Here is a 57,671-nt window from a genome sequence, read left to right on the forward strand (position 1 = left end):
TCCTTGCCCTTGAGCTCGATGGAGGCGCGGCCCGCCATGTCGGAGACGAGCATCCGCATGGTGTTGCCGACCAGTTCGGGGTCGATGTGCTGGTACAGGTCCGGGTCGACCTTGATGGCCGAGGCGTGCAGGCCGGCCTTGTGGGCGAAGGCCGAGACACCGACGTACGGCTGGTGTGTGGACGGGGTGAGGTTCACGACCTCGGCGATCGCGTGCGAGATGCGGGTCATCTCGGACAGCGCGCCGTCGGGGAGGACCTTCTTGCCGTACTTCAGCTCCAGGGCCGCGACGACCGGGAAGAGGTTGGAGTTGCCGACGCGCTCGCCGTAGCCGTTCGCCGTGCACTGGACGTGGGTCGCGCCCGCGTCGACCGCGGCGAGGGTGTTGGCGACGGCGCAGCCCGTGTCGTCCTGGGCGTGGATGCCCAGGCGCGCCCCGGTGTCGGCGAGGACGGTGGCGACGACGGCCTGGACCTGCGCGGGCAGCATGCCGCCGTTGGTGTCGCACAGGACGACGACGTCGGCGCCGGCCTCCGCGGCGGCCCGGACGACGGCTTTCGCGTACTGCGGGTTCGCCCGGTAGCCGTCGAAGAAGTGCTCGCAGTCGACGAAGACGCGGCGGCCCTCGGAACGGAGGTGGGCGACGGTGTCGCGGACCATCTCCAGGTTCTCTTCGAGGGTGGTGCGCAGCGCCAGTTCGACATGCCGGTCGTGGGACTTGGCGACGAGCGTGACGACGGGCGCGCCGGACTCGACGAGCGCCTTGACCTGCGGGTCCTCGCTGGCTTTGCCGCCCGCCCGGCGCGTGGCCCCGAAGGCGACGAGCTGGGCGTGCTTGAAGTGGATCTCCTGCTGGGCACGGGCGAAGAACTCGGTGTCGCGCGGGTTCGCACCCGGCCACCCGCCCTCGATGAAGCCCACGCCGAAGTCGTCCAGGTGCCGTGCGATGGCCAGCTTGTCCGCGACGGTGAGGTTGATGCCCTCACGCTGCGCGCCGTCGCGCAGGGTGGTGTCGAAGACGTGGAACGAATCGTCGAACTCGCTGGTTTCGGTCATGGTGTCAAGGCTCCTGAGGATCAGATCTCGGTCGGTACCGGAATGACCGGCTCCGCCGTCCCCACATGGTCCCTCGCGCTCTCGCCTCCGGCTGAGGGTGGGCCAGAAAAGCGAAAAACCCCTCGCGGGTGCGAGAGGTCTGCGCGCGGGTCGAGACGACGGTGTCCACCCGTACCTGGTCGTACGTGGTGGTCACTGCGGACCGGCGCGCCTGCTGCCAATAATCGTGGCGAACGAGAGCACGGAAGCAGTCTGGCACAGACCCCCTCCGTGCTCACCGTCCGTCTCAGGATGCGAGCACTCGGTTGATCACCGCTGGATCATCGGTGGTTCACCGCAGGTGGCGGACGAACACGTCGGTGCCGTCGTTCGTGTCGCCGGCCTGGATCAGCGACGGGTCCGCGGACCGGAACGCGATGCGGCGGGCGCCGTCGGCGATCCGGCCCGGCAGGACGTCGGCGGTGGCCGTGCCGCCGGTGGTGTCGGGCGTGACCAGGACGGTGGTGCCCTTCTTCAGGTCCCGCAGATAGATGGGCCACTCCTTGCCGTACTGCGCGCCCGCCTCCGTCACCTCCGACATGAAGGTGACGTACCGCCCGTCGGGGCTCACCGCGGGGTTACGGGTGGAGGCCTCGCCGGGGCCGCCCTGGGTGCCGTGGAGACGCCGGTTGGTGCCGGTGGCGAGGTCGTGCACGAACACGTTCCAGGCCCCGTCGGTGTCGTCCGGCACCAGGTGCGTGTCCCGGGACTCGAAGACGACCGTGCGGCCGTCGCCGCTGATGGACGGGCGCAGCGACTCCTTCTCGGTGGCCGAGCCGTCGTGGGAGCGGTCGGCCTGGACGCGCTCGCCGGTGCGGCGGTCGTACACCCAGACGTCCCCCCAGTCGTCGCCGCGCGGGCCGTTGGCGTAGTTGTACTGGTAGACGACGCGGCGGCCGTCGTCGCCGACCGTCGGCTCGAAGGCGTTGCGCGGCTCCCAGGTGGGCCGAGGGCGGCTGATCCGCTCGGTGGTGCCTGCGGTCCTGTCGCTCAGGAAGACGACGGAGCCCTCGCCGGTCCCGTACAGCGTGTAGACGGCGTACCGGCCGTTCGGGCTGACGGAGACCGCGCCGGGCGGGCCGCTGAAGCCCTCGGGGATCTCGATGCCGAACGTCTCCTGCCGGCCCGTGCCCAGGTCGAGGAGCGACACGTCGCCGGACGCGGCGTACACGAGGCGGCCGTCGTCGAGGGCCGCCACCACGTCGCCGAAGCCCGCGAAACGGGTCGTGTCGGCGCGCAGGTCGCGCAGGTACATGCCCCCGTGCGGGGCGTTCGGGTCCAGGTCCTCGGCGTCCGAGGAGAAGGCGGCATAACGGCCGTTGCGGCTGATGACGACGTCGTCCGAGGCCCCGTTGCCCGCTCTCCCGCCGGGTGTGACGCTGACCGGCTCGGTGTGCGGAGCGGCGTGCGGTGCGGCGTGCGGAGCTCCGGGCGCGGCGTTCGCCGCGGTGCCCGTCAGAGCCGTCGTGGTCAGCGCGGCGGTGACGAGAGCTGTGGCGAGTGCGGTGCGCGTGCTGGCGTACACAAGCTTTCCCCCTGTGGTGATGCGGTCGGTCCGTGCGATGCAAACGCACCACCGGGCAGGGGTCAATCCGTCATATCGCGTACAACCCGGACGTGCGTTCAAGCGTCCGGGGGCGCCTTCGTGGGCGTCGGGGGGCGCAGTGTCTCGTCCAGGAACTCGCCGACGTGGCCGAGTACTTGCCCCCGGTCCGTGCCCCGCAGGCCGATCGCCACATGGATGGAGAAGCCGTCGAGCAGGGCGCGCAGACGGGTGGCGAAGCGGTCGGGGTCGACCGGCCGGAACTCTCCGCGCGAGACGCCCCCCGCGAGCAGCGCCACCAGGTCGCGGTGCCAGGCGCCCTCGATCGCGGCCTGGCGGTCGCGGGCGTCGTCGTCGGCGTTCTGCGAGCGGTTCCAGACCTCGAGCCAGAGGGTCCAGTGCGGATCGCGGTGGCCCTCGGGCACGTACAGGTCGACGTACGCGTCGAGGCGTTCGCGGGCCGGGGCCGCCCGGGTGAGCAGCCGGCCCCGTTCGGTGCCGAGCAGGCCCTCGCTCCATTCGAGGGCGCGCAGCAGCAACTCGTCCTTGGAGCGGAAGTAGTAGAGGAGATGGCCGCTGCTCATCCCGACCTCGCCGCCGAGCGCCGCCATGGTGAGCTTCTCCAGACCGCGCTCGGCGATCATGCCCATGGCCGCGGCGAGGACGTCCTCGCGGGGCGGCGCGGTGTTGCGCCGGCGGGTGGTCACGGGGCGGCCTCCACGCGGACGGCGTCCGGGACGAGCCGTGTCTCGTACCCACTGCCGCAGTCGCTCGCGAGGATGGCCACCTCGGCGCCGCAGGAGCAGACGCGGTTGACGCCGTTGTGGGGCGTCGCACCGCAACAGCCGCCCCAGCGGGCCGTGTCGGGGTGGAACGCCGGCTCCACGACGTCGAGCGGATGCAGGACGTACATGCCGCGCGGCCCGGCGGCCACCAGCGAGCCCTGCTCGTCGGACATCCACATCCCGCCGGGCACGATGCCGTCGTACGCGTCCTCCTCGCCCCCGTACGGTTCGAAGGGCGCTCCGAACGGCTGCGGATCGACCACGTACGTGCCGCGGGGGACGGTCGCCGGGCCGTGCCTGCGGCCTTCCGTGTCGGGCAGGCCGTCCCAGCCCGGGTACTCGGGCGGCTCGTCGAGCTGCCGGACGGGCTCGGTCAGCCGGCGTCCGCAGACGGCACAGGACAGTATGTTCACCGGTACGTTCTACCTGATCCCGGTCGTTCCGCTCGATCCGGTCGCCGCGCCCGCGTCCCGCATCCCGGCGCCCTCAGACCCTCGGCTGCTGCTGCGTGACGCAGTGGATGCCGCCGCCGCCCGCGAAGATCGCCCGTGCGTCCACCAGGGTCACCGTCCGCTCGGGGAACAGACGCCGGAAGATGCCCGCCGCGGTCTCGTCGCGCGGGTCGTCGAAGCCGCAGAGGACGACTCCGCCGTTGCAGAGGTAGTGGTTGATGTACGAGTAGTCGGCCCAGTGGCCGTCGGCCTCCAGAACCGTCGGGGCGGGCACCTCGACGACCTCGATGGGCCGGCCGTGCGCGTCGGTCGCCGACCGCAGCAGCCCGGTGATCTCCTTCGACACCTCGTGGTCGGGGTGGGCCGGGTCGGGCTGGGAGTGCACGACGACGACTCCGGGGCGGGCGAAGGCGGCGACGATGTCGACGTGGCCGAGGGTGCCGAAGCTGTCGGGGGCCGTGCGGTCCCCCGCGACGGGCGGGGCCGGATAGTCGCCGGTCAGGCCGCGCGGCAGCCAGATCGCCTTGCGGGTGCCGAGCATGCCGTGGATCTCGGCCTCGACCTCCTCGCGGGTCCAGCCGGGGTTGCGCTCGGGCCCGAGCTGCACGGTCTCGGTGAGCAGCACCGTGCCCTCGCCGTCGACATGGATCGCGCCGCCCTCGTTGACGAGCGCCGAGGCGTACGTACGGGCGCCGGCGAGGTCCGACACGTACGCCCCTATCGTGGCGTCGTGCTCCCAGCGGGCCCAGGCCTGCGCGCCCCAGCCGTTGAACGTCCAGTCCACGGCGGCGAGTTCACCCTTGGCCCCGGTGAGGAAGGTGGGGCCGATGTCCCGCATCCAGGCGTCGTCGAGGTCGTGCTCGACGGTGTCGACGCCGGGGCCCAGCAGGGCCCGTGCCCCGGCGGACCGGCCGGGCCCGCACACGACCGTGACCGGTTCGAAGCGGCGTACCGCACGGGCCACCGCCGCCCAGGCCGCGCACGCCTCGGCGAGGTCGGCGGGGTCGTCGAAGGTGGGGTTCGGGCCCGGCCACGCCATCCAGGTGCGCTCGTGCGGGACCCACTCGGCGGGCATGCGGAAGCCGTCGGCGGCAGCGGTCGTCATCGGGTGATCCTCAGAGGAAGTACAGGCGGTTGAGTGACACGGACTCGGCGGGCTCCGAGCGCAGGGGGTCGCCGTCGAGCGTGACCAGACCGGTGTCCCGGTCCACGTCGACGTCTCCCGTACGGGAGTTGAGGCGCAGGTCCGCAGGGCCGATGCCGCGGGTGCCGCGAACGGCCACCCGGCGGCGGCGGGTCGGCATGAGGTCGTTGCCCTGGTCCAGCGCCGCCTGCGCGACGAACGCCACCGAGAGGTCGGCGGGCGTGCTGCCGTGCGCCCCGAACTGCGGCCCGAGCACCAGGGGTTCGCAGGTGTCGGTGGCCGCGTTCGGGTCGCCGACGACCCCGTACGCCGGGAAGCCGGATTTCAGGACGAGTTGGGGCTTCGCGCCGAAGAACTCGGGGCGCCACAGGACGATGTCGGCCAGTTTGCCGGTCTCGACGGAGCCGACCTCGTGGTCGAGGCCGTGCGCGATGGCGGGGTTGATCGTCAGTTTGGCGAGGTAGCGCAGGACGCGCGCGTTGTCGTCGTCCGGGCCGTCGCCCTCCAGCGGCCCGAACCGGGCCTTCATCTTCCCGGCCATCGCGAACGTCCGGCGTACGGTCTCGCCCGCGCGGCCCATGCCCTGCGCGTCCGAGGAGGTGATGCCGATGGCACCGAGGTCGTGCAGCACGTCCTCCGCGCCCATCGTCCCGGCGCGTATCCGGTCTCGGGCCATCGCCGCGTCGCCGGGCAGGTCGGGCTTGAGGTCGTGGACGGAGACGATCATCCCGTAGTGCTCGGCGACCGCGTCCCGGCCGAAGGGCAGTGTGGGGTTGGTGGAGGAGCCGATGACGTTCCGTACGCCCGCCATCTTCAGGACGTTCGGTACGTGGCCGCCGCCGCAGCCCTCGATGTGGAAGGCGTGGATGGTCCGTCCGTCGAGGACCTTGAGGGTGTCCTCGACGGACAGGCACTCGTTCAGGCCGTCGCTGTGCAGCGCGACCTGTACGTCGTGCTCCTCGGCGACGCGCAGCGCGGTGTCGAGGGCGCGGGTGTGGGCGCCCATGTCCTCGTGGACCTTGAAACCGGACGCGCCGCCCTCGGCGAGGGCCTCGACGAGCGGGGCCGGGTCCGAGGACGAACCCCGGGCGAGGAAGCCGATGTTGACCGGCCAGGCGTCGAACGCGTTGAAGGCGTGCCGCAGGGCCCAGGGCGAGTTGACGCCGACGCCCCACACCGGGCCGAACTCCTGGCCGACGATCGTCGTCACCCCGGAGGCGAGCGAGGCCTCCATGATGCGCGGCGACAGCAGGTGCACATGGGTGTCGACGGCTCCGGCGGTGGCGATCAGGCCCTCGCCGGAGACGATCGCCGTGCCGGTACCGACGACGACGTCCACCCCGTCGAGGGTGTCGGGGTTACCTGCCCGGCCGATCGCCGCGATCCGCCCCTCCCGGATACCGATGGACACCTTCCTGATCCCCTGCGCCACATCCATCACGAGGACGTTGCTGATCACGACGTCACAGGTGTCGCGGACGGCCGCGGCCTTGAGGTGCAGTCCGTCACGGGCCGTCTTACCGAACCCGGCGAGGAATTCGTCCCCGTACTTCTGGGCGTCGGACTCGACGCGCACGGTCAGCCCCGAGTCGCCGAGGCGGACGCGGTCGCCGGCGCGGGGGCCGTGGGTGGCGGCGTACTCGTACGGGTTCATGCCTGTCCTCCCTCGGGGGCGACCGCTCCCAGGTATCCGCAGGCCGCCGCTCTGCGCAGGGCCTCCGCTCTGGCGCCCGGGGCGTCGAGCGGGCCGTCCACGAGGCCCGCGAAGCCGATCGCCACGCGGTCGCCGCCGATCGGCAGGAGGCCGACCTCCACGGTCTCGCCCGGGGCGAAACGGGTGGAGGCGCCCGGGGGGACGGCCAGGTGGGTGCCGTAGGCGGCGGCGCGGTCGAAGGCGAGGCGGGGGTTGGCCTCGAAGAAGTGGAAGTGGGAGGTCACCGAGATGGGGACGGTGGCTGTGTTGGTGACGGTGAGCGTGCGGGTGGGGTGGGGGTCGGTGTGCTCGGGGCCGGGCAGCAGGGCGCCCGGGCCGGCCGGTCCCAGCCCGCCCCCGATCGGGTCGGTGACGATCGCGAGGCGGGAGCCGTCGTCGAAGACGGCCTCCACGTGGACCTCGGTGACGATGTCTGCGACGCCGGGGAGTACGTCGTCCGGGCCGAGCACCGCGCGGGCCGCGGCGACGGCCTCTGCGAGCCGCCGTCCGTCGCGGGCCGCCTCGCAGACGGCGTCCGCGATGACGGCTGTCGCCTCGGGGACGTTCAGCTTCAGCCCGCGGGCTCGGCGGGCGCGGGCGAGTTCGGCTGCGCCGAAGAGGAGGAGGCGGTCGCGTTCGGTGGGGGTGAGTCGCATATTGAGCGCCACTCTAACGCTGGGGCCGCTTCTGGGATAGATCTACCTGCGGTAAAGCTTGCCCCTCTTTGAGCCGCACTCTAAGCGAAGGTGCTGCGTGCGGGCGGATGCTGGATGGACGGGTGCGGGCCCGGTGGGGGCTGGCCGCGCAGTTCCCCGCGCCCCTAAAAGCGGCTGGCGCGCGCGGTGGGTGGGTGCGGGTTCGGTGGGGGCTGAGCGCGCAGTTCCCCGCGCCCCCAGGTACCTGGGGGCGCGGGGAACTGCGCAGTCTTTTGGTCTTTTCGGGGGTTCGGGGGCGGCGCCCCCGTGGAGGTCAGCCGAGGGTGTGCATCCAGTTGTGGGTGTCCTTCGACACGCCCCGCTGAATGTCCAGCAGCGCCTCACGCAGCTTCAGCGTGACCTCACCGGGCCCACCCCCACTCTGCTGCCACTCACCACCCGCACTCTTCACCGTGCCGACGGGAGTGATGACCGCCGCCGTCCCGCACGCGAACACCTCCGTGAGCGTCCCGTCCGCGGCGTCCCGCCTCCACTGGTCGCTGGAGACGCGCGCCTGCTCGGACCCGTACCCGAGGTCGCGGGCGACCGAGAGGAGCGAGTCACGGGTGACCCCCTCCAGGATGGACCCGCTGAGGGTGGGCGTGACGATCCTGTCCCCGTACACGAAGTACAGGTTCATGCCGCCGAGCTCCTCCACCCACTTGTGCTCGACCGCGTCGAGGTAGCAGACCTGGTCGCACCCCTTGGCCGCGGCCTCGGCCTGCGCGAGCAGCGACGCGGCGTAGTTGCCGCCGGTCTTGGCGTCGCCGACGCCGCCCGGGACGGCACGCACCCGGTCCTCGGAGAGCCAGATGGAGACGGGCTTCACCCCGCCCGGGAAGTACGCCCCGGCGGGCGACGCGATGACGATGAAGAGGTACTCGTTCGCGGGCCGCACGCCGAGACCGACCTCGGTGGCGATCATGAACGGCCGCAGATAGAGCGACTCCTCGCCGCCGTGCGCCGGCACCCACGCCTTGTCCTGCTGGATCAGCACGTCGCAGGCCTCGATGAAGGTCTCGACGGGCAGCTCGGGCATGGCCAGCCGGCGGGCGGACGACTGGAAGCGCAGGGCGTTGCGGTCGGGGCGGAACGTGGCGACCGACCCGTCGGGCTGCCGGTAGGCCTTCAGCCCTTCGAAGATCTCCTGCGCGTAGTGCAGGACGCTGGTCGCGGGGTCGACGGAGAGCGGGCCGTACGGGACGAGCTGGCCGTCGTGCCAGCCGCGGCCCTCCGTCCACTTGATCGTCACCATGTGGTCGGTGAAGTGGCGGCCGAATCCCGGGCTGACCAGGATCTCCTCACGCTCCGCGTCGGACAGCGGGGACGAGGAGGGCTTTAGCTCGATCGTGGGCGTCGTCATGAGTGGTTTGTCCTTCACCGGTTGTGTGTGACGGGCCGCGCTCACGCCTGTACTGCCAGTGGCCAGTGTTAGGACGTCCGAGCATGTCGTCATTTCGCGGCTCCGCGTTCGATTATCGCGCGAGATGAGCCGAATGGGGCACCACCCCTGCCACGTATGTCGTGGAAGCCGTGGAGGGGGGCGAAACGGTGTGAATGCGGCCCAGGGATTGATGGTGACACCCGGCGGGGCATACGAAAAGCCGCCGGGTGCGGAAGCGACCCGGCGGCTTGGGGTGGTACCGGCGGGTCAGCCGGATACTCGGGCGGCGAGCGCGTCGCCGATCTCCTCGGTGGTACGGGTGGTGGTGCCGCGCTCCGCGAGGTCGGCGGAGACGGCGTCCTCGATGCGGGCGGCCTCGGTCTCGTAACCGAGGTGGCGCAGGAGGAGGGCGACCGACAGCACGGTGGCGCTGGGGTCGGCCTTGCCCTGGCCCGCGATGTCCGGGGCCGAGCCGTGGACCGGCTCGAACATGGACGGGAACTCGCCGCTCGGGTTGATGTTGCCGGACGCGGCGACGCCGATGCCGCCGGAGACGGCCGCGGCGAGGTCGGTGATGATGTCGCCGAAGAGGTTGTCGGTGACGATCACGTCGAAGCGTGCGGGGTCCGTGACGAGGTAGATCGTCGCGGCGTCCACGTGGATGTAGTCCGTGGTGACCTCGGGAAACTCCTCGGCCACCGTGTTGAAGACGTTCGTCCACAGGTGGCCCGCGAAGGTGAGCACGTTGTTCTTGTGGACCAGCGTGAGCTTCTTGCGGGGGCGGGCCTGGGCGCGGGCGAAGGCGTCACGCACGACGCGCTCGACACCGAAGGCCGTGTTCACGGAGACCTCGGTGGCGATCTCGTGCGGGGTGCCCTTGCGGATCGTGCCGCCGTTGCCGGTGTACGGACCCTCGGTGCCCTCGCGGACGACGACGAAGTCGATCTCCGGCTGGCCCGCGAGCGGGGTGGCGACACCCGGCAGGAGCTTCGACGGACGCAGGTTGACGTGGTGGTCGAAGGCGAAGCGGAGCTTCAGCAGGAAGCCGCGCTCCAGGACTCCGGACGGGACCGACGGGTCGCCGATCGCGCCGAGCAGGATGGCGTCGTGCTGCTTCAGGGCTTCGAGGTCGGCGTCGGTGAGGGTCTCACCGGTCGCGCGGTAGCGCCGGGCGCCGAAGTCGAACTCCTTGGTCTCCAGCTTCACATCCTGCGGGAGGACGGCGGAGAGGACCTTCAGGCCTTGGGCCACGACTTCCTGGCCGATGCCGTCACCGGGGATCACTGCGAGATCGATGCTGCGAGACATGTCGGCACCCTACTCCCCGTCCCACGGGATGACACGGGCCGTCCGTCATACGGACACAGCCGGGTCGCCGCACCGCGTACGCGCATCAATCCGTCGCCACCCGTTCACCTGTACGTATGGCGGTTGTCGGTGCTTGCTGGGAAGTTCACAGGCATGGACACTCCCGACGTCGGCATCCCGCCACGGCTCGCACGCCGGATGAGCATGGCGGAGCAGTACGAGTACCTGCGGACGAAGTTCACCCGCCGCCGCGCCCTGGTGAGCGCGGGCGCGGTGGCCGGCGGCCTGCTGGCCGGGTGTTCCGGCTCGGGCTCCGGCTCGGACGCGGCGAGCCGGTCCGCCTCTCCCCTGGCCGCCGGCTCCACCCCCACCGAACGGGTGGACGGGGCGGTCGTGACCCCCTTCGGCCGCCATCTCGCCTTCGGCGCGGACCCGAAGACCCAGATGCGGATCTCCTGGCAGGTGCCGCTCACGGTCAGGAAGCCGTACGTACGGGTGGGGCTGAAGCCGTGGGAGCTGAGCCGCAAGATCGAGGCCGAGGTGCGCGATCTGCACACCCCCGGGCTCGACGGCGTACGGCTCGCCCTCGACCAGTTCTATCTGCACGCGGCCCTGGACGGTCTGCGGCCCGGGACGACGTACTACTACGGCGTCGGGCACGAGGGGTTCGACCCGGCGTCCAAGGAACGGCACTCCACGGTCGGCTCCTTCACCACGGCGCCCGGCCGTGCGGAGAAGTTCGTGTTCACGGCCTTCGGCGACCAGGGCGTGACCCCGGACGCGCTCGCCAACGACAAGCTGATCCTCGGCCGCGAGCCCGCCTTCCATCTGCACGCGGGCGACATCTGCTACGCGGACGTGACGGGCCACGGCGAGGAGTCGGACATCTACGACCCGACCGCCTGGGACCTGTTCCTCAAGCAGACGGAGACGGTCGCGAAGACGGTCCCGTGGATGGTGACGACCGGCAACCACGACATGGAGGCCTGGTACTCGTCGAACGGCTACGGCGGCCAGTCGGCCCGCTTCTCGCTCCCCGAGAACGGCTTCGACGCGAAGAACTCCCCGGGCGTCTACTCGTTCACGTACGGCAATGTCGGGATCGTGGCGCTGGACGCGAACGACGTGTCGTACGAGATCCCCGCCAACAAGGGCTACTCGGAGGGCCGGCAGACGGCCTGGCTCGACAGGCGGCTCGCGGAACTGCGCAAGGACGAGGGGATCGACTTCGTCGTGGTCTTCTTCCACCACTGCGCCTACTCGACGTCGACCCACGCCTCGGACGGCGGGGTACGGGACGCCTGGCTGCCGCTGTTCACCAAGCACCAGGTGGATCTGGTGATCAACGGCCACAACCATGTGTACGAGCGCACCGACGCCGTCAAGAACGGCGGGGTGGGCAAGCCGGTGCCCATCGGCGCGTCGACCGATCCGACGCGGGACGGGATCGTGTACGTCACGGCGGGCGGCGCGGGCAAGAGCCTGTACAGCTTCCCCTCAGGGGTGAAGGACAGCTACGAGGGCAAGGTCGTCGACCGCGAGTCCGTGGACACGTACCACTGGACGAAGTCGAAGAACCAGAATCCCGACACCGTGGAGTGGTCGCGGGTGCGGTACACCGGCTACTCCTTCCTCTCCGTGGAGGCGGAGGCGGGACCGGCTCCCCGACTCACGGTGTCGGCGCTCGCCGAGAGCGGGAAGCGCATCGACCATTTCGAGGTGCGGCGCGGGGCGTGAGGCCCCGCGCCGCACGTCGAGCGGGCGCGGCTCCCGGCTCGTGCGAGTGACGTACGGGGCTCAGTGGCCGGTCGAGCCGCCGTTGTCCCGGCGGTCGAGGGCGCGCTGGAGCGCGGCTGCTGCGTTCTTGCGGTCGGACTCGCTGGTGCGGGAGACGTGACGGACTCGGCGGGCGGTCGTCTCGGCCATGATGAATCGGCTCCTTGCCTCCGGCAGCGGACGCCGGAAGTGGGGTGAGGGGGTTACGAGACGCCGGAAGAGGCGGGGAGCGGGGCCGCAGGGGTTGCCTGCAAGGGGCTCCGGCTCACGACCGCCATTCGCTGGGTCGAGCGAGACGTTCGGCTCCTTCAAAGCTAAGCGAGGACTCCGCATCTGTCTCCATAGTTAGTCGGACTTCCTACTATCTGAGACGGCGGATCGGGCCACCCCTCCCTGACCTGCGCTTCTACCGTTCGATCTTCGGCCGCGGCGCGAGACCCCGCAGCTCCCTGATCAGTGCGCGCACCGCGAGCGTCGAGGCGAGTCCGGGCGTGGTCACGTATCCCACGGAGCGGGTCGGACGGTCGGGGCCGAGGTCGGTGATCTCCAGGGTCGGCGGGGCGCCCGTCAGGGACAGCGCGGGCATGATGGCCATGCCCAGACCGCTGCCGACCATCGAGAGCACCGCCCCGTCGTCCTCGGCCCGGACCGTCGCGCACGGGATCCAGTCCTGTCCGGCCCACCAGTTCCTGGTGTACGCGGAGCAGTTCTCCCGCCAGTCGACCAACGGCAGTGAGCGCGGCCGGGGATGTCCGGCCGGATGCACCAGCGAGTACGGCTCCTCCAGGAGCACGTCGCCGATCAGTTCGGGCGGGACCGGCGCGCTCGTGCCGAGGGTGGCGATGCCGAGGTCGGCCCGGCCCTCGGCCACCTCCCCCGCCACGCCGGGGCCGACCTCCCGTACGACCCGTACCGTCGGCTCGATGCCGGGGTGGCGTGCGGTCAGCCGTTCCAGGGCGGGCGGCAGCAGATACAGGGCGGCGCTGCGGAACGCGGCGATGCGCAGCGGTCCGGCGACGGTGTCGCCGCCGTCGGGGCCCGCGCCCGCACCCCGCGTCTCGGCGACGAGTGTCTCCAGCATGCGCAGGACGCGCCGCGCGTGGGTCGCGGCGCGGGCCCCGGCGGGGGTGGGCCGGGCGCCGTGCCGGCCGCGGTCGAAGAGGACGACGCCGAGTTTGCGCTCGATGCCGCGGACCGCGTGGGAGACGGCGGACTGGGTCGTGCCGAGCGTGACGGCCGCCGCGGAGAAGCCGCCCTCGCTCGCCACGGCGACCAGGGTCCGCAGTTCCTGCGGCGCGAGATCGGCTGTGCTCATGGGGTCCCCCACCTGTTTCCCGCCTGCTCCCACCTGCTGCCCTTTGGGGGCGGCGCCCCCTGAAGGCAAAAAGACTGCGCCGTTCCCCGCGCCCCTGAGGGGGCCATGAGGGCCGCTCATGGATGCGGCCGTTCCATGAGCGCAACCCTCTGCCCGCCCGGCGCATTCCTGCCTACGGTCCCTGTCCATGACCCTCCCCGTGACCACCCCCAGGACCGTCTCGCCCGATGTCGCGCTCACCGTGCAGCAGACCGCCCGGCCGACCGGCTTCCCCACCCCCGACCACTTCAGGTTCGCCGAGTCGGCGGTGCCCGAGCCGGCGTCCGGCACGGCCCTGGTGGAGAACCTGTACTGGTCCGTCGATCCGTACCACCGCGAAATGATGGACGGCGACTTCGAGTTGAACGCCCCGCTGGAGGGCCGCACGCTCGGCCGGGTCGTGGAGTCCCGTGATCCGGCGCTGCGCGAGGGCGAGATCGTGTTCCACCGGCTCGGCTGGCGCACCCATTCCGTCGTACGCCCCGAGGAGACCCGCCGCCTCCCCCACCACGACGGCGTACCGCTCTCCGCGCATCTGGGTCTCTTCGGCGGCACCGGTCTGACCGCGTACGTCGGACTCACCCGGATCGCGCGGCTCCGCGAAGGCGACGACGTGTTCGTCTCGGCGGCGGCCGGCGGGGTCGGTACGGCCACCGGACGCCTCGCCCGACTGCTCGGCGCGGGACGGCTGGTGGGCAGCGCGGGCTCGGCGGCGAAGGTCGCGTACCTCAAGGAGCAGGTCGGCTACGACGAGGCCTTCGACCACCACGGGGGTTCCGTCGCCGGGCAGTTGGCGAAAGCCGCCCCCACCGGCATCGACCTGTTCGTCGACAACGTCGGCGGTGAGCACCTCGGCGCCGCGATCGGCGCCCTGCGCGGACGCGGGCGGGTGGTACGGATCGGCACGGTCGGCCAGTACAACACCCCGGACGCGCCGCCCGTCCTCTACAACCACGCCGACGTCGTCGAGAAGAGCCTGCGGATCGAGGGCTTCCTGGTGAGCAACTACCAGGACGTGCAGGAGGAGTTGTACGCGTTCGCCGTCCCCCATCTGCTCGCCGGCAGGCTGGCCCTGGACGAGACGGTCGTCGACGGCTTCGAGGGGATCGTGGAGGCGTTCCTGTCGATGCTGCGGGGCGGCAACACGGGCAAGATGATCGTCCGGCGCGACGGGGCCGGCTGACCGGCACACGCACGCCGCCCCCGGCCCGGAGGGATGCTTCCGGGGCGGGGGCGGTTCGGTGGGGACGCCGGCCCGTGTGCGGGGGCGTCCCGGTCCGGGAGGGGCGGAACTCGGCTCAGGTACGAGTCCGGTCTCGGCCCATGTGCGGGTCGGTCTCAGCCCATGTGCGGGTACGGGTAGTCGGTCGGGGCGACCAGCGTCTCCTTGATGGCGCGGGTCAGCGTCCAGCGCATCAGGTTCTGCGGGGCGCCCGCCTTGTCGTTCGTGCCGGACGCGCGACCGCCGCCGAAGGGCTGCTGGCCGACGACGGCACCGGTCGACTTGTCGTTGATGTAGAAGTTGCCCGCGGCGTAGCGCAGCTTGTCCATCGTGTACGCGGCGGCGGCGCGGTCGCCCGCGATGACCGAGCCGGTGAGCGCGTAGTCCGAGACCGACTCCATCTGGGCCAGCATCTCGTCGTAGCCCTCGGGAGTGCTGTCGTCGTAGACGTGCACGGCGAGGAACGGGCCGAAGTACTCCGTGGTGAAGACCTCGTTGGCCGGGTCGGAGCACTCGACGACGGTCGGGCGGACGAAGTAGCCCACCGAGTCGTCGTAGGTGCCGCCCGCGACGATCGTGCAGGTCGGGTCCGCGGCGGCCCGGTCGATCGCGGCCTTGTTCTTGGCGAAGGACCGCTCGTCGATGACGGCGCCGATGAAGTTCGACAGGTCGGTGACGTCACCCATGGTGATGCCGTCGATCTCGGCCGCGAACTCCTCCTTGAAGCCGGAGTTCCAGATGGAGGCCGGGACGTAGGCGCGCGAGGAGGCGCTGCACTTCTGGCCCTGGTACTCGAAGGAGCCGCGTGTCAGGGCGGTCTTCAGGACGGCGCGGTCGGCGCTCGGGTGCGCGACGACGAAGTCCTTGCCGCCGGTCTCGCCGACCATGCGCGGGTAGGTGCGGTACTTCTCGATGTTGTTGCCGACCGTCTTCCACAGGTACTGGAAGGTCTTGGTCGAGCCCGTGAAGTGCACGCCAGCGAGGTCGCGGTGCTCCAGGGCGACCCCGGAGACCTCGATGCCGTCGCCGGTGACGAGGTTGATGACGCCCTTGGGCAGGCCCGCCTCCTCCAGGAGCTGCATGAGCAGCACGGCGGCGTGGGTCTGCGTCGGGGACGGCTTCCACACGACGACGTTGCCCATGAGCGCGGGGGCGGTGGGCAGGTTGCCCGCGATGGCCGTGAAGTTGAACGGCGTGATCGCGTAGACGAAGCCTTCGAGCGGGCGGTGGTCGAGCCGGTTCCAGACGCCGGGCGAGTTCGCCGGGGGCTGCTCGGCGAGCAGGTCACGGGCGTACTTGACGTTGAAGCGCCAGAAGTCGACCAGTTCGCAGGGACAGTCGATCTCCGCCTGCTGGGCCGTCTTGGACTGGCCGAGCATCGTGGAGGCGGCGAGGGTCTCGCGCCACGGGCCGGACAGCAGTTCGGCGGCGCGCAGGATGATCGCGGCGCGGTCGTCGAAGGACATCGCGCGCCAGGCGGGCGCGGCGGCGAGGGCCGCGTCGACGGCGTCCTGGGCGTCCTGCTTCGTGGCGTTCGCGTAGGTGCCGAGGCGTGCCTTGTGGTTGTGCGGCTGCACGACGTCGAAGCGCTCGCCGCCGCCCATCCGCTTCTCGCCGCCGATGGTCATCGGCAGGTCGATCGGGTTCTCGGCCAGCTCCTTGAGCTTCGCCTCCAGGCGGGCGCGCTCGGGCGTGCCGGGGGCGTAGCCGTGCACCGGCTCGTTGACGGGCGTGGGGACCTGGGTCACTGCGTCCATGGGTTCCGTACTCCTTGATGAGCGGGTGTTTCGGGGCTCGGGCCCGCGGTGGCGGCCCCCTTGCTGAAGTCCTGGGGCTCAGTCCCTGGTGAGGACCGAGCGGGCGAAGAAGAGGAGGTTGGCCGGCTTCTCCGCGAGGCGCCGCATACTGTGCCTGCCCGGGGGACAACCCCCGGACCCCCGGCCGACAGCCTGTGTCGTCGTCATCCGTCAGCCTCGGGTCATCATGCTGCGGGCGAAGAACCGCAGGTTGGCCGGCTTCTCGGCGAGGCGGCGCATGAAGTAGCCGTACCAGTCCGTGCCGTAGGCGGTGTAGACCCGCATGCGGTGACCCTCGGCGGCGAGCCGCAGGTGCTCCTCGCTCCTGATCCCGTACAGCATCTGGAACTCGTACTCGTCGATCTTGCGTCCGGCGCGCCGTCCCAGTTCCTGCGCGATGGAGATCAGGCGCGGGTCGTGGGAGCCGATCATCGGGTACCCGTCGCCCTCCATGAGGATGCGCAGGACCCGTACGTACGCCTTGTCGATCTCCGGCTTCTGCAGGTACGCGACCTCGGCGGGCTCCTTGTACGCGCCCTTCACGAGCCGTACGCGGCTGCCGTTCGCGGCGAGGCGGCGGGCGTCGGCCTCGGTGCGGAAGAGGTAGGCCTGGATGACGCAGCCGGTCTCCGGGAAGTCCTTGCGGAGCTCCTCGTGGATGGCGAACATCGAGTCGAGGGTGGTGTGGTCCTCGGCGTCGAGCGTGACGGTCGTGCCGATGGCGGCGGCGGCCTCGACGACCGGGCGGACGTTCGCCAGCGCCAGCTCGTGCCCGCCGTCCAGCGCCTGTCCGAACATGGACAGCTTCACCGACATCTCGGCGCGCGTCCCGAGGTCGAGTTCCGCGAGGCGGCCGATGAGCTCCAGGTAGGCGTCACGGGCGCCCGCGGCCTGCTCGGGGGTGGTGATGTCCTCGCCGACGACATCCATGGTCAGCTCCAGGCCCTTGGCCGTGAGGTCCTGGATGATCGGCACGATCTGGTCGACGCTCTCGCCCGGGATGAAGCGGTCGACGACCGGCCTGGTCACCGGGGCCGCCGAGACGAGACGACGCATCCGGTCGCTGCGCGAGGCGGCGAGAATCACGGGACCCAGCACGGGGCACCTCCACAGAAAGCCGGTAGACGGAGAACCACCGTGAAACCTAGGGATTCCCCCGATCGTCAGCCATCGACAGCTGTCACGCATCCGTGTCGCCGATCTCAGACAGATGTATGAAGGCGGCCGGAATCGAGGCACAATGCCCAGGTGACGGCCGAATTCAAGGGTGACTATCAAGACCTGGTCGACGAGATCTCGGAGCTCCTCGGCGCCCCCGCGACGCTGGAGAACCGCGACTTCGAGCTGATCGCCTTCGGCGCGTACGACAGCGAGGGCGAGCTGGACGCCTCCGCGCTGGACCCGGTGCGCGCCCGCTCGATCCTCACGCGCCGCTCCACTTCGGCGGTCCGCACCTGGTTCGAGAGTTTCGGCATCGCGCGGGCGACCGGGCCGGTCCGCATCCCGCCGACCCCGGAGGCGGGCGTCCACCGGGGCCGCGTCTGCCTCCCGGTACGCCATCGGGGTGTCGCCCTCGGCTATGTGTGGCTCCTGGCCGACGAGCCGGGGCCCACCGACCGGCAGCTCGCCGCGGCCATGGACGTGACCCCGCGCATCGGCGCCCTGCTCGCGGACGAGGCCCAGGCGGGCGCCGACCTGAGCCGTGAACTGCGCGCCGTGCTCAGCGCCGGGAGCGGCTGGCAGCGGGAGCTGGCGGTGACGGAACTGCGTACGGCCCTGGGCCCGCGCGGCGAGGGCCCGCACACCGTGCTCTGCGTGGCCGCCTGGCCGTCGGCCGACCCCGACGACGCCCCTTCCGTCCGGACGATCCCGGGCGCCACCGCGCTGTGCGCCCTCCCCTGGAACACCGACGACCAGGGCCTGGCCCTGCTGGTCCGGCTGCGCTCCCCCGAGGTCCTCACCCCGGCGACGACGGCGGCCGCCCGCCTCCTGGAGAGGGCCGAGGAGGTACGGGGGTCCGCCCCGCCCGGACAGCAGGCGAACGAGGTGGCCGGGGGCGCACCGGGCGGCGGCCGTGCGGCGGCCGGGATCGCCGTCCCCCGCACCGGTCTCGCCGACCTCCCCGCCGCCTGGCAGGAGGCCTCCGCCGCCGCCCGCGCGGCCCTGGCGGAACCCCGGCTCGGCCCGGTCGCGCACTGGTCGTCGATCGGCCCGTACCGCCTGCTGTCGACGATGGCCCCGGCCGCCGCCACCGACCCTGCCGTCAGCCCGCTGCTCACCCCCGCCCATCGCGAACTGGCCCGCACCGCCGAGGTGTTCCTCGACCGTGCGGGCCAGGCCGGCCGCGCCGCGGCGGAACTGGGCGTCCACCGCCAGACCCTCTACTACCGCCTGTCCCGCGTCGAACAGCTCACGGGCCTGGACCTTTCCGACGGCGAGGACCGGCTGCTGCTGCACATGGCGATCAAGGCGCGGCGCCTCTAGGCGGCGTCAGGGGGCGAGCGCCATGGCCCAGATGGAGCCCAGGACGATGAGTGCGCCGCCGAAGAACGTCAGCCTGTTCCGCTGTTCCGCGGGTGTGGGCAGCGGGACGGGGGTGGGGACGGGAACAGGCACGGTTTCCTCCTCTTCCTCGTTCTCGGTCAGGGTGTAGGTGATCACTCCCTTGCCGGGATACGTCTGCGACGACTCCATCTCCAGCAACATGTTCTCCTCGTACCAGGACGGCTCCTCCTCCCGCTCCAGGTCGAATCCGGCCTTGACGATCCGGGAGTCACCCTTGGCCAACAGCTCGGCCTGGAGGTTGTCCACGTACCACTTCACGTCCTCCACGCCCGCCTTCTCGGCCCCGCCGCCCTTGTGCTTGGCGTCCCAGATGTAGACGAACGTGTCCGTCCAGAGGATGAGGTCCGCCCAGCCGCCGTTGATCGCGTTCTCCGGATTGTGTCCTTCCAGGCTCTGGCGTTCCATGGTCACCCTGTCCTGCGGATGGGTCTCCTGGAGCTGGCGCCCGGCCATGGTGATCGCCTGGTCGTGATGGCGGGTGTACTGGTCCCTGAGGAACCGCCCGAGGTTGAACTCCTCCGCGGGTTCGTCGGGAGTGAGACCTGAGGGATCGGAGTACCCGACGGGGTTGTCGTAGGCGTACCCGTACAGGTTGAGGTTGGCCGGGCGCCGCACCCCGCCGTTCGGCGAGCCGTCCAGATAGCCGCCGAGCGCCGGGTCCGGGGACTGCCACAGGCCCGCGCGCGCGTCGTAGTACCGCGCCCCGTGGTACGTGTAGCCGGTCTCCTCGTCCAGCTCCTTCCCGGTGAACTGATACGGGGTCTCCTCCAACGACTTGTTCTCGTCGACCCAGACCTCCCCCGACGGGAAGTAGTCGAGGTGCTCGGCGACCCGGCCCTTCTCGTCCGTGCCGAACGACGTCGAGCCCAGGTGGTCGGCGTGGTAGTAGAACTGGTCCTTCTCGTACAGCCCGAGGGGCTTGGAGGTCTTCGTGGCGATGCGGGTCGTGCCCACGAAGACGTGCTTGAACTCCTGGAGGCCCCGCGTCGAGTAGTTCTGGTTCGGGTAGAGGGCCGTCTGCGCGCCTTCCTTCACGACCCGCGTGCCGTCGGCGTCGTACGTGAAGCGGACCGTCGGCGACTTGCCGAGCCGGTCGCAGGAGGACGGTTCCTGGTCCACCGTCTCGAACTTCCACAGGTCGTGGACGCAGGCCAGCCGGTTGTTCTCGTCCCAGACCTGCTGGCGGCGCGGGTGGCCGAGGGTGTCGGACTCGCTGTCGATCAGGTTGCCGTTGGCGTCGTACGACAGGGACTCCTCGCCGACCCGGGAGGGGGCGTGCGGGCTCGGGTCCTTGTACGCGTACGTGTTGGCGTAGGTGGTGTGCTTCTGTACGTTCTCGTGACCGCCGTCCGACACGATCGCGTGGCGCTGGTCCTTGCTCGTGATGTTGTTGATCGTGTCGTACGTGGTCGACACCGCGTACGTGTCGGTCTTCTTCTTGGCGAAGTCGTACGAGCCGATCGCCTTCGTCAGGCGGTAGAGGTTGTCGTAGGTGTAGGTCTGGACGGTGGGCCCGCCCGTCTCCGCCGTCTCCGCCGCGTCCGCGGCACCGGCGGTGGGTTCGGCCGCGTTCTCCTGTCGGGTGACGTTGCCGACCGCGTCGTAGGTGTAGCTGAGCTTCTGGAACGACTCGCCCTTCGGCAGCGTCGAGTTCAGCGTCGCGAGGCGGCGGTCCTCGGCGTCGTACGCGTACGACGTCGCCGTGCCGTTGCCCAGCTCCACGCGGGTCCGCTGGCCGAACTTGTCGTAGTCCAGGGACTTGAGATAGTCGTAGCTGTAGTGCTTCTTGGTGCCCGTCGCCGCGGTGACCTGGCCGCCGCTGTCGTAGGTGTACTCCAGTTCCTCGCCGTCGGGGTACGTCAGCGACAGGACCCTGCCAAAGCTGTCGTAGCGGTAGCCCGTGGTGAAGACGCTGGTCGTGTGGAGGGGACCCGGCAGCGTGCGGGTCTCCTCGACGACCTCACCGAGAGGGCCGTACTGCCGCTTCACCGTTCCCGCGGCGTCCTCGATCCTCGCCACCCGGCCGGCGGTGTTGTCCTCGGCGCCCGGATCGCCGTACGTGTAGCGGGCGTCGTTGTCCTTGAAGACCGGGTAGTCGACCTTCACGAGGCGGTTGAAGTCGTACTCGTACGCGATCGCCTTGTGCTTCTTCGCCAGGTTCGCGGTGACCGAGCGGGTCACGTTGCCCGCCGGGTCGTAACCCGTCGTGGTGCGGCCCGCGTCCGCGGAGTCGACGACCGTACGGCGGCCGAAGTCGTCGTACTCGCTCGTGGTCGTGTTGTTCTCGTCGTCCACGACCTTCGTCAGCTGTCCGAGCGCGTCGAAGGCGTACGAGGTCCAGATCGGCGCGTCGCCCTTCTTCGCACCCGGTTCGCGTATCGCGGTCTGCTGCCGGCGCACATCCACGTAGGTGCGGGTCTGGTTGTCCTTCGCGTCGGTCGCCACCGTCTCGAACTGCGGCCGGCCCGCCCGGTCCTTGCCGAAGCCGTAGGCCAGGGACGTCACCGTCCCGTCCGGCAGTTCCGTGCGCAGCGCGCGGTCGAGCACGTCGTAGGTGATCCGGGCCGGTCTGACCGTGTCGACGGCCGGGTTGTAGGCCGTGTTCGCGGCGCCCTTCGGTTCGGTGACCGGGTAGTACTGCTGCGCGACCCGGCCCAGCGCGTCGAAGACACCGCGGCCGGAGACCGTCATCACGTCCTTGCCCGCGACCTCGGCGTCCTTCTTCGTCTGGACGACCCGGCCGAGACCGTCGACGAAGGTGACGGTGTCGATCGTGTCGTCCTTCACCTTCCCGTCCGCGGCACGGTCCAGATGGCGGGTGACCGCGTACGGGACGGCGGCCTCGGGGCGGTACGCGAAGGCGATGGTCGGGCGGTCCGCCTTGTGGTCGTGCGGTCCGGTCACCGAGGCCACCCGGCCGGCCCGGTCGTAGGAGGTGCGGATCTTCTGGCCGTTGATGTCGACGGACTCGCTCTGCAGACCGAACCGCAGGTCGTACTCGGCCGTCGAGCGGTAGCCGAAGCTGTCCTTCGTCTGCGTCACGTACGTGCCCGTCGGGCCGTCGTACTCGTAGGTCAGCCGGTAGCGCTGACCCCGGTGGTTCTCCGGCGACTTGACCGACTTCAGCGTGCCCGTGTCGTTGTACTCCAGGTCGGTGACCGCCCTCTCGCCATGGGTCTGCTCGGCGGTGTGGCGGGTGACGTCACCGGTCGCGCAGTCCACCTCCGACGTACGCGAGCGCGTCTTCTTGCCGCCGCCGTACACCTCGACCGCGCGGGCGACCCCGACGATGTGGGTGTCGGCGCACTCGGTGTAGCGGGTCCTCGTCTCCACGTCGTCGGCGGCCCCGGGTTCGCCGTAGTCGATGGTGCGGACGGCATTGCCGAGGTCGTCGTACGACAACTCCTCGGACGTGCTCTTGCCGGGTTCGGCCCCGCCCTCGTACCAGCGCGACTCCGTCTTCGTCAGGTGCGGGAAGAGGGTGGCGCGGGTCGAGCGCCCGTCGGCGGGCTCGCCGGTGGTGATGTCCCGCAGGGCGTACGTGTTGACCGTCTCGGTGAACAGGGCGCCCGAACTGTCCGCCACCGTCTGGCGCTCGACCAGGCCGCGCGTGTAGTGGCCGCGGGTGTCGTACTCGGTGGTGGAGGTGCGCTGCCCGTCCTCGGTGGTGGCGACGGTGCCGTAGCCGCGGAACTCGCGCTCCAGGCGGTCGTACGCGCCGTCCCGGTAGGTGAAGGCCGTCGACCGGGTGTCGGGGCCGTCGCCGGGCAGGTTGTCGTGGACCTTCGCACCGCTCAGCAGCCAGCGGGTGGCGGGCTGGTCGTAGGTGTTGCCGTCGCGCGTGTAGTCGAGGTCGATGCGCGAACCCAGCGGCCGGGAAACGGACTTGAGGAGGTTGGTGCGGCCCGTGCGGTTGGCGGCGACGGTCAGCTCGCTGTCCTTGGTGGAGGCGAGGTGGTCGGCGAGCCCGTCGCCGTCGATGTCGCGCAGCATCTGCTCGGCGCGCGAGGCACCGGTGGAGACGCTCGCGCCCGGGTTGGTGATGACGCAGCCGGTCACGAACAGCGTGCAGAAGGGGATCGTGAAGTAGGCGCCGCCGCCGAGCTTGGCGTTGGAGTCCTTGTTGATCCCGTCCAGGCTGCCCTTGAAGGGCACCGGATCGGCGAAGCCGGAGCCGGTGTTGAGGGCGACCCGGATGGGGTCGCCCGCGAGGACGCGGTCGGCGCGGCCGTCGCCGTTGACGTCGACCAGGGAGTTCTTGGTGGACGACGTGGTCTGGTCGAAGGAGGCACCGCCGCCGAAGCCGTAGAAGTCGGTCTCGAACCCGATGTTGAGACCCGAGCTGGAGCTGCTGCCCTCGTTGATCTTCCCGCCGGGCCAGGGTTCGGGAGCGGCGAAGCGGTAGCCGAGGTTGAGGGCGGCGCGGCCGTTCTCGTAGACGCGGTCGGGAAGCTGGTCGCCGTTGATGTCCAGCAGGTCGAAGCGGCCGTCGGACTTTCCGCTGCCGAGGTTGCCGCCGACCCCCAGCGGGGGCATGTCGTTGCCGGAGGTCGCGGTGTTGGCGGTGCCCGTGGCGGGCGGGGCGGCGTGGCCCCGGCCGGTGGCGAGGGTACGGGCGGCGCTGCCCGCGTTGGCGTTGCCGGTGACGTTGTCCGACTCGCGTACCGCTCCACCGGGGACGTCGCCCTTGGTGGCTCCGAGGACGCCGGTCGGTTCGGTGTACTGCACACCGGCGGAGCCGACGACGTCGGGGTAGCTGTCGCCGTTCATGTCGAGGTAGTCGAGGACGCCCTGAGAGGTGCCGAAGGCGACGCTGCCGCCGACGGTTCCCACACCGCCGCCGACCGAGCCGGTCAGCGAGATCTGCTCGGACTCCGAGATACGGGGCACGGCCTGCACGGAGGCGAGGGACTCGGCGGTGGGCAGGCCGATGGTCTGTCCGCCGTAGCGTGAGCCGGCCGCCTCGTCCGCGGCCACCCAGACGTCACCGGAGGTCCAGCGGCCGTTCTCCCGGTCGGGCGTGAACGGCACCACGTCCGGCGGGGCGATCCGCGGGTCCCTCTCGAACTCCTCGCGCTCGGCCGCCGGGTCCACATCGTCGGGCAGCCGGTCGGGGATGGACTCACCGGTCAGGTCGGCCTGCCTGATGGGCTGTTCGGCGCGGTCGCCGTTGCCGTTGTAGCCGACGGCGGCCCAGCCGCGGTACGGACGGGCGAAGACGCCCTCGGTGACGCGGGTGTGCACGGTGGCGGCGACGGTGTCCTCGCCCACGGTCACCTGCGCCGAGGTGACGCCGGAGCCGGTGACGTCGAAGTACAGCTCGTCGCCCGCCTGTGCGTCGACCTGCAACGACGGTGGCTCACCGCCCGGTTGCACGGTCTCCTTCGCGAGCAGCGCGCCGCGCTTCTTCACCGTGAACACGGCGGCGCCGGAACCGCCCTCGATCCGCGGGGTCGCGGTGAGCGTGCCACCGGGAGCGGTGTACGGGCGCTGCGGCTCCCCACGGGTCGTGTAGGTGTCGATGTCGTACGGCGGGCTGAACTCCGCCTCGCCCTCCACGCCTTCGGCCTCGGTGTACTCGGCCCGCGGCGCCCATTGCAGCGCGGTGAGGTCGATCGGGGAGTCGGTCCTGATCCGCCAGGTGAGCCGCTGCCCCTTGGTGACGGTGACGGAGTTGCCGACGTCGAAGGTGCCGGTCTCGGCCGCGCCGACGGTCCGCTCCACGACAGGGTCGCCGTCCCGGGTGATCAGGACGGTGAGGTCGTCGGTGGTGGCCGCCGTCTTCTTCAGATCACCGGTCAGGCGCAGGGTGCCCGCCGCCGGTGCCTCGACGCTTCCGGCGCGCCCGGTGAGGGTGAAGTCCTCGGACGCCCGGTACGCGTGCAGGGGCAGCCCGTTGGCGTCGGTCGCCTCGAACCCGGTGTACGTGACCGCCGGATCCCAGGCGACCTGGTCGGCGGCGCCGTCGAAGACCGAGCCGACCCGGAAGTACAACTGGTCGCCCTGCTCCACCTCGATCGCGTCGACGCCCTCGGGGGTGCGCGGGGTGTGGTCGTCCTGCTGGACGCGGGCCGACCACAGCTCCTGGTTCTCGTGCTGGACGGCCACGCGGACGCCGTCGGGGTCGGCGAACTCGGGGAGTTCCCCGGTCACTTCCTTCAGGGTCACGGTGCCGGTGACGGCCACCGTGCCGTCGTACGGCGCGGTCCACCGGCGCACCGAGTCCACCAGCGGGAAGGAGGCGATCCGGCGTTCGCGCTCGGCGGTCAGGTCGGGCAGGGTGCCCGCCGCGTCGACCGTGCCGGTGCCGATCGGCGCGGGGGTGTCGGCGGCCGATCCGTAGGTCACCCCGCCGTCGGCGCCGACCCGGCCGAACACCACGGCGGAGCCGTTGACGAGGTCCACCACGCCGTCGGCGTTGACGTCGGCGAAGTAGCGCCGGGTGGTGGAGACGGTACTGATGTGGTCCAGTTGCTGGGCGCCCGCCAGATAGCTCTCGATGCCCGCGGTGCGGCTGCTGGTGGACTCGCTGAAGATTCCCGGCAGGTTGTGCAGGGCCGTCGTGGTGGCGGCGAACTTCGGCTCGCCGCCCGGCCGGGAGAGGTTCTTGCGGAAGACATGACCGTCGCCGCGCTCGAACACCTTGTCCGGCAGGTTGTCGCCGTCCACGTCGAGGAGGGCGAGCAGCCCCTCGTCGGTGGAGCGGTTGAAGCCCGCCTTCACACCGGCGGAGCCGCTCTTGGAACGGTTCGAACCGAAGCCGACGTACAGGTGGCCGCCGGCGCCGGTGGAGGTGTTGCCGTTGAGCGCCCCGGCCTCACCGGCGCCCGAACGCACGCCGTTCACGCGGCCGTTGCGCACGTTGTCGTCCGGCGAGGACCAGTCGACCTTCGCGAACGCGTCGTACGCGCCGTCGGCGTCGCGGATGTCGTCGTAGTAGGAGAACTCGTGCTCGGTGAAGACCTTGCCGTCGGCGTCGAGCTGCGCGACCGACTTCAGCAGCGTCTTGTGGAACGCGCCCTCGCGATAGGCGAGTTCGTAGCCGCGCACCAGCTCGTCCCGGAACCGCACCTCGATACGGCGCAGCAGGTCGGCGGTGACGCGCTTGAAGCCGCCGCGCGCGTCGATGGACACGTCGGCGCGGCGCGGCTCGCCCAGTTCGCGGTCCCGGACGAAGGTCACCGTGTAGGGCCCGTCGGTGTCGCCGTGCCCGCTGTACGCGATCTTCTTGACGTACAGCTCGCGTCCCGCGACGGTCCCGCCCGCCACGCCCGCGTCCTCGACGGGCGTGTAGCTGTAGCGCACGGTGTTGCCGTGCGGGTCGCGCACCTCGCGCAGCGCCCAGGAGAAGATGCTGCCCTCGTCGTCCTTGAGTACGGCGCCCTCGCCGCCGTAGACATGGCGGACCCCGGACTTGTCGGTCACCTCCCAGCCGTACGTCTTCGGTGAGTCACCGGTGCGGACGATGCGCGCGAAGCCGCCCTCGACCCGGGTGTGGAAGATCTTGTCGCCCTCGCTGCGCGGCTGCGGCTGCGTGCGGTGCGCGACCGGGGTGAGCTGTTCGCCGCCCAGTACGTACGTTTCGGTCTCCTTGGCCGTGTCGTAGCGCGGCACGCCCCAGCGGGTGTCGATGGAGACCGACGGGGTCGAGAGTTCCCAGCCGTTGCCCAGCCAGCTGTCGGCGGAGGCGGAGGAGTAACCGATGGAGAGGGCGGGCGCCGCTCCCCCGCGGCCGGCCGGCAGCTCCAGCGGGTACGAGAGCCGGGCGTCACCCTGGCTGTTGGCGGCCGGGGCGGCGATCTGCTGGACACCGGCGCCGGGGTCGGCGGCCTGGATGCCCTTGATCCGGTTCGGGTCGTGGCTGACCTGCTCGGGGCCCTCGGGCGCGGTGACGGTGGCGTTCACCATGTCGGTGAAGTGGGACGTCCGCGAGACGACGACCTGCTTCTCCTCGTCGACCGCGAGCCGCTCCAGCGGCTGCCAGCAGTCGGCGGCCTCGTCGTAGTAGAACGTCCGTATGTCGTTCGGTGTGAGCCCGGCCGTCTTCACCGCGTCGGGGTCGTACGGCAGGGTCACCGTGATGTCGGCCTCGAAGGTGTGCGGGGTCGGCGTGAACCGGTAACCGCTCGGTCCTTTGGTCATGTTGTCCATGCCGGAGCCGAGGCCCGGCATGCTGCTCTCGGTCAGCGGCTGGACGCCGATCTCCGTCGGCCGGTCCACCGCCTCCGGCGCGAGCGCCACTTCGGCGCCGTCGCGTTCGACGCGCTTGGTCACCCCGGTGCCGGGGACGACCCACTCCTTGGTCACCGGGGCGGATTCCGCGGCGATCGGCCCCTTCGCCGTCGCCTCCGACCCCGGTACGCAGCCGCCCAAGGGCTGCACATCGGCCGCTGGTACCGGTTCGCCGGCCCGCCATACGCTGCCGGACAGCAGCGACACGAGCAGGGCGAACCCCAGTAACAGCGGAAGAAAACGTCTACGTCCCCACACCCGACCGGCCATGATGCGGCCCGACCCTTCAGCAGCGGCTAATTCGGCAGGTTGCGCTGTTCCGGAAAGATCCGGTGGGTGTCACAGCGGGTACCACAGGGGGCTGTTCACGCACAGAAAACACACACCGAACGCACGTGCACCACATAGTCGGGTCGACGTGTACACGTCACCAGTGGAAAACCCGCCGCCGTGTCGGCGGGTTTTGGCCATGGGGCGGGGTGGGCTGCCGGGCGGGTCCACAGGAAGGGCTCGCATCCGGCGGGGGCGTTCGGCGCGGGAGGCGGGAGTCGGACGGCCGGATCCTCAGGCCGGCGACTCCCCCTTCGCCCCCGGCACCTTCCCCTGCGTCGCCTCGACGACCTTCCGCAGGCCCGCGGTGAGTTCGTCGGCGTCGGTCGCGGTCCCGGGATCGAAGGTCCACTGGGCGATGAGCCCCATCATCAGGGTCATGTAGAACTTGCCCAGGGTGTCGACGTCACCCTCGGACACCTCCTCCTCCAGGCCGCCCATCAGCATCGGGATGATGCCGCGCGCCCCTTCGCGCTGGGCCTTCGCGAGATGGGCGCGCACCCCCGGCAGCTTGTCGCCCATGGCCACGATCTCCATGCTGAGATGCCAGGGCGAGCCGGGTGTGCGCATGGTCGCGATGACGCTCTTCCAGACCTCGTGGAACCGCTCCAGCGAACCCGGTTCCGAACCGGCCACCCCCTGCGGCTCCTCCGCGCCGTCGAAGCCGTCGGAGACCCCCTCGACGATCGAGATGTACGCCTCCGCGAGCAGCGTGTCCTTCGACCCGTAGTGGTAGCCGATCGACGCCAGGTTCGTCCCCGACTCCTTGACGATGTCGCGCGCGGTCGTCCGCGCGAAGCCCTTCTCCAGCAGGCAGCGCTTGGCGCCTTCGAGCAGATCCTCACGGTGTCCCATGCCGGTCACCCTACCCACGCGACAGACAACCGTCCCAGACGCACGTATTACACAAGCGTACTAGACACTCGTTTAAGACGGCCGTACAGTCCAGGACGTGACGAACCCGCCGAACCCTTCGAGCCCGATCGCCGATGCCGCGCCCCTGCCCGGACCCCGGGCCGGCCGCCGCGAATGGACCGCTCTCGGCGTCCTGATGCTGCCGCTGCTCCTGGTGTCCATGGACGTCTCGGTCCTCTACTTCGCGATACCCCAGATCAGCGCGGACCTGGAGCCGAGCGGCACCCAGCAGCTGTGGATCTTCGACGTGTACGCCTTCGTGCTCGCCGGGCTGCTGATGACGATGGGCTCGGTAGGTGACCGCATCGGCCGCCGCAAGCTCCTCCTGATCGGCGCCGCCGCCTTCGGCGCCGCCTCGCTGGCCGCCGCGTACGCGAACAGCCCGGAGGCGCTGATCGCGGCCCGCGCGGTGCTCGGCATCGGCGGGGCGACCCTGATGCCGTCCACCCTGGCGATGATCCGCACGCTCTTCACGGACCCGGGCCAGCGCTCCAAGGCGATCGGCCTGTGGTCCGCGGTGATGACGGGCGGTGTCGCGCTCGGCTCGGTGATGAGCGGCGTCCTCGTCGAGCACTTCTGGTGGGGCTCGGTGTTCCTGGTGAACCTGCCCGCGATGGCACTCCTGCTGGCCCTCGGCCCGTTCCTGCTCCCGGAGTCCAGGAACCCGTCGCCGGGCCGCTTCGACCTGCTGAGCGTGCCGCTGTCCATGGCCGCCGTACTGCCGGTGATCTACGGCATCAAGGAGATCCCGTCGGAGGGCTGGAACGTCCGTTACGTCGTCTCGGTGACCGTCGGCCTGCTCTTCGCCGCGCTGTTCGTCCACCGCCAGCGGACCGCCGCGTCACCGATGCTGCCGCCCGCGCTCTTCCGCGGGCGGGGCTTCACGCCCGCGGTCGTACTGAACCTGCTGTCGTCGTTCGCCATGCTGGGCTCGGCGTACTTCACCACGCAGTACCTCCAGTCGGTGCTCGGCAAGAGCTCCATGGAGGCCGCGCTGTGGGCCCTGCTGCCCACCGTGCTGGTCGGGGTCGCGGCTCCGGTCGCCGCGCAGCTCGTCCAGCGGGGGGTGAACCGGGCGTACGTCGTCTCCGGGGGCTTCGTCTTCGCCGCCTGCGGCTACGGGATGCTCACCGTCGCCGGTACGGACTCGATGTGGCTGGTGCTCGCCGCGGCGGGCGTCATCGCCTCCGGGATCGTCGTCGTGATGTCCCAGATGATGGACCTGGCGCTGGGCACCGTGCCGGCCGAGCAGGCGGGGACCGCGTCCTCGGTGCTGGAGACCGGGGCGGAGTTCGGGGGTGCGCTGGGGATGGCGCTGCTGGGGTCGATCGGGACGGCGGTGTACCGGCACGAGATGCCGGCCTCCGCGCCGGCCGGGGCGCACGAGACGCTGGGGGCGGCGCTTGCCGAGGCTCAGCGGTTGCCCTCGCGGGCGGGGGAATCGCTGGTGGTCGCGGCTCGGGAGGCGTTCACGAGTGGGATGCAGGCGGCTGCGGTTGCGGGGGTGCTGCTTCTTGTGGGCGCGGCGGTGCTGGCGTCGGTGACGCTGCGCGAGGTACGGGTCCGCACCCGAGATTGCGCCCCCGCCGCCCCTACCCATTCCCGTCCCTGACACGGGGGCTCCGCCCCCGAACCCCCGCTGCGCAGTTCCCCGCGCCCCCAGGTACCTGGGGGCGCGGGGAACTGCGCAATCTTCTAGGGGCGCGGGGAACTGCGCGACCAGCCCCCACCGGAGCCGCAGACGAAATGCGGGGGCGGGGGCCCGGGGGCCGCAGCCCCCTGTGAAGTCGGCCGGGCTCAGACCAAGTTGACCGAGCGAGCCTGCGTGGCGCCGATTTCTTCCGCCAGCTCCGTCAGGACCGGCTGCGGCACCGTGTCGTCCACCGTCAGGACGGCGAGCGCCTCACCGCCGACGTCCGCACGAGCGACCTGCATGCCCGCGATGTTGATCCCCGCCTCACCGAGAATCCGGCCGAGCGCACCGACGACACCCGGACGGTCGGTGTAGTTGAGGACGACCATGTGGTCGGCGAGGGCCAGGTCCACGTCGTACTCGCCGACGGCGACGATCTTCTGGTGGTGCTTGGGGCCGGCGAGCGTGCCGGAGACGGAGACTTCCTGGCCGTCGCTGAGGGTGCCGCGCACGGTCACCACGTTGCGGTGGTCGGAGGACTCCGAGCTGGTCGTCAGCCGTACCTCGACACCACGCTCCTGCGCGAACAGCGGAGCGTTCACGTAGGACACGGTCTCGTCGACGACGTCCTCGAAGACACCCTTGAGCGCGGAGAGTTCGAGCACCTTGACATCGTGCTGGGTGATCTCCCCGTACACCTCGACATCGAGACGGACCGCGACCTCGCCCGCGAGCGCGGTGAAGATACGGCCGAGCTTCTCCGCGAGCGGCAGACCCGGCTTGACGTCCTCGGCAATGACTCCGCCCTGCACGTTCACCGCGTCCGGAACCAGCTCACCGGCGAGCGCCAGACGCACCGAACGCGCGACCGCGATACCGGCCTTCTCCTGCGCCTCGTCCGTGGACGCACCCAGGTGCGGGGTGCAGACCACCTGGTCGAGCTCGAAGAGCGGCGAGTCCGTGCAGGGCTCCTTCGCATACACGTCCAGGCCCGCGCCGGCGACCCGGCCCTCCTTGAGCGCCGAGTACAGCGCGACCTCGTCGACGATCCCGCCCCGCGCGGCGTTGACGATCCGCACCGACGGCTTGACCTTGTGCAGCGCCTCGTCACCGATGAGACCCAGGGTCTCCGGCGTCTTCGGCAGGTGCACGGTGATGAAGTCGGACACTTCGAGCAGCTCGTCCAGCGACAGCACCTTGACGCCCATCTGCGCGGCCCGCGCGGGCTGCACATAGGGGTCGTAGGCGACGACCTTCATACCGAACGCCGACATGCGCTGCGCGACGAGCGCGCCGATCCGGCCCAGACCCACGACACCCAGGGTCTTCTCCGCCAGCTCGACACCCGTGTACTTGCTGCGCTTCCACTCGCCGTTCTTCAGGGCCGTGTTGGCCTGCGGAATGTGGCGGGCGGTCGCGAGCAGCAGACCGCAGGCCAGCTCGGCCGCGGTCACGATGTTCGAGGTGGGGGCGTTGACGACCATCACGCCGGCCTTGGTGGCGGCGGACACGTCGACGTTGTCCAGGCCGACACCGGCCCGTGCGACGACCTTCAGCTTCTTCGCGGCGGCGACGGCCTCGGCATCGACCTTCGTCGCGGAACGGATCAGGATCGCATCGACATCGGCGATCGCGGGCAGCAACTCGGCACGGTCGCCGCCGTTGCAGTGCCGGATCTCGAAGTCCGGGCCCAGAGCGTCCACCGTCGCGGGCGACAGCTCTTCAGCGATGAGTACGACAGGTTTCGAGCTCACGTGTGTCCTCACAAGTCCATTGCGGACGGCCGTCCCGACGGCCGCAGGCGGTGAAGGATTGCCGCGTGGAAGACGCACGACGCTGTGGGCCCGACGCGTATGTAGTGCTGCAGTCTAGTGGCGACGCGCCGTGTTCACGCGCCTCCGCAGAAGGATCACCCGCACGTGCACGTGCACATCAGCACGCACGATCCGGCGCGCGCATTTTCAGCCCCTCCGGCACTTGAGGAGCGGGGTCCGGGGCGGAGCCCCGTGACAGCGCCTCAGGCACCGCAGGCGGACAGGAACGGCCGCGGCACCGGGGCGCAACCCCGGTACCACGGCCGGACCGACGGAGTCACTCGTCGTCGTTGACCCACGACATCAGCTTGCGCAGTTCCTTGCCGGTGGTCTCCAGCAGGGACTCGGCGTCAGCCGTCTTGTACTCGTTGTACTTCTTCAGACCGCCGTGGTACTCGTCCATCCACGCCTGGGCGAAGGTGCCGTCCTGGATCTCGGCGAGGACCTTCTTCATCTCGGCCTTGGTGGCGTCCGTGATGATCCGCGGGCCGGTGACGTAGTCGCCCCACTCGGCGGTCTCGGAGATCGACCAGCGCATCTTCTCCAGGCCGCCCTCGTACATGAGGTCGACGATGAGCTTCAGCTCGTGCAGGCACTCGAAGTACGCGATCTCCGGCTGGTAACCGGCCTCGGTCAGCGTCTCGAAGCCGGCCTTGACCAGCGCGGCCGTACCACCGCAGAGGACGGCCTGCTCACCGAACAGGTCGGTCTCGGTCTCCTCGGTGAAGGTCGTCTTGATGACGCCGGCGCGGGTGCCGCCGATGCCCTTCGCGTACGAGAGCGCCAGCGGGAAGCCGTTGCCGGTCGCGTCCTGCTCGACGGCCGCGATACACGGAACGCCGCGGCCCTCCTCGTACTGGCGGCGGACCAGGTGGCCCGGGCCCTTGGGGGCGACCATGCAGACGTCGACGCCGGCCGGGGGCTTGATGAAGCCGAAGCGGATGTTCAGGCCGTGGCCGAAGAACAGCGCGTCGCCGTCGTTCAGGTTGTCCTTGATGGACTCCTCGTAGACCTGGGCCTGGATCGGGTCCGGCACCAGGATCATGATGACGTCGGCCTCGGCGGCGGCCTCCGAGGGGGTCACCACGCGCAGGCCCTGCTCCTCGGCCTTCGCCTTGGACTTGGAGCCCTCGTGCAGACCGACCCGGACGTCGACGCCCGAGTCACGGAGCGACAGCGCATGGGCGTGGCCCTGACTGCCGTAACCGATGACCGCGACCTTGCGGCCCTGGATGATGGACAGGTCGGCGTCAGCGTCGTAGAACAGCTCGGCCACTTTGGGTTCTCTCCTTGGTGTGCAGGTGTTGCGTCCCACCGTATGCCGGAGGGATGGGGGGAAGTTCCGGGGTCTCGGAATGCGGGCGGCCGACGGCTGCCGACCGCCCGTTTCCGGTCGTACTCGCATCTCTTACGAGGCTCCGCGCGCGGCGGGGCCCGGGGGTCTACGCGGACCGCTCCAGGGCCCGCAGCGACCGGTCGGTGATCGAGCGGGAGCCGCGGCCGATGGCGATCGTGCCGGACTGGACCAGCTCCTTGATGCCGAAGGGCTCCAGCATCTTGAGCATGGCCTCCAGCTTGTCGGCGCCGCCGGTGGCCTCGATGGTGACGGCCTCCGGGGAGACGTCGACGGTCTTGGCGCGGAAGAGCTGGACGATCTCCACGATCTGGGAACGCGTCTCGTTGTCGGCGCGCACCTTCACCAGAACGAGTTCGCGCTGAACGGCCGCGCCGGGTTCCAGCTCGACGATCTTCAGCACGTTGACGAGCTTGTTGAGCTGCTTGGTGACCTGTTCGAGCGGGAGTGCCTCGATCACGTTCACCACGATGGTGATGCGCGAGATGTCGGGGTGCTCGGTGACCCCGACGGCGAGGGAGTCGATGTTGAAGCCGCGGCGGGAGAACAGGGCGGTGATCCGGGCGAGGACACCGGGCTTGTTCTCCACCAGGACGGAGAGCGTGTGCTTGGACATGGGTCTGCTTCCTTTACCTACGGCTCTCAGTCGTCTTCGTTGTCGCCGAAGTCGGGGCGGACGTCCCGGGCGGCCAGGATCTCGTCGTTCGAGGTGCCTGCGGCGACCATGGGCCACACCATGGCGTCCTCGTGGACGATGAAGTCGATCACGACGGGACGGTCGTTGATCGAGTTCGCCTCTTCGATGACCTTGTCCAGGTCGTCGGCCGACTCGCAGCGGATCGCGTAGCAGCCCATGGCCTCCGACAGCTTCACGAAGTCGGGGACGCGGGTGCCGGCGCTCGGCTGCTTGCCGTCGGCGTCCGGACCGGAGTGCAGCACGGTGTTGGAGTACCGCTGGTTGTAGAAGAGGGTCTGCCACTGGCGGACCATCCCGAGGGCGCCGTTGTTGATGATGGCGACCTTGATCGGGATGTTGTTCAGGGCACAGGTGGTGAGTTCCTGATTGGTCATCTGGAAGCAGCCGTCACCGTCGATCGCCCAGACCGTGCGGTCCGGTGCACCGGCCTTGGCACCCATCGCGGCCGGGACCGCGTAGCCCATGGTCCCGGCGCCGCCGGAGTTCAGCCAGGTCGCGGGCTGCTCGTACTGGATGTAGTGCGCGGCCCACATCTGGTGCTGGCCCACACCCGCGGCGAAGATCGTTCCCTGCGGGGCGAGTTGTCCGACGCGCTCGATGACCTGCTGCGGGGAGAGCGAGCCGTTGTCGGGCTGCTCGTACCCCAGCGGGTAGGTCTCGCGCCAGCGGCCGAGGTCCTTCCACCAGGCGGTGTAGTCGCCGGGGTGACCGTCGCTGTGCTCCTTCTGCACGGCCTGGATCAGATCCGCGATGACCTCGCGGGCGTCTCCGACGATCGGCACGTCGGCGGCGCGGTTCTTGCCGATCTCGGCCGGGTCGATATCGGCGTGGACGATCTTCGCGTGCGGGGCGAAGCTGTCCAGCTTGCCGGTGACGCGGTCGTCGAAGCGGGCTCCGAGGGCGACGATCAGGTCGGCCTTCTGCAGCGCGGTGACGGCGGTGACCGAACCGTGCATGCCCGGCATTCCCACGTGCAGCGGGTGACTGTCGGGGAATGCGCCGAGCGCCATCAGTGTGGTGGTGACGGGCGCTCCGGTGAGTTCTGCGAGGACCTTCAGTTCGGCGGTGGCGCCGGACTTGATGACGCCGCCGCCGACGTAGAGGACGGGCCTCTTCGCCTGGGTGATCAGCCGGGCCGCCTCGCGGATCTGCTTGGCGTGCGGCTTGGTCACCGGGCGGTAGCCGGGCAGGTCCATGACCGGCGGCCAGGAGAAGGTGGTCCTGGCCTGGAGGATGTCCTTGGGGATGTCGACCAGGACCGGCCCGGGACGGCCGCTGGAGGCGATGTGGAACGCCTGCGCGATCGCCTGGGGGATGTCCTCCGCCCTGGTGACCAGGAAGCTGTGCTTGGTGATCGGCATGGTGATGCCGACGATGTCCGCCTCCTGGAAGGCGTCCGTGCCGATCGCCTTGGAGACGACCTGCCCGGTGATCGCGACCAGTGGCACGGAGTCCATGTGGGCGTCCGCGATCGGGGTGACCAGGTTGGTGGCGCCCGGCCCCGACGTCGCCATGCACACCCCGACCTTGCCGGTGGCCTGCGCGTATCCGGTGGCCGCGTGGCCTGCGCCCTGCTCGTGGCGGACCAGCACGTGCCGCACCCGCTTGGAGTCCATCAGCGGGTCGTACGCCGGAAGGATGGTGCCGCCGGGAATGCCGAATACCGTGTCGGCCCCGACCTCCTCAAGAGAGCGGACGAGGGACTGCGCTCCCGTCACCTGCTCGGGGGCGGACTGTTGTCCTCCGGAACGGGGCCGCGGCTGCGGGTGGTGGGCCCCGGTGGCCTGCTCGGTCATCGGCATTCTCTTCTCGATGCTGAGGGTTTTTGCGAGTTTTGAGCGGTGTGCGCTTACTGATCGACAGTCACTGGTGCAACAAAAAACCCCTCGTGCCGTGAGGCAGGCGAGGGGAGCGCGTCGGGTGCGGTAGCGGGGACTTCCGGGTCATCGATCCGGTGCTTCCCAGCTCAGCCGACGCGCTTTCCAAGTACGAGAATTCGGGTGCGCATGGCACAGACCCTCCCCCCGGCGCGCTGTGCGTGTCAAGTGGGTGGGACGGGAGTCTCATTATGTGAGCGCAGCGCGAGACCGGTTCCATACCCTCCCGAGGCGGCTCCCGCCGCATACGCACTTGCGCCCCCACCTGCGAAGACGCTACTTCCACCACCTCCCGCGAAGACGGGTTCGACGGGGCCGTGGGGCACGGCGTAGACGCCCCCGGCGAGTGCTCGGCGCATTCGGTACTCGTCCAGCGGTCCGGAGAAGGCCACGCCCTGTCCATGGGTGCAGCCCATCGAGCGCAGGGCGATGACCTGCTCGGGCAGATCGACGCCGTCGGCCACGGACTGCAGCCCCAGGTCGTTGGCGATCCGCAGCAGTCCGCTGGTGATCTTGTGCAGCCGGGCGGACTCGACGACGCCCTCGACCAGACCGCGGTCCAGCTTCAGTACGTCGACGGGGAGCCGGCGCAGCGCGGTGATCGTGGCGTAGCCGCTGCCGAAGCCTTCCAGGGCGATCCGCACGCCGAGCCGCCTGAGCGTCTTCAGGCGGCGCTCCAGCTCGTCCAGGGAGACCTTGGGGTCCGTCTCGGCCAGTTCCACGATCAGGGCGCCCGAGGGCAGTCCGTGGCGGGTGAGGAGGGCCTCCACGGAACTCAGCGGCATGGAGCGGTCGAGGAGTCTGCGGGCGGTCATGCGGACGGCGACGGGCACGGCGAGCCCGGTGGCGGCGCGCTCGGCGGCCTGTTCGACCGCCTCCTCCAGCATCCAGCGGCCGAGCTCGGCGGTGCGGTCGCTGTCCTCGGCGACACGCAGGAACTCGGCGGGCGTGAACAGCACGCCCTGGGCCGAGCGCCAGCGCGCCTGCGCGGCCACCGCGGTGATCCGGCCGGTGTCCAGGCAGACCACGGGCTGGTGCAGCAGGGCGAACTCGCCGTCGTGCAGGGCGGCGCGCAGCCTGGTGGCCAGCTCCGCCTTGCGGACGACGTCCTGCTGCATCTGTGGCACGTACAGCTCGACGCGGCCCTTGCCCGCCGCCTTCGCGCGGTACATCGCCAGGTCGGCGTTGCGCAGCAGTTCGCCGGCGCCCAGGCCCGGCTCGGAGAAGGACACCCCGATGGAGGCGGCGACCCGGACATCGTTGCCGTCGATGAGGTACGGCTGCGACAGGGTCGTACGCAGCCGGTCGGCGAGTTCGAAGATGTGGCGCTCGCGCGCGGTGCGGTCGCGGGAGCCGTCACCGACGATCAGGGCCGCGAACTCGTCGCCGCCGAGCCGGGAGGCGGTGTCCCCCTTGCGGACCGCGTCCTGGAGCCTGCGGGCGGCCTGCACGAGGAGTTCGTCGCCGGCCTGGTGGCCGATGGTGTCGTTGACCGCCTTGAAGCCGTCGAGGTCGATGAAGAGCACGGCGGTGCCGTGGTCGGAGGAGCGGCGGCCGGAGAGCGCCTGTCCGACGCGCTGGGTGAACAGGGCGCGGTTGGGCAGGTCGGTGAGCGGGTCGTGTTCGGCGTTGTGCTGCAACTGGGCCTGCAGGCGGACCCGTTCGGTCACGTCACGGCTGTTGAAGATGAGGCCGCCGTGGTGGCGGTTGACGGTCGACTCGACGTTGAGCCAGCCTCCCCCGCTCTCGGCTCCGCCCGGCCGGGAGGTGCCCCCGCCGCCGGACCGGAAGCGGCACTCGATACGGGTGGTGGGTTCCTCCGCGGGGCTCGCGGCGAGGAAGCGGCGCACCTCGTGCACCACGCAGCCCAGGTCCTCCGGGTGGATCAGCGTGGCGAGTTCGGACCCGACCAGCTCTTCCGCGGGCCGTCCGTAGACCCCGGCCGCGGCCGGGCTGACGTACCGCAGGATGCCGTTCGGAGCGGCGATCATGATGACGTCGCTGGAGCCCTGCACCAGGGAGCGGAAGTGGTTCTCCTTCTGGGCCAGTTCGTGGGTGAGGGTGATGTTGTCGACGAGCATGATGCCCTGGCGCACGACGAGGGCGAGCACGACCGTGCCCCCGGTGACGAGCACCACGCGGTCGACGCTGCGGCCGTTGAGCACGTTGTAGAGAATCCCCAGCGTGCAGACGGCGGCGGCCAGGTAGGGAGTGAGCGCCGCCAGCGAACTGCTGATGGGCCGACTGAGGGGATACCGGCTGTGACCTCCCTCCTGGAGGGGCACGTGTGCCGGTTGTCCCTGCCGGGGCCCGGGCACATGGCCGTACACCACGCGCGTGTGCCCCTCTTCTTCCGTGTGTCCGTGCCCCTGCCCCACCCAGGGGGCGTAGGCGAGCAGCAGTGAGCCGGCGAACCAGCCCGCGTCGAGCAACTGCCCGGAGCGGTAGTCGTTGTGGAGCAGCGGCGAGGTGAACAGGGCGTCGCACATGACCGTCAGCGCCAGCGCCCCGATCGCGGTGTTCACCGCGGAGCGGTTCACCGCCGACCGCCTGAAGTGCAGTGCGAGCACCATGCTCACGAGAGCGATGTCGAGCAGCGGATACGCGAGCGACAGCGCGGTGTGCGGAACGCTCGGCTCCTCCGCCTTGGCCGCCTGGGCGAGCGCGAGACTCCAGGAGAGCGTCAGCAGCGAGCCGCCGATCAGCCAGGCGTCGAGGCCCAGACAGACCCAACCGGCCTTGCTCACCGGCCGTTTGGCGAGGACGAGCAGTCCCACGATGGCCGGTGGGGCGAAGCACAGGAAGAACAGGTCGGCCCAGCTGGGGCTGGGCACCGGGCTCTCCAGGACGACCTCGTACCAGCCCCAGACGAGGTTGCCCACCGCCGCCATCGCGGAGGAGAGCGAGAAGAGCAGCCATGCGGGTCGAAAGCGGCTGCGCCGGGTACGGGCGCAGAGGAAGCAGGAGACGGCCGCGGTGGCGGCCGCCGCGCTCAGCCCGAAGTCGCCCATGATCAGGGCGAGTCGTGGTGAGCCCCAGCCGAGCGCGGAACCGACGGCGTATCCCGCGCACATCAGGGCGAGCACGAGTTGCGGGACCAGGCCCGTCGCACCCCCGGCGACCTGACCGCGGGCGAGCACCGCCCCCGGGGAGCTCACTGTGTCTCTCCGGGCCGAGCCGCCCCCGAGTCCCTCTGGTCCCGGTGCGCCGGATGGGCGTGACGCCTGCGCCCACTTGGCCGGCGGTGGTGATGGCCGCTGTGGCCGCATCTGCGCGCGGGTGGACACCAGGGTCGCCGTCGGCGACCCCGTCGCGTCGGATCGTTGGTCCATAGGCCGTGCATCGCCCGTCGCCCCCCTCGCTGTTGCTGTCTCTCAGTCCCCGGCGCCGGATGGTGCGCGGCGCAGCCCCTGTCGGGACGATACACCAGTCTCGTCACTCAGGGACATAGTTCCTCTACGCTCCGTGACGGCCGGAGAGGAAATGGACACGGCGCGCGTTCGATGGAATGCGGAGGGTACCCATGGGTGCCCGCCGTGCGCGCCCGGACGGGAGAGGGGAGGACTACGAGCCCGTCGTAAGGACCACGTTCCGCAGTGGCTCCCGGTTCACGAAGCGGTTCAACTGGTCCAGGAGGAGCCGCCGGGCCCGTGGGAGGAACGCGGAGGTGGGGCCGCCCACATGGGGGCTGATGAGTACGTTCGGGGCGTGCCACAGAGGGTGCCCCGGCGGCAGCGGTTCGGGGTCGGTGACGTCCAGGGCCGCCCGGAGCCGGCCGTTCTCCAGCTCGGCGAGGAGCGCCCCGGTGTCGACGACACCGCCGCGGCCCACGTTCACGAGGAGCGCCCCGTCCTTCATGCGGGCCAGGAAATCGGCTCCGGCCAGGCCTTTCGTCTGCTCGGTGAGCGGCGTGATGAGCACCACCACATCGGCTTCCGGCAGGAGCTCCCGCAGGGCGGAAATCGGATGCACGGGGCCGCGCGCGGTCTCACGTGCGGAGCGCGCGACGCGCGCCACCCGCGCGAGCTCGAACGGCGCGAGCCGGTCCTCGATGGCCGAACCCACCGCTCCGTAGCCGACGATGAGAACGCTCTTGTCCGCGAGCGCGGGACGGAACCCGGACCGCCATTTCTCGCTGTCCTGCCCGCGGACGAAGTCTGGGATGCCGCGCAGCGAGGCGAGGATCAGGGTGAGGGTGAGTTCGGCGGTGCTCGCGTCGTGCACACCGCGCGCGTTGCACAACCGCACTCCCCCGGGCAGCAGTTCAAGGCCCGGCTGCACATGGTCGATGCCGGCCGACAGGGTCTGCACGACCTGTACGGAGGTCATGCCGGCCAGGGGCCGCACGGAGACGTCGCCGCCCTTCATGTAGGGCACGACGTAGAAGGCGCAGTCGGCGGGGTCCGCGGGAAAGTCCTCCTCACCGTTCCAGTAGCGATAGTCGAGTCCCTTGGGAAGGCCGTCGAGTTCGTCGGGCTGAAACGGGAGCCACACTTCGTACGTCATGGTCAGGAGGCTATGCGAAGCACCCGTGGACGCAGAGGTTAGTTTGGGGTGCCAGTAGAGGGAGGGCACGGCCAGGTGGAGCGCAGGACGATCGGGGCGGCGGCGCTCGAAGTGGGGGCTGTCGGTCTCGGGTGCATGCCGATGAGCTGGGCGTACGCGGGTTCGCGGCAGCGGGGTGCCGAATCGCTGCGGACCGTGCACGCGGCTCTCGACCGGGGCGTCACGCTCCTGGACACCGCCGACATGTACGGGCCGTTCACCAATGAGCTGCTGGTGGGCCGCGCGCTGAAGGGACGTCGTGCGGAGGCCTTCGTGTCGACCAAGGTCGGCCTGCTGGTGGGTGAGCAGCACATCGTGGCCAACGGCCGCCCCGGCTATGTGAAGCGGGCGTGCGACGCCTCGCTGCGGCGATTGCAGACGGATGTCATAGATCTCTACCAACTGCACCGCGAGGACCCGGAGGTGCCGGTCGAGGAGACCTGGGGCGCGATGGCGGAGCTCGTCTCGGCCGGGAAGGTGCGGGCTCTGGGGCTGTGCGCGGTGGGCGCCCGGGCCGGCCGCGGGCCGGGTGCGCGGCTGCACGACGGGACGATACGGAAGCTGGAGCGGGTGCAGCAGGTCTTCCCGGTGAGCGCGGTGGAGGCCGAGCTGTCGGTGTGGTCGCCGGAGGCGCTGGAGGCCCTGCTGCCGTGGTGCGAGGCGCGCGGGGTCGGTTTCCTGGCCGCGATGCCGCTCGGCAACGGCTTCCTGACCGGGACCCTCACTCCCGGCGAGGGGTTCGAGCCCGACGACCTGCGGGCCAGGCATCCCCGGTTCACCGCCGAGATGATGGCCTCGAACCAGCCGATCGTCGTCGGGCTGCGCCGCATCGCCGCCCGCCACTCGGCCGCGTCGGGCGCGGACGTCACTCCCGCGCAGGTGGCTCTCGCGTGGGTGCTGTCGCGCGGGGAGCAGGTGGTTCCGGTGCCCGGGACCAAGCGGGAGTGCTGGGCCGCGGAGAACGCGGCGGCTGCCGGGCTGCGGCTGACGGCGGAGGATCTCGCCGAGGTGGCGCAACTGCCCGCGGCGCTGGGGTCCTGGGACTGAACGGGATTCGGGGGGGCGAGCGGGATACGGGGGCCCGAGCCGGGGTCTTGCGGCTGAGCCGGGATCTTGTGGCTGGGCCGGGGTCTTGTGGCTGGGCCGGGACACGCGGACCGAGCCCTGGTCCCGGGGCCGAATCGACCGGTTCGGGCGGGGGTCCGGTTATTCGGTGTCCGTGATCGGGAACCCGGGAGGCCCGGGCGGTGTATGAAAAGTAGAACCTGCCACGTCGAAGGGATCCTGCATCGTGCAACGTCGAGCTGTGACGGCCGTGTTGGCCGCAGCCACGCTCCTGCTGACGGCCGGATGCTCCTCGGACGACGGGGGGAGTGCGGACGGCGGCGGGAGCACGCCCTGGGTCTCTCCGAAGCCCGGCACCTCGCCCCCGGCCTCCGAGCGGGCCGCCGAGGAGGCATCGCCCGCCAAGGGCTCCGTGAAGGTCCTGCGGACCGTCACCGAGGGCCTCAAGACACCCTGGGGCCTGGCGCCCCTGCCCGAGGGCGGCCTCCTGGTGTCCTCGCGCGACGAGGGGACGATCACCCTGGTCGACGAGAAGACCGGCAAGAAGACCGAGGTGGGCTCGGTGCCCGGGGTCGCCCCCGGCGGCGAGGGCGGCCTGATGGGCCTCGCCCTGTCCCCGACGTACGCGTCGGACCACATGGTCTACGCGTACTTCACCTCGGACTCGGACAACCGCATCGTGCGCATGCAGTACGACGCGAAGAGGCCGGCCGGTGAGCGGCTGGGCGCCCCCGACACGGTGTTCCGGGGCATCCCCAAGGGCACGAACCACAACGGCGGCCGGATCGCCTTCGGCCCGGACAAGATGCTGTACGTGGGCACGGGTGAGACCTATGTCACCGAGCTGGCCCAGGACAAGAAGTCGACGGGCGGCAAGATCCTCCGCCTGACCCCGGAGGGCGAGCCGGCACCGGGCAACCCCTTCGACTCGCCCGTCTACTCGTACGGGCACCGCAATGTGCAGGGCCTGGCCTGGGACTCCAAACAGCGGCTGTTCGCCTCGGAGTTCGGCCAGGACACCTGGGACGAGCTGAACCACATCAAGCCGGGCGGCAACTACGGCTGGCCGGACGTGGAGGGCAAGTCCGACGACTCCCGGTACGAGAGCCCGATCGACCAGTGGAGCACCGACGAGGCCTCTCCCAGCGGTATCGCCTACGCGGAGGGCTCCGTCTGGATGGCGGGCCTGCGCGGCAAGCGGCTGTGGCGCATCCCGCTCAGGGGCACGGAGGAGTCGGCGAAGCCCCAGGCCTTCCTGGAGGGCAAGTACGGCCGGCTGCGCACGGTGGTGTCGGCGGGCGGCGACAAGCTGTGGCTGGTCACGAGCGAGACGGACGGCAGGGGCACCCCGGGCAGCGGGGACGACCGGATCCTGGAGCTGCAGGTGAAGTGAGACGAGGCGAGATCAGGTGAGGTGGGGTGAAGCGAGATGTCTAGGCGGGAGTTTCCGGGTCGTCCCGCTCCTGCGGCTCGTGCTCCCCGTCCGGCCCGTCCCGCTCCCCCGTGGGCTGCGTCGGCGGGCGTACGACCACCTTGCCCGAGGTCAGATCTATGGGGCCCCGTCCGGGGTCGCCGTCGTTCAGATCCACGCGGGTCAGTTCCAGCCGCTTGTTCTCGTCCTCGGTGTGCTTGCGGCCCGGTGCGAACAGGTTCTCGATCATGTTGAACACAGCGGCTCCCTCGGCCCGGCGTCTCTTACAGCGTAAACCTCACCTCGTGGAAGTCATCCGGCTCGTCCGGTCGGGCGGGCGGCGGCCGTCTCCGGCGGGAACAGCCGCATCCGGTGCGCGACGGCCGCTGCCTCTCCGCGACCGGAGACGCCGAGCTTGGACAGGATGTTCGAGACGTGGACGCTGGCCGTCTTCGGGGAGATGAAGAGCTCCTCGGCGATCTGGCGGTTGGTGCGGCCGACGGCGACCAGTCGCAGGACGTCACGCTCGCGGCTGGTGAGGCCCAGCGCCTCCACCGGGTCGGCGGGAGCCAGGGTGGTCCGCCCGGCCGGGCGGGCGAGGGTGAGGCGGGCACGCTGGGCGAGCAGGGCGACGGCGTCGGTGAGCGGCCGTGCGCCGAGGTGGTCGGCGACGGCCCGGGCCAGCCGCAGCAGTTCGGTGGCGCGGCCCCGCTCCTCCTCGGTACCGCCGGAGCCCAGCAGGGCCTCCGCGAGCCGGTAGCGGACGCGGGCCAGGTCGTACGGGCGCTCCAGCGGTTCGAAGGCCGCGACGGCCTCGGACCAGTCGTCCGGGGTGTCCCGGCTCTCGGCACGCAGCAGTTCGACGCGCACCCAGCGCTCGTACGCCTGCCACACGGGGACGTTCGTGGCGAGGGACTTGGCGGTCGTGCGCAGGCGCTCGACGAGTTCGGCGCGGCCCGGTCCGGCGGCGGGCAGTCCGCGGGCGTCGGCCTCCGCGGTCGCCGCGGCGAGCAGCAGGGGCCAGCCGTAGCGCTGGGTGCCCGGCGGGAAGCCGAGGCCCAGTGCCCCGTCCAGTTCGGTGCGGGCGTCGAGGAGGCGGCCCTCGCCGGCGGCGATGCCGATGGCGAGGGTGGTCAGGGGCAGCGCGTTCTGGGGCACGGCGTCGTGGGTGCCGAAGTGGCCGCGGGCCTCGGCCAGTCGGGCGCGTGCGGTGGGCAGGTCGCCCCGGGCCAGTTCGAGGCGGGCGTGGAGCATGGTGCGAAAGCCCCGGGGTTTGGCGCTCTGGCCGACCCGCTCGGAGTTGTATCCGGCTTCGGCGGCCTCGGGCCAGCGGCCCAGCGAGAAGAGGGACTCGCCGAGGTTGCCCCAGACCCAGGCCTCGGTGTCCAGGAGGCCGTATCTGCGGGTGAGCCGGACGCCTTCCTCCAGGATGCCGACGGCTTCCTGGGAGCGGCCGACGCCCTCCAGGTGGGAGGGCAGGTTCACATGGGCGCGGCCCATCACGTAGGCGGCGCCGAGTTCCGTGGCCCGTTCCTTGACGTCGTGCACCTCGGCGAGGCCGGCGCCGATGTCGCCGGACTCGACGAGGAGGCCGCCCAGGGTGAGGCGGGCGTTCAGCTCGATGTCGCGGGCTCCGACCATGCGGGCGTACTGCACGGCGCGTTCGGCGGCCTGGAGCGCGTCCGGGCCGGGCCGGTGCACCATCAGCCAGTTGGCGACGTGGGCGAGGACGTCGGCGTGCACCTCGGAGGGCGGCAGTCCCCGGACGAGGTCCTGCGCGGTGCCGAGTTCCTGCCAGCCGTCGCCGAGGCCCTGTCCCTCGACGAGGCGGGAGCGCTGGATCCAGAACCAGGCGGCGCGCAGGGGGTCCTGCTCGTCCGCCAGGAGGTGCAGGGCCCGTTTGGTTATCTTCAGCGCGCGTTTGCGTTCCCCGCAGAACCGGCCCGCCACGGCGGCCTCGGCCATGAGGTCGAGGTAGTGCAGCGGGGTGGTGGCCGGATCGCGGCCGTCGGCGCTCCCGCCGCGCACTTCGGGCAGTGCGGGCGGATAGGCCTCGCTGTAGTCGGCGGTGCGCAGGGCGGCGCGTACGGGCTCGGGGGCGGTGTCCCACAGTTCCATCGCCCGTTCCAGGAGGCGTACCTGCTCCGAGTAGGCGTGCCGGCGGCGGGCCGCGACGGAGGCGTCGAGGACGGCGGGCAGGGCCTTGGCGGCGTCGTGCGCGTGGTACCAGTGGCTGGCCAGCCGGGCGGCGCGCTCGCCTGCCGGTACGAGTGAGGGGTCGGCCTCCAGGACTTCCGCGTACCGGCGGTTGAGGCGGGAGCGCTCGCCGGGGAGCAGGTCGTCGCCGACGGCCTCGCGTACGAGGGAGTGGCGGAAGCGGTAGCCGTCGCCGTCGGGCGTCGCGAGGAGGATGTTGGCGCCGACGGCGGCCCGCAGTGCCTCGATGAGGTCGTCCTCGGAGAGCCGGGCCACGGCGGCGAGCAGCCGGTACTCCACGGTCGAGCCGCCCTCGGCGACGATCCTGGCGACCCGCTGGGAGCTCTCGGGCAGGCTCTCGACGCGGACGAGGAGCAGGTCGCGCAGGGAGTCGGTGAGGCCGGTGGCGCAGCCGTCGAGGGCGGCGACGGCCAGTTCCTCGACGAAGAAGGCGTTGCCGTCGGAGCGGGCGAAGATGTCATCGACCTGGACCGGGTCGGGCTCGGAGCCGAGGATTCCGGCGATCTGGCGGGCTACTTCGGCGTGGGTGAAGCGGCGCAGCTCGATCCGGCGGACGGTGCGCAGCCGGTCGAGTTCGGCGAGCAGCGGGCGCAGGGGGTGGCGGCGGTGGATGTCGTCGGCGCGGTAGGTGGCGACGACGAGGAGGTGGCCGCTGCGCAGGGTCCGGAAGAGGTAGGCGAGGAGGTGGCGGGTGGAGGCGTCCGCCCAGTGCAGGTCCTCCAGGAGGACGACGACGGGGCGGTCGGCGGCGACGCGTTCCAGGAGGCGGACGGTGAGTTCGAAGAGGCGGGCCATGCCGTCCTCGTCGTGCCGCCCGCGGGTGCTCTCCCCCAACTCGGGCAGCAGCCGGGCCAGTTCCTCCTCCTGGCCCGCGGCGGCGGCGGCCAGTGCGTCGGGCAGGTGGCGGCGCAGGGCCCGCAGGGCGGTGGAGAAGGGGGCGAAGGGGAGTCCGTCGGCGCCGATCTCGACGCAGCCGCCGACGGCCACGACGGTGCCTTCGCGGCAGGCAGCCGTCGCGAACTCCTCGATGAGCCGCGTCTTTCCGACGCCGGCCTCACCGCCGAGGAGCAACGCCTGTGGCTCGCCCGCGGCGGCACGGGCGAGCGCGTCGTTCAGTACGCCCAGCTCGTCGGCCCGACCGACGAAGACCGGACTGACGGACCTGGTCTCCACAGCGCCGAGCATCGCACAGGGGTCGGACACGGCGTCACTGGTTATCGGCGCCCCGCCCCGGACCTCGGACGCGCCCGCCGGAGCCTTGCTCCCGCCCACGGCCGCGGGCCCGTCCGCGTCGGCGGACGGGCCCGTGGTGGTGGTGCGTGCGGGGCGGCCGACCCCCGTGCGGCCGCCCTGCCGTGCCCCGGCGTTCATGCGGCGCGTGCGAACCGGGGCCTGCGGGAGCGGTGGCCGTTCACCCGCCCCTCGCCGTCGTGATCGGATCGCGCGGCCTCGTGGCGGGCGGCGCGGCGGGTGCGGGCGGCCTCGCGGGCCATGCGGTAGTTGTCGGCGGCGCGGATCATCTCCGCGGAACGGATCTGCTGGAGCTCGTACTCGAACATCTCGTACCCCTTGGGAAGAGTGACCGGCGGAAGGTCACCGTCGGTTTCGGCTTCGCTCGTTCGCGATGCCTCAACCTTCGTCTCCGAGGGGGGTGCGCCACATCGGGAGAGTTCCGCATCTTGGACGCGCGAGGGGCCTTAGTCCCGCCGTGAGTGGCTCACGGCGGGACTAAGGCCCCTCAGGACGTGCGGTTGTGCGCGTACGCGGGGTCGGTCAGCCGGTGGTCGTCGGCATGCCGAGGAGGACGTCGGAGTACTTGAGCGCGGCCAGCAGCAGGCCGATGACGCCGAGCGAGACACCCGCCCAGGCGACGGACTTGACCCACGGGGACTGCGCGGGAATCCGGTCCGGGTTGCCGAACGCGGGCCTCACCAGCACCACGACACCGACGATCAGCGCGGCCAGCGCGAAGAAGCCGGCGACCAGGGCGTTGGCGTTCCAGGAGTCGGCGTACACCTGCTTGATCTGGGTGGCGACGGGCGAGCCCTGCGCGGTCTCCAGCTGGCCGTACAGCGAGTCGCGCGCCTGCGCGATGGTGCCGACCCAGCTGCCGGTCAGGGAGACGATGCCCAGTCCGGCGGAGACGACCGCGGCGGCGCCCAGGCCCACACCGGAACCGGTTCCCGCGGCGGCCACGACCTGCTCGTCCTGCTCCGGCTCGCCGTCGCCCTCATCGGCGAGGTCGTCCTCGTCCGGGTGCTCGGAGGTCTTGACCTCCTCGACCTCTCCGACCGCGCCGACGGCACCGTCGGTGCCCTTCTCGTCACTTTTTCCGAGCTTCACGGCCTCGTCGTCGCGCTGTGCCTCGGTGCCGGTCTCGATTCCGGCCTCGTTCTCTGTCTTGGTTCCCATGCTCCGCACCGTACGGACGCTGTCTGAGAATTTCTTTAAGATCCCGGGATCCTCACGCACGGGTCGGCAGATCCCCTTGTCCGGCGGCTGCCGTGCGTGCGGCCCGCCACTCCCCCGCGAGGACCGACCACACCTCCGTGTCCTGCCGTACGCCCCGGTGGGGCCAGTTCTCACGCAGGACGCCCTCGCGGCTCATGCCGAGCCGTCGCGCCACGTTGAGGCTGGGTACGTTGGCGACGGCCGCGTGCCACTCCACGCGGTGGATGCCGCGAACGTCGACCGCCCAGTCGATGAGGACGCGGATCGCGCGGGTGATCAGACCGCGGCCGGCCGCCGCGGGCTCCAGCCAGCAGCCGACCTCGCAGACCCCGTGCTCGGCGTCGAAGACGCGGAAGAGCACACCGCCGACGAGCTGCCCGTCCAGCCACACCCCGTGCAGGCTGCCCGTGTCGGCGGCCTTCTTGTCGGCGAACGACTGGAGCAGCTCGCGCGCGGAGTCGGCGTCCGTGACGCGCGACCCGAAGGAGATGTACTGCTGGACGAACTCGCGTCCGCGGTCGAGATGGGCCAGGAACTCGTCCGCGTGCCACGGCTCCAGAGGGCGCAGTTCGCTGCCGTCGTCACCCAGGGATATCGCGTACATCCTGCTGTCGCTCCTTCACGAGTACCGCCACGGGTACGTCCGCCGGTGCGTCCACCGCGTCCGCCGCACCCGCCGCATCCACGAGCGCGTCGCCGCGCGCCCCGGGGATCGTCGCACGACGGCCCGGACCGGCGGTACGGATCTCCGGCGGCTCGATACTGAGCCGCGGCAGGCGCCGGTCGAGCCAGCCGGGCAGCCACCAGTTGGCGCCGCCGAGCAGGTGCATGAGGGCGGGCACCAGGAGCGTACGCAGCACGAACGCGTCGAGGGCGACGGCGGCGGCCAGGCCGACGCCGAACATCGCGATCACGCGGTCGCCGCTGAGCACGAAGGCCAGGAAGACCGAGATCATGATCACGGCGGCGGAGTTGATCACCCGGCCGGTCTCCGCGAGGCCCACCCGGACGGCCCGGCGGTTGTCGCCGGTCTCCAGCCACTCCTCGTACATCCGGCCGACCAGGAACACCTGGTAGTCCATGGAGAGCCCGAAGAGCACGGAGACCATGATCACGGGCAGGAAGGGTTCGATCGGGCCCGCCCGGCCGAGGCCCAGCAGTTCGCTGCCCCAGCCCCACTGGAAGATCGCGACGACGACCCCGAAGGAGGCGGCGACGGCGGCGACGTTCATCGCGGCGGCCTTCAGCGGGATGCCGACGGACCGGAAGGCGAACAGCAGCAGGAGGCAGCCCAGACCGATCACCACGCCCACGAAGAGGGGCAGTTTGCCGACGATGACGTCCGCGAAGTCGTCGTATCCGGCGGTGATGCCGCCGACCTGGAGATCGAGCGTGGTGCCGGTCCCGGCCCGCGGCAGCACGTCGGTACGGAGCCGTTCGACGAGTTCGCTGGTCTGCCGCGACTGCGGTGAGGACTCCGGTACGACGACGAGGTAGGCGGTGTCCCCGTCGCCGTCGTACGTCACCGGGGTCACGTCCCGCACGCCCTCGGTCTCCCTGAGCGTGGCGTCGAGGTTGTCGAGGGCGAGCCGGTCCTGGCCACCGGTGACGGGTGTGACGAGGGTCAGCGGCCCGTTCATGCCCGGCCCGAAGCCCTCCGAGATCAGGTCGTACGCCTGTCGCGTGGTGGCCGTTCCCGGATTGTTGCCCTGGTCGGAGGTGCCCAGGTGCAGCGAGAACATCGGCACCGCGAGCAGCGCCATCACGGCGACGGCGGCGGCGCCGAGGAGCTTGGGATGCCGTTCGACGAAGGCGGACCAGCGGGCGGCGAGCCCGGTGGGGACCTCCGGTTCGGGCCCGTGCTCGGCCAGCCTGCGGCGTTCGCGGCGGCTCAGCGCGCGCATGCCGATGAAGGAGAGCAGCGCGGGCAGCAGGGTGACGGAGGCCGCGACCGTGAGGACCACGGTGAGCGAGGCGGCGATCGCGACACCGTTCAGGAAGCCGAGCCGCAGGATGAGCATGCCCAGCAGGGCCACGCAGACGGTGGCGCCCGCGAAGACGACCGCGCGCCCGGTGGTGGCCACCGCGTTGCGGGCGGCCTCCTCGACCGGGAGACCGCGCTTGAGGCCGCGGCGGTGCCTGGTCACGATGAACAGCGCGTAGTCGATGCCGACGCCCAGCCCGATCAGCAGACCGAGCATGGGCGCGAAGTCGGCGACGGTCATCACATGCCCGAGCAGCGCGATGCCCGCGTACGCGGTACCGACGCTGACCAGGGCCGTGGCGATGGGCAGGGCCGAGGCGGCGAGGGAGCCGAAGGCGAGGAAGAGGACCACCGCGGCGACGGCCACGCCGACGATCTCGGCGAGGTGTCCGCCGGAGGACTCGGTGAGGGCGACGGCCTGGCCGCCCAGCTCGACCTGGAGTCCGTCGGTCCCGGCCGCCTTCGCGGCGGCGACGACGGCCGAGGCCTCGCCCCGGTCGATGTTCTCGGCCGGCTCGTCGAAGATCACCGTGGCGTAGGCGGTACGCCCGTCGCCGCTGATCTGCCCGGAACCGGGCCCCTCACTGCCGGGACCGTCGCTGCCGGGACCGCCGTAGGGGCTGACGACCGCGGCCACCCCCGGCAGACCGGCGATCCGGTCGAGGGTGCGGGTCATGGTCTGTTCGACGTCGGCGGCGCGGACCGTACCCGGGGTGGAGTGCCAGACGACGGTGTCGCCGTCGCCGCCGAGGCCGGGGAAGTTGTCCTGGAGCAGTTCGGCGGCCCGGCCCGACTCGGTGCCCGGCACCTGGTAGTCGTTCGAGTACGCGGAACCGGCGACGAGTGCGGCGGTGGCGGTCCCACCGAAGGCGACGAGCCAGAGCAGTAGAGCGACGAGACGGTGCTGCACACACCAACGTGCGAGGGCTGCCACGGACGAGCTCCCTGGGGGATTTGTGGATCTTTATCGGGAACTGCCCGCAAAGAACGCATGACCGATGCGTTGTCACTCTTGCAGCCGAAAGTGATCGTTGGACTCATTCATGGCCTTACTCACAGGAGTGCGAGCCAGTTCACACGACAATCCAACAAACTCTGTAGCCCCGCGGCTCAGCACGTCCCATCCAGGGACTCCCATCCAGCGGCGCGGGGAACGACGCAATCTTGTCGCTTTCAGGCGCGCGGGGAACGGCGCAGTCTTTTCGCTTTTAGGGGCGCGGGGAACTGCGCAATCTTTTGGGCCCGCCCCCACACACCCGCACCCGTCAACGCACCCAAAAGCGGGGCCCCGGACGGCGGAACGCCGAAGGGCGTCGCACCCTCAGGTGCAACGCCCCTCCGCACAGACAAGCAGGGCTAGCCCTCAACGCCCAGCTTCTCAAGGATCAGCTCCTTGACCCGCGCAGCGTCAGCCTGCCCCCGCGTGGCCTTCATGACGGCCCCCACCAGCGCACCGACAGCAGCCACCTTGCCGCCACGAATCTTGTCGGCGACACCGGGGTTCCCGGCAATGGCGTCATCGACGGCAGCCGTCAACGCACCCTCGTCCGAGACGACCTTCAGACCGCGCTTCTCGACGACCTCGTCCGGCGTGCCCTCCCCCTTGACGACCCCGTCGATGACCTGCCGGGCCAGCTTGTCGTTGAGGGACCCCTCGCCAACCAGCGCGGCCACCCGGGCGACCTGCTCGGGCGTGATGGCCAGCCCGTCCAGGGACACCCCGGACTCGTTGGCCGCACGCGCCAGCTCGCCCATCCACCACTTGCGCGCGGAAGCCGCGTCGGCCCCCGCCGCGATCGTGGCGACGATGAGGTCGATGGCACCGGCGTTGAGCATCGACTGCATGTCGTGGGCGTTGACGCCCCACTCCTCGCGCAGCCGGTTGCGACGGGCCAGCGGCTGCTCGGGCAGACCCGCGCGCAGCTCCTCGACCCACGCACGGGACGGCGCGACGGGCACGAGGTCGGGCTCCGGGAAGTACCGGTAGTCCTCGGCCTCCTCCTTCACCCGCCCCGAGGTCGTCGACCCGGTGTCCTCGTGGAAGTGGCGGGTCTCCTGGATGATCGTGCCGCCGTCGTTGAGCACGGCCGCGTGCCGCTGGATCTCGAACCGGGCCGCACGCTCCACGGACCGCAGCGAGTTGACGTTCTTCGTCTCGCTGCGCGTACCGAACTTCTCCCGGCCGTGCGGGCGCAGCGACAGGTTCACGTCGCACCGCATCTGGCCCTGCTCCATGCGCGCTTCCGAGACGCCGAGCGCCTTGATGAGTTCGCGCAGCTCGGCGACGTACGCCTTGGCGACCTCGGGGGCTCGCTCGCCCGCGCCCTGGATCGGCTTGGTGACGATCTCGATGAGCGGGATGCCGGCGCGGTTGTAGTCGAGCAGCGAGTGCGAGGCGCCGTGGATACGGCCCGTCGCGCCACCGACGTGCAGCGACTTGCCGGTGTCCTCCTCCATGTGGGCGCGCTCGATCTCCACACGGAAGATCTCGCCGTCCTCCAGCTGGACGTCGAGGTAGCCGTTGAAAGCGATCGGCTCGTCGTACTGGGAGGTCTGGAAGTTCTTCGGCATGTCCGGATAGAAGTAGTTCTTCCGGGCGAAGCGGCACCACTCGGCGATCTCGCAGTGCAGCGCGAGGCCGATCTTGATCGCGGACTCGACGCCGATCGCGTTGACGACCGGCAGCGCGCCGGGCATGCCCAGACAGGTCGGGCAGGCCTGCGAGTTGGGCTCGGCGCCCAGCTCGGTGGAGCAGCCGCAGAACATCTTGGTCTTGGTGCCGAGTTCGACATGGACTTCGAGGCCCATGACGGGGTCGTACGACGCCAGCGCGTCCTCGTACGACACCAGGTCAGTCGTGGCAGTCACGGTGAAACTTTCCCTCTCAGCCCAGCAGGACGTCGTCGTCGCCCAGGCGCTTGAGCTCCCGGTAGAGGATGGCGAGGCCGGTGACGATGGCGGCGGCGGATACGGTCGCGTCGATCAGCCTCAGCGTGTCCCCGTCACTGCGGGCCAGCTTGATCTGCTTGGCGACGCTGATCGCGCCGAACGCGGTGCTGCCGAGCGACACGTACAGCCCGGTCTTCGACTTCTTGAAGTTCTTTGCCTTCTTGGCCATGGCGGTCACAGCGACGGAGCCTCCTCGATCAACGGGTGGCCCCAGCGTTCCACGAACGCGGCCTCTACGGCGGCTCCCACCTTGTACAGGCGGTCGTCCTTGAGGGCCGGCGCGATGATCTGGAGGCCGACGGGCAGGTTGTCCTCGGGTGCGAGGCCGCAGGGCAGCGACATCGCGGCGTTGCCCGCGAGGTTGGTCGGGATGGTGCACAGGTCCGCGAGGTACATCGCCATCGGGTCGTCGGCGCGCTCGCCGATCGGGAAGGCGGTGGTCGGCGTCGTCGGCGAGACGATCACGTCGACCTGCTCGAACGCCTTCTCGAAGTCCCGCGTGATGAGCGTACGGACCTTCTGGGCGCTGCCGTAGTACGCGTCGTAGTAGCCGGAGCTGAGGGCGTACGTGCCGAGCATGATGCGGCGCTTGACCTCGTCGCCGAAGCCCGCCTCACGGGTGAGGGCGGTGACCTCCTCGGCGGAGTGCGTGCCGTCGTCACCGATGCGCAGGCCGTAGCGCAGACCGTCGAAGCGGGCGAGGTTGCTCGAACACTCGGACGGGGCGATGAGGTAGTACGCCGACAGGGCCAGGTCGAAGGACGGGCAGTCCAGCTCGACGATCTCGGCGCCCAGTTCCTTCAGGAGCGCGACCGACTCGTCGAAGCGCTGCACGACACCGGCCTGGTAGCCCTCGCCGCGGAACTGCTTGACGACGCCGACGCGCATACCGTCCACGCTGCCGTTGCGGGCGGCCTCGACGACGGCCGGGACCGGCTCGTCGATGGAGGTCGAGTCCATCGGGTCGTGTCCGGCGATCACCTCGTGCAGCAGGGCCGCGTCGAGCACGGTACGGGCGCAGGGCCCGCCCTGGTCGAGGCTGCTGCTGAAGGCCACCATGCCGTACCGGGACACCCCGCCGTACGTCGGCTTCACGCCGACCGTGCCGGTGACGGCGGCGGGCTGGCGGATGGAACCGCCGGTGTCCGTGCCGATCGCGAGGGGCGCCTGGTAGGAGGCGAGGGCCGCGGACGAACCGCCGCCGGAGCCGCCGGGGATGCGCGACAGGTCCCACGGGTTGCCGGTCGGGCCGTACGCGCTGTTCTCGGTGGAGGACCCCATGGCGAACTCGTCCATGTTGGTCTTGCCGAGGATGACGACGTCGGCCGCCTTGAGCCGCGCGGTGACCGTGGCGTCGTAGGGCGGGATCCAGCCTTCGAGCATCTTGGACCCGACGGTGGTCGGAATGCCCTTGGTGGTGAAGATGTCCTTGAGGGCGAGGGGTACGCCGGCGAGCGGGCCGAGCTTCTCGCCCCTCTCCCGCTTCTCGTCGACCGCGCGGGCCTGGGCGAGCGCCCCTTCCCGGTCGACGTGCAGGAAGGCGTGCACCTTCTCGTCGACGGCGCCGATGCGCGCGAGGTGCGCCTCGGTGACCTCGACGGCGGTCAGTTCACCGGAGGCGATCGCGGCGGCGATCGCGGCGGCGGTGAGCTTGATGATGTTGACGTTGCTGTCCGTCATGGTGATTAGTCCTCCCCCAGGATCTGCGGCACCTTGAAACGCTGCTGCTCCTGGGCCGGGGCGCCGGAGAGCGCCTGCTCGGGGGTGAGCGACGGACGGACCTCGTCCGCGCGCATGACGTTCGTCAGCGGCAGCGGGTGGGAGGTCGGCGGTACGTCTTGGTCGGCGACCTCGCTGACGCGGGCGACCGCGCCGATGATGTCGTCGAGCTGGCCGGCGAAGTGGTCGAGCTCTTCGCCCTTCAGCTCCAGACGCGCCAGTCGGGCGAGGTGGGCGACCTCCTCGCGCGTGATGCCAGGCATGCAGCGATCCTCAGGGGTGAGTGCGTGTGGTGAGCCCCAATCCTATGGGGCCCGACCAGATCCCCGTACATCGGTTTCCCCCACCCCACCTCACACCCACGCCACACAGGCAACACACCCCACGCGGACGACACGGACCGCGGGCCGGCCGGACGGCCCCACGCGGCCCGCACGCCGGACGGACGAAACCGTGCGGGCCGCGCGCGACGGACGGCCGGGACCGGCCGTGCGGGCCGCGCGCGACGGACGGCCGGGACCGCGCCAGGCGTCGTGCCGGACGGGTGGGCCCACGTGGGCCGCGCGACGGACGGGTGGGCCCCACGTGGGCTTCACAACGGACGGCCGGGACCGCGCAGGCGTCGTACCGGACGGGCGCGGGACCGCGCTGGGCCTCACCACGGGCGGGCGCCGACGGCGGGCTGGGCCCACGGGACACGCCCACCCGTCGGGACGCCTGTCACGGGTGGGCGGGTGGGAAAAAAGGTCCTTGCTCGTCCGCCGCTGCCGCGGGCAACGCGGCAGCGGGCCGCTGCCACCCCCGGGATCCCCGCGCCAGCAACCACGCCGTGGCCTCCTCCGGAGGCATCGCCGCGGCGACCAGCCACCCCTGAACCGCGTCGCACCCGAGGTCGCGCAACCGCTCCCACGTCTCGTCGTCCTCGACGCCCTCCGCGACGACGAGCAGCCCGAGCGAGTGCGCGAGATCCACCGTGCAGCGCACGATCTCCGCGTCCTCCGTGTCCACCGCGAGCCGCGCCACGAAGGAGCGGTCGATCTTCAGCTCGCTGACCGGCAGCCGCCGCAGATGCACCAGCGACGAGTACCCGGTCCCGAAGTCGTCGAGGGACATCTTCACGCCGTGCGCGGTCAGCGCGGCGAGGGTGTCCGCGGCCCGCTGCGGATCCTCCAGCAGGACGTGTTCCGTGATCTCCAGCTGCAGCGCCCCCGCGGGGACCCCGTGCCGGGCGAGCCGCGCGGCCACCGATCCCGCGAAGCCGGGGGTGTGGACGTCCCGGGGCGACACGTTGACGGCGACCGGCACCCGAAGCCCCTGTGCCCGCCAGCGCGCGACCTGCGCGAGCGCCGCCTCCAGTACGTACTCGGTCAGGTGCGGCATCAGACCGGACGACTCGGCGATGGCTATGAACTCGTCCGGCGGCACCTTCCCGCGCTCGGGATGCACCCACCGTACGAGCGCTTCAAGTCCTGCGACCTGCCCGTCGAAGCGCACCTTCGGCTGGTAGTGCAGCTCGACGTCCCCCGCGTCGAGCGCCCGTCGCAGATCGCCCAGCAGTCCGAGCCGGTCGGGGGTGTTGGAGTCCCGCTTGGACTCGTAGACCTCCACCCCCGTGCGGTCCCGCTTCGCCTGGTACATCGCGACGTCCGCCCGCCGCAGCAGCCCCTCCGCGTCCAGCGCGTGGTCGGGGAAGACGGCGAGCCCGGCGCTGGCCTCCAGCACGAGCGTCAGCCCGTCGAGGTCGAGCGGCGACCCGAGCGCGGTCACGAGGCCGCGGGCTACCCGCGTCGCCGAGGTCGTCGAGTCGGCGACGGGCAGCAGCACGGCGAACTCGTCGCCGCCCAGCCGCGCGGCCTCCGCCCCGCGCGGCAGGGCGACCCGCAGCCGGTCCGCTATCTGCAACAGCAGCCGGTCCCCGGCGAGATGCCCGAGGGTGTCATTCACGGACCTGAAGCGGTCCAGGTCGATCAGCATCAGAGCGGAACGCGCACCGATCCGTTCGGCGTCGTCGAGCGCCCGCCAGGTCCGTTCGAGCAGCCACTGCCGGTTGGGCAGACCCGTGAGGGGATCACGCAGTTGCTCCTCGGCCCGCGCCCGCGCTATCCAGAGCGTGGAGTCGAGGGCGATGAGGGGCACGGCGAAGAGCGGCAGGAGCGCGGGAAGGGCGATGGCGACTACGCAGATCAGCGGAGCGATTCCGAGCAGTGCGACGGCCACGAGCCCCTGTCTGACGAGTGCCGTGCGGGCGACGGTCGGCAGTCCCGGCGTGCGAGGCGCGTGGAGGTACCAGAGCAGCGCGCGGCTCACGAGGAGATACGCCCCGGCCGCCAACACCACCTGAGGCACGGTGAAAACGGTCCAGTTCTCCGGTTTCCAGGGCGCCTCGACGGACGGCACCCGGCCGAACGCGGCCAGCACCAGCGCCCCCGCGCCGATGCCGAGGATGTCCACCGCGCCGTGCAGGATGCCCTGGCGCCAGCGGTGCCGGCGGGCTATCCCGACCAGCACGACGACGGTGAGGCTGACCATTCCGGCCGGCACCCAGCCGTACAGCAGCAGGACGGCGAGGGTGAGGGCCGCTCCGGAGCCCGTGCCGCCCCACCAGCGGGACCGACCCAGGGCGACCAGATGCCCGACGATGACACCGACCAGGACGGCCAGCGCCCAGCCGGCCGAGCCGGACGGGAAGAGCGAGTGGTGGCCGGTGAAGGCGCGGTAGAAACCCGCGCCCAGCACGGCCGCGGCGGCCACGACGACCGCCTTGGGCAGCGCGGGCCAGGTCAGCTGCCGGTCGGTCTCCTGGCCGGGCAGCTGGGAGTGGGAGCCGTGGACGGCGGTGAAGCGGCCCGAGCCGGGCCCGTCCGTACCGCTGTGCTGTCCGGTGCCGTACCCCGGTGAGCCCGGTGCCCCCGGCAGGCCGGACCGCTCCGCGGGCCGGGTGACGCCGAGGCCCGCCCCGAGCTCCCGGCTTCGCTCCAGCAAGGGGTGCCCCCACCGCCGCACGCCGGTCATCCAGCGTGGGCGCAGCCGTGAGTCCGGAGCGGCGCTCTCGGTCGGTTCCATTCCCGTCCCTCTCACGGCCGGCGGTGCCCACGCCACGCGGCCCGACGCACGATCAGTCCCTCAACGGCTCCGCGTCTGAAGAACCCTTCCCCCGACTCCTGAAGAGCATGGGGGTGCCCCAACCGCAGCTGGGCACGGCAGGCGCAGACCTCAACAGTAGGCCGCAGAAGGCTCCTAAGGGCAGCGGTCGTCTACGGTTGCCCGAATGCGACACGGCCGCCCCTATGCATCTGGTATGCGCCGAACGGGTGGTCTTCAACCGCTACCCCTCGATCGGAAGTGCCGCTTCCGCCGCCGCCTCCGGTCCCTGTTCGAGCAGAACGGCGAAACCGTCCTCGTTCAGGACCGGCACTTTGAGCTGCATGGCCTTGTCGTACTTCGATCCAGGATTGTCACCTACGACAACGAAAGCCGTCTTCTTCGAAACAGAACCGGTCACTTTCGCCCCACGGCTCTGCAGTGCCTCTTTCGCTCCGTCGCGGGTGTGACGTTCCAGCGTGCCGGTGACCACGACGGTCAGTCCCGCGAGCGGACGGGGCCCCTCGTCCTCGCCGGAGCCCTCCTCCTCCATGCGGACGCCGGCGGCCTTCCACTTGCGGAGGAT

The 57,671-nt window shown here is 70.9% G+C and carries 39 protein-coding genes (2 of these 39 running past the window's edge); 6 read left to right on the top strand and 33 right to left on the bottom strand.

Annotation, left to right across the window (positions count from 1 at the left end):
• The 9 genes from cimA to ACZ60E_RS28610 form a co-directional block, all read right to left on the bottom strand.
• Positions 1-1,055 carry the 5' portion of a citramalate synthase gene (gene cimA, locus ACZ60E_RS28570; protein ID WP_469444136.1) on the bottom strand. The gene continues 550 nt to the left of window position 1, outside the view, so the window shows 1,055 of its 1,605 coding nt (coding positions 1-1,055); it begins with the start codon at positions 1,053-1,055; its stop codon lies off the left edge, out of view.
• Positions 1,056-1,386: 331 nt separating this feature from the next.
• On the bottom strand, positions 1,387-2,619 hold the full coding sequence (locus ACZ60E_RS28575; protein WP_469444138.1) for a TolB family protein: 1,233 nt from the start codon (positions 2,617-2,619) through the stop codon (positions 1,387-1,389).
• 98 nt (positions 2,620-2,717) lie between these two features.
• Entirely contained in the window at positions 2,718-3,287 is a 570-nt protein-coding gene (locus tag ACZ60E_RS28580; protein ID WP_469444272.1) for a TetR/AcrR family transcriptional regulator, read from the bottom strand.
• Positions 3,288-3,340: 53 nt separating this feature from the next.
• Complete coding sequence (locus ACZ60E_RS28585) at positions 3,341-3,835, bottom strand: hypothetical protein (protein WP_469444140.1); 495 nt, start codon at positions 3,833-3,835, stop codon at positions 3,341-3,343.
• 73 nt (positions 3,836-3,908) lie between these two features.
• Entirely contained in the window at positions 3,909-4,979 is a 1,071-nt protein-coding gene (locus tag ACZ60E_RS28590; RefSeq protein ID WP_469444141.1) for an agmatine deiminase family protein, read from the bottom strand.
• A 10-nt stretch (positions 4,980-4,989) separates the two neighbouring features.
• Positions 4,990-6,672 carry an urease subunit alpha gene (locus tag ACZ60E_RS28595; RefSeq protein WP_469444143.1) on the bottom strand — a complete coding sequence of 561 codons (1,683 nt, stop codon included), beginning with the start codon at positions 6,670-6,672 and terminating at the stop codon, positions 4,990-4,992.
• On the bottom strand, positions 6,669-7,367 hold the full coding sequence (ureA, locus tag ACZ60E_RS28600) for an urease subunit gamma (RefSeq protein ID WP_469444144.1): 699 nt from the start codon (positions 7,365-7,367) through the stop codon (positions 6,669-6,671). The genes ACZ60E_RS28595 and ureA overlap by 4 nt, the downstream gene beginning before the upstream one ends.
• A 313-nt stretch (positions 7,368-7,680) precedes the next feature.
• Positions 7,681-8,769, bottom strand: a complete 1,089-nt coding sequence (locus ACZ60E_RS28605) for a branched-chain amino acid aminotransferase (RefSeq protein ID WP_384807565.1) — start codon at positions 8,767-8,769, stop codon at positions 7,681-7,683.
• 288 nt (positions 8,770-9,057) lie between these two features.
• Positions 9,058-10,098 carry a 3-isopropylmalate dehydrogenase gene (locus ACZ60E_RS28610; RefSeq protein WP_453795791.1) on the bottom strand — a complete coding sequence of 347 codons (1,041 nt, stop codon included), beginning with the start codon at positions 10,096-10,098 and terminating at the stop codon, positions 9,058-9,060.
• 153 nt (positions 10,099-10,251) lie between these two features.
• Between ACZ60E_RS28610 and ACZ60E_RS28615 the strand changes: the two genes are divergently transcribed.
• A complete protein-coding gene (locus tag ACZ60E_RS28615) occupies positions 10,252-11,835 on the top strand; it encodes a purple acid phosphatase family protein (protein ID WP_469444147.1) in 1,584 nt (527 codons plus the stop codon).
• 60 nt (positions 11,836-11,895) lie between these two features.
• On the opposite strand, the gene ACZ60E_RS28620 is transcribed toward ACZ60E_RS28615, so the two are convergent.
• Together ACZ60E_RS28620 and ACZ60E_RS28625 are read right to left on the bottom strand one after the other, a co-directional pair.
• On the bottom strand, positions 11,896-12,024 hold the full coding sequence (locus tag ACZ60E_RS28620; RefSeq protein ID WP_265649617.1) for a hypothetical protein: 129 nt from the start codon (positions 12,022-12,024) through the stop codon (positions 11,896-11,898).
• A 256-nt stretch (positions 12,025-12,280) separates the two neighbouring features.
• Positions 12,281-13,189: a LysR family transcriptional regulator gene (locus ACZ60E_RS28625; RefSeq protein ID WP_384807571.1), complete on the bottom strand. Its 909-nt coding sequence runs from the start codon at positions 13,187-13,189 to the stop codon at positions 12,281-12,283.
• A gap of 187 nt (positions 13,190-13,376) precedes the next feature.
• Between ACZ60E_RS28625 and ACZ60E_RS28630 the strand changes: the two genes are divergently transcribed.
• Complete coding sequence (locus ACZ60E_RS28630; RefSeq protein WP_469444150.1) at positions 13,377-14,411, top strand: NADP-dependent oxidoreductase; 1,035 nt, start codon at positions 13,377-13,379, stop codon at positions 14,409-14,411.
• 155 nt (positions 14,412-14,566) lie between these two features.
• On the opposite strand, the gene pruA is transcribed toward ACZ60E_RS28630, so the two are convergent.
• Both pruA and ACZ60E_RS28640 read right to left on the bottom strand, forming a co-directional pair.
• Positions 14,567-16,207, bottom strand: a complete 1,641-nt coding sequence (pruA, locus tag ACZ60E_RS28635) for an L-glutamate gamma-semialdehyde dehydrogenase (RefSeq protein ID WP_469444152.1) — start codon at positions 16,205-16,207, stop codon at positions 14,567-14,569.
• Positions 16,208-16,417: 210 nt separating this feature from the next.
• Positions 16,418-17,344, bottom strand: a complete 927-nt coding sequence (locus tag ACZ60E_RS28640; protein ID WP_469444153.1) for a proline dehydrogenase family protein — start codon at positions 17,342-17,344, stop codon at positions 16,418-16,420.
• 150 nt (positions 17,345-17,494) lie between these two features.
• On the opposite strand from ACZ60E_RS28640, the gene ACZ60E_RS28645 reads away from it, so the two are divergent.
• Complete coding sequence (locus ACZ60E_RS28645) at positions 17,495-18,730, top strand: PucR family transcriptional regulator (RefSeq protein ID WP_469444155.1); 1,236 nt, start codon at positions 17,495-17,497, stop codon at positions 18,728-18,730.
• 6 nt (positions 18,731-18,736) lie between these two features.
• Here ACZ60E_RS28645 and ACZ60E_RS28650 read toward each other — a convergent pair whose 3' ends face one another.
• Together ACZ60E_RS28650 and ACZ60E_RS28655 are read right to left on the bottom strand one after the other, a co-directional pair.
• Complete coding sequence (locus ACZ60E_RS28650) at positions 18,737-27,313, bottom strand: SpvB/TcaC N-terminal domain-containing protein (RefSeq protein ID WP_469444156.1); 8,577 nt, start codon at positions 27,311-27,313, stop codon at positions 18,737-18,739.
• A gap of 294 nt (positions 27,314-27,607) precedes the next feature.
• Positions 27,608-28,228: a TetR/AcrR family transcriptional regulator gene (locus ACZ60E_RS28655; protein ID WP_469444158.1), complete on the bottom strand. Its 621-nt coding sequence runs from the start codon at positions 28,226-28,228 to the stop codon at positions 27,608-27,610.
• Positions 28,229-28,424: 196 nt separating this feature from the next.
• Here ACZ60E_RS28655 and ACZ60E_RS28660 point away from each other — a divergent pair, with 196 nt between their 5' ends.
• Positions 28,425-29,900: an MFS transporter gene (locus ACZ60E_RS28660; protein ID WP_469444274.1), complete on the top strand. Its 1,476-nt coding sequence runs from the start codon at positions 28,425-28,427 to the stop codon at positions 29,898-29,900.
• 185 nt (positions 29,901-30,085) lie between these two features.
• Here ACZ60E_RS28660 and serA read toward each other — a convergent pair whose 3' ends face one another.
• The 6 genes from serA to ACZ60E_RS28690 form a co-directional block, all read right to left on the bottom strand.
• Positions 30,086-31,675: a phosphoglycerate dehydrogenase gene (gene serA / locus ACZ60E_RS28665; protein WP_384807586.1), complete on the bottom strand. Its 1,590-nt coding sequence runs from the start codon at positions 31,673-31,675 to the stop codon at positions 30,086-30,088.
• 337 nt (positions 31,676-32,012) lie between these two features.
• Entirely contained in the window at positions 32,013-33,011 is a 999-nt protein-coding gene (ilvC, locus tag ACZ60E_RS28670; RefSeq protein ID WP_107021903.1) for a ketol-acid reductoisomerase, read from the bottom strand.
• Between the two features lie 166 nt (positions 33,012-33,177).
• Positions 33,178-33,705, bottom strand: a complete 528-nt coding sequence (gene ilvN / locus ACZ60E_RS28675) for an acetolactate synthase small subunit (RefSeq protein ID WP_189776235.1) — start codon at positions 33,703-33,705, stop codon at positions 33,178-33,180.
• Positions 33,706-33,731: 26 nt separating this feature from the next.
• A complete protein-coding gene (locus tag ACZ60E_RS28680; protein WP_384807588.1) occupies positions 33,732-35,588 on the bottom strand; it encodes an acetolactate synthase large subunit in 1,857 nt (618 codons plus the stop codon).
• A gap of 239 nt (positions 35,589-35,827) precedes the next feature.
• Positions 35,828-38,995: a putative bifunctional diguanylate cyclase/phosphodiesterase gene (locus tag ACZ60E_RS28685; RefSeq protein WP_469444162.1), complete on the bottom strand. Its 3,168-nt coding sequence runs from the start codon at positions 38,993-38,995 to the stop codon at positions 35,828-35,830.
• Positions 38,996-39,227: 232 nt separating this feature from the next.
• Positions 39,228-40,169 (bottom strand): 2-hydroxyacid dehydrogenase, encoded by a 942-nt coding sequence (locus ACZ60E_RS28690; RefSeq protein WP_469444164.1) that lies wholly within the window; start codon positions 40,167-40,169, stop codon positions 39,228-39,230.
• Between the two features lie 75 nt (positions 40,170-40,244).
• Between ACZ60E_RS28690 and ACZ60E_RS28695 the strand changes: the two genes are divergently transcribed.
• Both ACZ60E_RS28695 and ACZ60E_RS28700 read left to right on the top strand, forming a co-directional pair.
• The gene (locus ACZ60E_RS28695; protein WP_469444166.1) at positions 40,245-41,255 is read left to right on the top strand and encodes an aldo/keto reductase; all 1,011 of its coding nucleotides are present in this window, start codon (positions 40,245-40,247) and stop codon (positions 41,253-41,255) included.
• A 259-nt stretch (positions 41,256-41,514) separates the two neighbouring features.
• The gene (locus ACZ60E_RS28700; RefSeq protein WP_469444168.1) at positions 41,515-42,666 is read left to right on the top strand and encodes a PQQ-dependent sugar dehydrogenase; all 1,152 of its coding nucleotides are present in this window, start codon (positions 41,515-41,517) and stop codon (positions 42,664-42,666) included.
• A 40-nt stretch (positions 42,667-42,706) separates the two neighbouring features.
• On the opposite strand, the gene ACZ60E_RS28705 is transcribed toward ACZ60E_RS28700, so the two are convergent.
• The 12 genes from ACZ60E_RS28705 to ligA form a co-directional block, all read right to left on the bottom strand.
• On the bottom strand, positions 42,707-42,934 hold the full coding sequence (locus ACZ60E_RS28705) for a DUF6191 domain-containing protein (RefSeq protein ID WP_469444276.1): 228 nt from the start codon (positions 42,932-42,934) through the stop codon (positions 42,707-42,709).
• Positions 42,935-42,996: 62 nt separating this feature from the next.
• Positions 42,997-46,086, bottom strand: coding sequence for a helix-turn-helix transcriptional regulator (locus ACZ60E_RS28710; RefSeq protein WP_469444278.1), 3,090 nt, complete (start codon positions 46,084-46,086; stop codon positions 42,997-42,999).
• Between the two features lie 182 nt (positions 46,087-46,268).
• Positions 46,269-46,460, bottom strand: a complete 192-nt coding sequence (locus tag ACZ60E_RS28715) for a hypothetical protein (RefSeq protein ID WP_384807598.1) — start codon at positions 46,458-46,460, stop codon at positions 46,269-46,271.
• 214 nt (positions 46,461-46,674) lie between these two features.
• The gene (locus ACZ60E_RS28720) at positions 46,675-47,313 is read right to left on the bottom strand and encodes a hypothetical protein (RefSeq protein ID WP_469444170.1); all 639 of its coding nucleotides are present in this window, start codon (positions 47,311-47,313) and stop codon (positions 46,675-46,677) included.
• Positions 47,314-47,365: 52 nt separating this feature from the next.
• Positions 47,366-47,956, bottom strand: a complete 591-nt coding sequence (locus ACZ60E_RS28725; protein WP_469444173.1) for a GNAT family N-acetyltransferase — start codon at positions 47,954-47,956, stop codon at positions 47,366-47,368.
• Positions 47,934-50,270 carry an MMPL family transporter gene (locus tag ACZ60E_RS28730; protein ID WP_453794310.1) on the bottom strand — a complete coding sequence of 779 codons (2,337 nt, stop codon included), beginning with the start codon at positions 50,268-50,270 and terminating at the stop codon, positions 47,934-47,936. The genes ACZ60E_RS28725 and ACZ60E_RS28730 overlap by 23 nt, the downstream gene beginning before the upstream one ends.
• Before the next feature lie 422 nt (positions 50,271-50,692).
• Positions 50,693-52,204, bottom strand: coding sequence for an Asp-tRNA(Asn)/Glu-tRNA(Gln) amidotransferase subunit GatB (gene gatB, locus ACZ60E_RS28735; RefSeq protein ID WP_469444175.1), 1,512 nt, complete (start codon positions 52,202-52,204; stop codon positions 50,693-50,695).
• A gap of 16 nt (positions 52,205-52,220) precedes the next feature.
• Positions 52,221-52,454 carry a hypothetical protein gene (locus ACZ60E_RS28740; protein ID WP_210889627.1) on the bottom strand — a complete coding sequence of 78 codons (234 nt, stop codon included), beginning with the start codon at positions 52,452-52,454 and terminating at the stop codon, positions 52,221-52,223.
• Positions 52,455-52,459: 5 nt separating this feature from the next.
• Positions 52,460-53,965: an Asp-tRNA(Asn)/Glu-tRNA(Gln) amidotransferase subunit GatA gene (gene gatA / locus ACZ60E_RS28745; protein WP_469444177.1), complete on the bottom strand. Its 1,506-nt coding sequence runs from the start codon at positions 53,963-53,965 to the stop codon at positions 52,460-52,462.
• A 5-nt stretch (positions 53,966-53,970) separates the two neighbouring features.
• Entirely contained in the window at positions 53,971-54,267 is a 297-nt protein-coding gene (gene gatC, locus ACZ60E_RS28750) for an Asp-tRNA(Asn)/Glu-tRNA(Gln) amidotransferase subunit GatC (protein ID WP_015036350.1), read from the bottom strand.
• A 457-nt stretch (positions 54,268-54,724) separates the two neighbouring features.
• A complete protein-coding gene (locus ACZ60E_RS28755) occupies positions 54,725-57,067 on the bottom strand; it encodes a putative bifunctional diguanylate cyclase/phosphodiesterase (RefSeq protein ID WP_469444179.1) in 2,343 nt (780 codons plus the stop codon).
• 262 nt (positions 57,068-57,329) lie between these two features.
• Positions 57,330-57,671 carry the 3' end of an NAD-dependent DNA ligase LigA gene (ligA, locus tag ACZ60E_RS28760; RefSeq protein ID WP_469444281.1) on the bottom strand. Its footprint extends 1,872 nt past the window's final position, so 342 of the gene's 2,214 nt are visible here — the last part of the coding sequence; its start codon lies beyond the right edge, outside the window; its stop codon occupies positions 57,330-57,332.

This window comes from Streptomyces sp. NPDC102514, assembly GCF_055584525.1.

Bases quoted from the DNA above. Each gene is read 5' to 3' on its own strand.
- ACZ60E_RS28580 (WP_469444272.1), bottom strand. From the start codon at position 3,287: ATGGGCATGATCGCCGAGCGCGGTCTGGAGAAGCTCACCATGGCGGCG.
- ACZ60E_RS28590 (WP_469444141.1), bottom strand. From the start codon at position 4,979: ATGACGACCGCTGCCGCCGACGGCTTCCGCATGCCCGCCGAGTGGGTC.
- ACZ60E_RS28595 (WP_469444143.1), bottom strand. From the start codon at position 6,672: ATGAACCCGTACGAGTACGCCGCCACCCACGGCCCCCGCGCCGGCGAC.
- ureA (WP_469444144.1), bottom strand. From the start codon at position 7,367: ATGCGACTCACCCCCACCGAACGCGACCGCCTCCTCCTCTTCGGCGCA.
- ACZ60E_RS28605 (WP_384807565.1), bottom strand. From the start codon at position 8,769: ATGACGACGCCCACGATCGAGCTAAAGCCCTCCTCGTCCCCGCTGTCC.
- ACZ60E_RS28610 (WP_453795791.1), bottom strand. From the start codon at position 10,098: ATGTCTCGCAGCATCGATCTCGCAGTGATCCCCGGTGACGGCATCGGC.
- ACZ60E_RS28615 (WP_469444147.1), top strand. From the start codon at position 10,252: ATGGACACTCCCGACGTCGGCATCCCGCCACGGCTCGCACGCCGGATG.
- ACZ60E_RS28620 (WP_265649617.1), bottom strand. From the start codon at position 12,024: ATGGCCGAGACGACCGCCCGCCGAGTCCGTCACGTCTCCCGCACCAGC.
- ACZ60E_RS28625 (WP_384807571.1), bottom strand. From the start codon at position 13,189: ATGAGCACAGCCGATCTCGCGCCGCAGGAACTGCGGACCCTGGTCGCC.
- ACZ60E_RS28630 (WP_469444150.1), top strand. From the start codon at position 13,377: ATGACCCTCCCCGTGACCACCCCCAGGACCGTCTCGCCCGATGTCGCG.
- pruA (WP_469444152.1), bottom strand. From the start codon at position 16,207: ATGGACGCAGTGACCCAGGTCCCCACGCCCGTCAACGAGCCGGTGCAC.
- ACZ60E_RS28650 (WP_469444156.1), bottom strand. From the start codon at position 27,313: ATGGCCGGTCGGGTGTGGGGACGTAGACGTTTTCTTCCGCTGTTACTG.
- ACZ60E_RS28655 (WP_469444158.1), bottom strand. From the start codon at position 28,228: ATGGGACACCGTGAGGATCTGCTCGAAGGCGCCAAGCGCTGCCTGCTG.
- ACZ60E_RS28660 (WP_469444274.1), top strand. From the start codon at position 28,425: ATGCTGCCGCTGCTCCTGGTGTCCATGGACGTCTCGGTCCTCTACTTC.
- ilvN (WP_189776235.1), bottom strand. From the start codon at position 33,705: ATGTCCAAGCACACGCTCTCCGTCCTGGTGGAGAACAAGCCCGGTGTC.
- ACZ60E_RS28680 (WP_384807588.1), bottom strand. From the start codon at position 35,588: ATGCCGATGACCGAGCAGGCCACCGGGGCCCACCACCCGCAGCCGCGG.
- ACZ60E_RS28685 (WP_469444162.1), bottom strand. From the start codon at position 38,995: ATGGACCAACGATCCGACGCGACGGGGTCGCCGACGGCGACCCTGGTG.
- ACZ60E_RS28690 (WP_469444164.1), bottom strand. From the start codon at position 40,169: ATGACGTACGAAGTGTGGCTCCCGTTTCAGCCCGACGAACTCGACGGC.
- ACZ60E_RS28705 (WP_469444276.1), bottom strand. From the start codon at position 42,934: ATGATCGAGAACCTGTTCGCACCGGGCCGCAAGCACACCGAGGACGAG.
- ACZ60E_RS28710 (WP_469444278.1), bottom strand. From the start codon at position 46,086: ATGCTCGGCGCTGTGGAGACCAGGTCCGTCAGTCCGGTCTTCGTCGGT.
- ACZ60E_RS28715 (WP_384807598.1), bottom strand. From the start codon at position 46,460: ATGTTCGAGTACGAGCTCCAGCAGATCCGTTCCGCGGAGATGATCCGC.
- ACZ60E_RS28720 (WP_469444170.1), bottom strand. From the start codon at position 47,313: ATGGGAACCAAGACAGAGAACGAGGCCGGAATCGAGACCGGCACCGAG.
- ACZ60E_RS28725 (WP_469444173.1), bottom strand. From the start codon at position 47,956: ATGTACGCGATATCCCTGGGTGACGACGGCAGCGAACTGCGCCCTCTG.
- ACZ60E_RS28740 (WP_210889627.1), bottom strand. From the start codon at position 52,454: ATGGCCAAGAAGGCAAAGAACTTCAAGAAGTCGAAGACCGGGCTGTAC.
- gatA (WP_469444177.1), bottom strand. From the start codon at position 53,965: ATGACGGACAGCAACGTCAACATCATCAAGCTCACCGCCGCCGCGATC.
- gatC (WP_015036350.1), bottom strand. From the start codon at position 54,267: ATGCCTGGCATCACGCGCGAGGAGGTCGCCCACCTCGCCCGACTGGCG.
- ACZ60E_RS28755 (WP_469444179.1), bottom strand. From the start codon at position 57,067: ATGGAACCGACCGAGAGCGCCGCTCCGGACTCACGGCTGCGCCCACGC.